Annotated in this window: 62 protein-coding genes and 2 riboswitches (2 of these 64 cut by a window edge); of the genes, 29 read left to right on the plus strand and 33 right to left on the minus strand. The window is 66.2% G+C overall.

From position 1 onward, the window contains the following. From VH326_RS00290 to queE, 6 genes are all read left to right on the plus strand, one after another. A protein-coding gene (locus VH326_RS00290; RefSeq protein WP_329629792.1) for an aspartate aminotransferase family protein crosses the window boundary here: on the plus strand, window positions 1-1,063 show its 3' portion. It extends 134 nt beyond the left edge of the window; the window shows 1,063 of its 1,197 coding nt (coding positions 135-1,197); its start codon lies off the left edge, out of view; the stop codon is at window positions 1,061-1,063. Between the two features lie 144 nt (window positions 1,064-1,207). Further along, window positions 1,208-2,125 carry an ornithine carbamoyltransferase gene (gene argF, locus VH326_RS00295; protein WP_329629793.1) on the plus strand — a complete coding sequence of 306 codons (918 nt, stop codon included), beginning with the start codon at window positions 1,208-1,210 and terminating at the stop codon, window positions 2,123-2,125. 37 nt (window positions 2,126-2,162) lie between these two features. Continuing rightward, a complete protein-coding gene (locus VH326_RS00300) occupies window positions 2,163-3,068 on the plus strand; it encodes an Hsp33 family molecular chaperone HslO (RefSeq protein ID WP_329629794.1) in 906 nt (301 codons plus the stop codon). A 44-nt stretch (window positions 3,069-3,112) separates the two neighbouring features. After that, window positions 3,113-3,523 (plus strand): hypothetical protein, encoded by a 411-nt coding sequence (locus VH326_RS00305; protein WP_329629795.1) that lies wholly within the window; start codon window positions 3,113-3,115, stop codon window positions 3,521-3,523. A gap of 186 nt (window positions 3,524-3,709) precedes the next feature. After that, entirely contained in the window at window positions 3,710-4,399 is a 690-nt protein-coding gene (gene queC, locus VH326_RS00310) for a 7-cyano-7-deazaguanine synthase QueC (protein WP_329629796.1), read from the plus strand. Continuing rightward, window positions 4,396-5,037, plus strand: a complete 642-nt coding sequence (gene queE / locus VH326_RS00315) for a 7-carboxy-7-deazaguanine synthase (protein WP_329629797.1) — start codon at window positions 4,396-4,398, stop codon at window positions 5,035-5,037. The genes queC and queE overlap by 4 nt, the downstream gene beginning before the upstream one ends. 3 nt (window positions 5,038-5,040) lie before the next feature. On the opposite strand, the gene VH326_RS00320 is transcribed toward queE, so the two are convergent. The 3 genes from VH326_RS00320 to lipB all read right to left on the minus strand — a co-directional run bounded on the left by VH326_RS00320 (window position 5,041) and on the right by lipB (window position 6,917). Beyond that, window positions 5,041-5,730, minus strand: coding sequence for a hypothetical protein (locus VH326_RS00320; RefSeq protein ID WP_329629798.1), 690 nt, complete (start codon window positions 5,728-5,730; stop codon window positions 5,041-5,043). A 180-nt stretch (window positions 5,731-5,910) separates the two neighbouring features. After that, window positions 5,911-6,159: a hypothetical protein gene (locus tag VH326_RS00325; protein ID WP_329629799.1), complete on the minus strand. Its 249-nt coding sequence runs from the start codon at window positions 6,157-6,159 to the stop codon at window positions 5,911-5,913. Between the two features lie 89 nt (window positions 6,160-6,248). Further along, window positions 6,249-6,917 carry a lipoyl(octanoyl) transferase LipB gene (lipB, locus tag VH326_RS00330; protein ID WP_329629800.1) on the minus strand — a complete coding sequence of 223 codons (669 nt, stop codon included), beginning with the start codon at window positions 6,915-6,917 and terminating at the stop codon, window positions 6,249-6,251. A 74-nt stretch (window positions 6,918-6,991) separates the two neighbouring features. Here lipB and VH326_RS00335 point away from each other — a divergent pair, with 74 nt between their 5' ends. Together VH326_RS00335 and VH326_RS00340 are read left to right on the plus strand one after the other, a co-directional pair. Further along, window positions 6,992-7,822, plus strand: a complete 831-nt coding sequence (locus VH326_RS00335) for a hypothetical protein (protein ID WP_329629801.1) — start codon at window positions 6,992-6,994, stop codon at window positions 7,820-7,822. Further along, window positions 7,819-8,586 carry a hypothetical protein gene (locus VH326_RS00340; RefSeq protein WP_329629802.1) on the plus strand — a complete coding sequence of 256 codons (768 nt, stop codon included), beginning with the start codon at window positions 7,819-7,821 and terminating at the stop codon, window positions 8,584-8,586. The genes VH326_RS00335 and VH326_RS00340 overlap by 4 nt, the downstream gene beginning before the upstream one ends. Here VH326_RS00340 and hemF read toward each other — a convergent pair. The 3 genes from hemF to VH326_RS00355 are packed head-to-tail and all read right to left on the minus strand — an operon-like array spanning window position 8,573 to window position 10,133. Further along, window positions 8,573-9,415, minus strand: a complete 843-nt coding sequence (gene hemF, locus VH326_RS00345) for an oxygen-dependent coproporphyrinogen oxidase (RefSeq protein ID WP_329629803.1) — start codon at window positions 9,413-9,415, stop codon at window positions 8,573-8,575. The genes VH326_RS00340 and hemF overlap by 14 nt on opposite strands. After that, window positions 9,412-9,861 carry a tRNA (cytidine(34)-2'-O)-methyltransferase gene (locus VH326_RS00350; protein ID WP_329629804.1) on the minus strand — a complete coding sequence of 150 codons (450 nt, stop codon included), beginning with the start codon at window positions 9,859-9,861 and terminating at the stop codon, window positions 9,412-9,414. The genes hemF and VH326_RS00350 overlap by 4 nt, the downstream gene beginning before the upstream one ends. Window positions 9,862-9,866: 5 nt before the next feature. Then, complete coding sequence (locus VH326_RS00355) at window positions 9,867-10,133, minus strand: hypothetical protein (protein WP_329629805.1); 267 nt, start codon at window positions 10,131-10,133, stop codon at window positions 9,867-9,869. Between the two features lie 212 nt (window positions 10,134-10,345). On the opposite strand from VH326_RS00355, the gene petA reads away from it, so the two are divergent. From petA to VH326_RS00375, 4 genes are all read left to right on the plus strand, one after another. Then, window positions 10,346-10,921 carry a ubiquinol-cytochrome c reductase iron-sulfur subunit gene (gene petA / locus VH326_RS00360; RefSeq protein ID WP_329629806.1) on the plus strand — a complete coding sequence of 192 codons (576 nt, stop codon included), beginning with the start codon at window positions 10,346-10,348 and terminating at the stop codon, window positions 10,919-10,921. A 14-nt stretch (window positions 10,922-10,935) separates the two neighbouring features. Next, window positions 10,936-12,225, plus strand: a complete 1,290-nt coding sequence (locus VH326_RS00365) for a cytochrome b (protein WP_329629807.1) — start codon at window positions 10,936-10,938, stop codon at window positions 12,223-12,225. 25 nt (window positions 12,226-12,250) lie between these two features. Then, window positions 12,251-13,111, plus strand: a complete 861-nt coding sequence (locus VH326_RS00370) for a cytochrome c1 (RefSeq protein WP_329629808.1) — start codon at window positions 12,251-12,253, stop codon at window positions 13,109-13,111. A 185-nt stretch (window positions 13,112-13,296) separates the two neighbouring features. Beyond that, window positions 13,297-13,686, plus strand: a complete 390-nt coding sequence (locus VH326_RS00375) for a hypothetical protein (protein WP_329629809.1) — start codon at window positions 13,297-13,299, stop codon at window positions 13,684-13,686. Between the two features lie 51 nt (window positions 13,687-13,737). Here VH326_RS00375 and VH326_RS00380 read toward each other — a convergent pair whose 3' ends face one another. From VH326_RS00380 to VH326_RS00400, 5 genes are all read right to left on the minus strand, one after another. Beyond that, window positions 13,738-13,977: a DUF6894 family protein gene (locus VH326_RS00380; protein ID WP_329629810.1), complete on the minus strand. Its 240-nt coding sequence runs from the start codon at window positions 13,975-13,977 to the stop codon at window positions 13,738-13,740. 191 nt (window positions 13,978-14,168) lie between these two features. Further along, the gene (locus tag VH326_RS00385; protein ID WP_329629811.1) at window positions 14,169-14,627 is read right to left on the minus strand and encodes a MaoC family dehydratase; all 459 of its coding nucleotides are present in this window, start codon (window positions 14,625-14,627) and stop codon (window positions 14,169-14,171) included. Continuing rightward, window positions 14,624-15,901, minus strand: coding sequence for an ectonucleotide pyrophosphatase/phosphodiesterase (locus tag VH326_RS00390; RefSeq protein ID WP_329629812.1), 1,278 nt, complete (start codon window positions 15,899-15,901; stop codon window positions 14,624-14,626). Before VH326_RS00390 ends, VH326_RS00385 begins: the two co-directional genes overlap by 4 nt. A 101-nt stretch (window positions 15,902-16,002) precedes the next feature. Continuing rightward, window positions 16,003-16,743, minus strand: a complete 741-nt coding sequence (locus VH326_RS00395; protein ID WP_329629813.1) for a MauE/DoxX family redox-associated membrane protein — start codon at window positions 16,741-16,743, stop codon at window positions 16,003-16,005. Between the two features lie 66 nt (window positions 16,744-16,809). Further along, window positions 16,810-17,451 (minus strand): PilZ domain-containing protein, encoded by a 642-nt coding sequence (locus tag VH326_RS00400; RefSeq protein ID WP_329629814.1) that lies wholly within the window; start codon window positions 17,449-17,451, stop codon window positions 16,810-16,812. A 413-nt stretch (window positions 17,452-17,864) separates the two neighbouring features. On the opposite strand from VH326_RS00400, the gene VH326_RS00405 reads away from it, so the two are divergent. Next, the gene (locus tag VH326_RS00405; protein ID WP_329629815.1) at window positions 17,865-18,752 is read left to right on the plus strand and encodes a helix-turn-helix domain-containing protein; all 888 of its coding nucleotides are present in this window, start codon (window positions 17,865-17,867) and stop codon (window positions 18,750-18,752) included. Window positions 18,753-18,759: 7 nt separating this feature from the next. Here VH326_RS00405 and ychF read toward each other — a convergent pair whose 3' ends face one another. Together ychF and VH326_RS00415 are read right to left on the minus strand one after the other, a co-directional pair. Beyond that, entirely contained in the window at window positions 18,760-19,857 is a 1,098-nt protein-coding gene (gene ychF, locus VH326_RS00410; RefSeq protein ID WP_329629816.1) for a redox-regulated ATPase YchF, read from the minus strand. A gap of 125 nt (window positions 19,858-19,982) precedes the next feature. Beyond that, a complete protein-coding gene (locus tag VH326_RS00415; protein ID WP_329629817.1) occupies window positions 19,983-21,560 on the minus strand; it encodes a hypothetical protein in 1,578 nt (525 codons plus the stop codon). Between the two features lie 203 nt (window positions 21,561-21,763). Here VH326_RS00415 and VH326_RS00420 point away from each other — a divergent pair, with 203 nt between their 5' ends. Further along, window positions 21,764-22,342, plus strand: coding sequence for a hypothetical protein (locus VH326_RS00420; RefSeq protein ID WP_329629818.1), 579 nt, complete (start codon window positions 21,764-21,766; stop codon window positions 22,340-22,342). A 44-nt stretch (window positions 22,343-22,386) separates the two neighbouring features. Here the strand turns inward: VH326_RS00420 and VH326_RS00425 are convergent, their stop codons facing one another. From VH326_RS00425 to VH326_RS00460, 8 genes are all read right to left on the minus strand, one after another. Continuing rightward, entirely contained in the window at window positions 22,387-22,965 is a 579-nt protein-coding gene (locus VH326_RS00425) for a TIGR02466 family protein (protein WP_329629819.1), read from the minus strand. Continuing rightward, entirely contained in the window at window positions 22,962-23,531 is a 570-nt protein-coding gene (gene pth, locus VH326_RS00430) for an aminoacyl-tRNA hydrolase (protein WP_329629820.1), read from the minus strand. Before pth ends, VH326_RS00425 begins: the two co-directional genes overlap by 4 nt. A gap of 8 nt (window positions 23,532-23,539) precedes the next feature. After that, the gene (locus tag VH326_RS00435; protein WP_329629821.1) at window positions 23,540-23,764 is read right to left on the minus strand and encodes a hypothetical protein; all 225 of its coding nucleotides are present in this window, start codon (window positions 23,762-23,764) and stop codon (window positions 23,540-23,542) included. A 237-nt stretch (window positions 23,765-24,001) separates the two neighbouring features. Further along, complete coding sequence (locus VH326_RS00440; protein WP_329629822.1) at window positions 24,002-24,676, minus strand: 50S ribosomal protein L25/general stress protein Ctc; 675 nt, start codon at window positions 24,674-24,676, stop codon at window positions 24,002-24,004. 185 nt (window positions 24,677-24,861) lie between these two features. Beyond that, on the minus strand, window positions 24,862-25,680 hold the full coding sequence (locus VH326_RS00445; RefSeq protein WP_329629823.1) for a TraB/GumN family protein: 819 nt from the start codon (window positions 25,678-25,680) through the stop codon (window positions 24,862-24,864). A gap of 5 nt (window positions 25,681-25,685) precedes the next feature. After that, window positions 25,686-26,621: a TraB/GumN family protein gene (locus VH326_RS00450; protein ID WP_329629824.1), complete on the minus strand. Its 936-nt coding sequence runs from the start codon at window positions 26,619-26,621 to the stop codon at window positions 25,686-25,688. Window positions 26,622-26,685: 64 nt separating this feature from the next. Then, window positions 26,686-27,120: a hypothetical protein gene (locus tag VH326_RS00455; protein ID WP_329629825.1), complete on the minus strand. Its 435-nt coding sequence runs from the start codon at window positions 27,118-27,120 to the stop codon at window positions 26,686-26,688. Further along, on the minus strand, window positions 27,113-27,322 hold the full coding sequence (locus VH326_RS00460) for a helix-turn-helix transcriptional regulator (RefSeq protein WP_329629826.1): 210 nt from the start codon (window positions 27,320-27,322) through the stop codon (window positions 27,113-27,115). The genes VH326_RS00455 and VH326_RS00460 overlap by 8 nt, the downstream gene beginning before the upstream one ends. Window positions 27,323-27,512: 190 nt before the next feature. On the opposite strand from VH326_RS00460, the gene VH326_RS00465 reads away from it, so the two are divergent. From VH326_RS00465 to VH326_RS00490, 6 genes are all read left to right on the plus strand, one after another. Then, on the plus strand, window positions 27,513-28,352 hold the full coding sequence (locus VH326_RS00465; RefSeq protein WP_329629887.1) for a glycine--tRNA ligase subunit alpha: 840 nt from the start codon (window positions 27,513-27,515) through the stop codon (window positions 28,350-28,352). A gap of 130 nt (window positions 28,353-28,482) precedes the next feature. Next, window positions 28,483-30,882, plus strand: a complete 2,400-nt coding sequence (gene glyS / locus VH326_RS00470; protein ID WP_329629827.1) for a glycine--tRNA ligase subunit beta — start codon at window positions 28,483-28,485, stop codon at window positions 30,880-30,882. A gap of 75 nt (window positions 30,883-30,957) precedes the next feature. Continuing rightward, window positions 30,958-33,621 (plus strand): pyruvate, phosphate dikinase, encoded by a 2,664-nt coding sequence (gene ppdK, locus VH326_RS00475; RefSeq protein WP_329629828.1) that lies wholly within the window; start codon window positions 30,958-30,960, stop codon window positions 33,619-33,621. Between the two features lie 32 nt (window positions 33,622-33,653). Further along, entirely contained in the window at window positions 33,654-34,430 is a 777-nt protein-coding gene (locus tag VH326_RS00480; protein ID WP_329629829.1) for a hypothetical protein, read from the plus strand. Window positions 34,431-34,443: 13 nt separating this feature from the next. After that, window positions 34,444-35,010, plus strand: a complete 567-nt coding sequence (locus tag VH326_RS00485) for a DUF1214 domain-containing protein (RefSeq protein ID WP_329629830.1) — start codon at window positions 34,444-34,446, stop codon at window positions 35,008-35,010. Next, entirely contained in the window at window positions 35,010-35,531 is a 522-nt protein-coding gene (locus VH326_RS00490; RefSeq protein WP_329629831.1) for a DUF1254 domain-containing protein, read from the plus strand. The genes VH326_RS00485 and VH326_RS00490 overlap by 1 nt, the downstream gene beginning before the upstream one ends. Here the strand turns inward: VH326_RS00490 and VH326_RS00495 are convergent. The 8 genes from VH326_RS00495 to VH326_RS00530 all read right to left on the minus strand — a co-directional run bounded on the left by VH326_RS00495 (window position 35,524) and on the right by VH326_RS00530 (window position 43,024). Further along, entirely contained in the window at window positions 35,524-35,781 is a 258-nt protein-coding gene (locus VH326_RS00495) for a hypothetical protein (protein WP_329629832.1), read from the minus strand. The two genes, VH326_RS00490 and VH326_RS00495, sit on opposite strands and share 8 nt — an antisense overlap. 61 nt (window positions 35,782-35,842) lie before the next feature. Next, window positions 35,843-36,862, minus strand: coding sequence for a type II secretion system F family protein (locus tag VH326_RS00500; RefSeq protein WP_329629833.1), 1,020 nt, complete (start codon window positions 36,860-36,862; stop codon window positions 35,843-35,845). Next, window positions 36,862-37,839, minus strand: a complete 978-nt coding sequence (locus VH326_RS00505) for a type II secretion system F family protein (protein ID WP_329629834.1) — start codon at window positions 37,837-37,839, stop codon at window positions 36,862-36,864. Before VH326_RS00505 ends, VH326_RS00500 begins: the two co-directional genes overlap by 1 nt. Window positions 37,840-37,891: 52 nt before the next feature. Beyond that, window positions 37,892-39,181: a pilus assembly protein CpaE gene (locus tag VH326_RS00510; RefSeq protein ID WP_329629835.1), complete on the minus strand. Its 1,290-nt coding sequence runs from the start codon at window positions 39,179-39,181 to the stop codon at window positions 37,892-37,894. Window position 39,182: 1 nt separating this feature from the next. After that, window positions 39,183-39,821, minus strand: coding sequence for a CpaD family pilus assembly protein (locus tag VH326_RS00515; RefSeq protein ID WP_329629836.1), 639 nt, complete (start codon window positions 39,819-39,821; stop codon window positions 39,183-39,185). Between the two features lie 26 nt (window positions 39,822-39,847). Beyond that, a complete protein-coding gene (locus VH326_RS00520) occupies window positions 39,848-41,467 on the minus strand; it encodes a type II and III secretion system protein family protein (protein ID WP_329629837.1) in 1,620 nt (539 codons plus the stop codon). Continuing rightward, entirely contained in the window at window positions 41,467-42,504 is a 1,038-nt protein-coding gene (gene cpaB, locus VH326_RS00525) for a Flp pilus assembly protein CpaB (protein WP_329629838.1), read from the minus strand. Before cpaB ends, VH326_RS00520 begins: the two co-directional genes overlap by 1 nt. 49 nt (window positions 42,505-42,553) lie before the next feature. Beyond that, the gene (locus VH326_RS00530; protein WP_329629839.1) at window positions 42,554-43,024 is read right to left on the minus strand and encodes an A24 family peptidase; all 471 of its coding nucleotides are present in this window, start codon (window positions 43,022-43,024) and stop codon (window positions 42,554-42,556) included. Window positions 43,025-43,073: 49 nt separating this feature from the next. Here VH326_RS00530 and VH326_RS00535 point away from each other — a divergent pair, with 49 nt between their 5' ends. Together VH326_RS00535 and VH326_RS00540 are read left to right on the plus strand one after the other, a co-directional pair. Next, complete coding sequence (locus VH326_RS00535; RefSeq protein WP_329629840.1) at window positions 43,074-44,018, plus strand: alpha/beta hydrolase; 945 nt, start codon at window positions 43,074-43,076, stop codon at window positions 44,016-44,018. Beyond that, entirely contained in the window at window positions 44,015-45,097 is a 1,083-nt protein-coding gene (locus VH326_RS00540) for an FAD-binding oxidoreductase (RefSeq protein ID WP_329629841.1), read from the plus strand. The genes VH326_RS00535 and VH326_RS00540 overlap by 4 nt, the downstream gene beginning before the upstream one ends. Before the next feature lie 133 nt (window positions 45,098-45,230). Here the strand turns inward: VH326_RS00540 and rnhA are convergent, their stop codons facing one another. The 3 genes from rnhA to ispH are packed head-to-tail and all read right to left on the minus strand — an operon-like array spanning window position 45,231 to window position 47,582. Beyond that, window positions 45,231-45,674 (minus strand): ribonuclease HI, encoded by a 444-nt coding sequence (rnhA, locus tag VH326_RS00545; protein ID WP_329629842.1) that lies wholly within the window; start codon window positions 45,672-45,674, stop codon window positions 45,231-45,233. Continuing rightward, window positions 45,671-46,624, minus strand: a complete 954-nt coding sequence (thrB, locus tag VH326_RS00550; RefSeq protein ID WP_329629843.1) for a homoserine kinase — start codon at window positions 46,622-46,624, stop codon at window positions 45,671-45,673. Before thrB ends, rnhA begins: the two co-directional genes overlap by 4 nt. Before the next feature lies 1 nt (window position 46,625). After that, window positions 46,626-47,582, minus strand: coding sequence for a 4-hydroxy-3-methylbut-2-enyl diphosphate reductase (gene ispH, locus VH326_RS00555; protein ID WP_329629844.1), 957 nt, complete (start codon window positions 47,580-47,582; stop codon window positions 46,626-46,628). A 94-nt stretch (window positions 47,583-47,676) separates the two neighbouring features. Here ispH and VH326_RS00560 point away from each other — a divergent pair, with 94 nt between their 5' ends. From VH326_RS00560 to gcvPB, 5 genes are all read left to right on the plus strand, one after another. Beyond that, window positions 47,677-48,327 carry a hypothetical protein gene (locus VH326_RS00560; RefSeq protein WP_329629845.1) on the plus strand — a complete coding sequence of 217 codons (651 nt, stop codon included), beginning with the start codon at window positions 47,677-47,679 and terminating at the stop codon, window positions 48,325-48,327. Window positions 48,328-48,375: 48 nt separating this feature from the next. Then, a riboswitch (glycine riboswitch) is annotated at window positions 48,376-48,465 on the plus strand. Next, window positions 48,466-48,571, plus strand: a riboswitch (glycine riboswitch). Between the two features lie 44 nt (window positions 48,572-48,615). After that, a complete protein-coding gene (gene gcvT, locus VH326_RS00565) occupies window positions 48,616-49,773 on the plus strand; it encodes a glycine cleavage system aminomethyltransferase GcvT (RefSeq protein WP_414714226.1) in 1,158 nt (385 codons plus the stop codon). Then, window positions 49,773-50,144, plus strand: coding sequence for a glycine cleavage system protein GcvH (gene gcvH, locus VH326_RS00570; RefSeq protein ID WP_329629847.1), 372 nt, complete (start codon window positions 49,773-49,775; stop codon window positions 50,142-50,144). The genes gcvT and gcvH overlap by 1 nt, the downstream gene beginning before the upstream one ends. 99 nt (window positions 50,145-50,243) lie before the next feature. Continuing rightward, entirely contained in the window at window positions 50,244-51,602 is a 1,359-nt protein-coding gene (gene gcvPA, locus VH326_RS00575; protein WP_329629848.1) for an aminomethyl-transferring glycine dehydrogenase subunit GcvPA, read from the plus strand. Continuing rightward, complete coding sequence (gene gcvPB / locus VH326_RS00580) at window positions 51,599-53,170, plus strand: aminomethyl-transferring glycine dehydrogenase subunit GcvPB (protein WP_329629849.1); 1,572 nt, start codon at window positions 51,599-51,601, stop codon at window positions 53,168-53,170. Before gcvPA ends, gcvPB begins: the two co-directional genes overlap by 4 nt. Window positions 53,171-53,173: 3 nt before the next feature. Here the strand turns inward: gcvPB and VH326_RS00585 are convergent, their stop codons facing one another. Further along, window positions 53,174-53,620: a hypothetical protein gene (locus VH326_RS00585; RefSeq protein ID WP_329629850.1), complete on the minus strand. Its 447-nt coding sequence runs from the start codon at window positions 53,618-53,620 to the stop codon at window positions 53,174-53,176. Window positions 53,621-53,663: 43 nt separating this feature from the next. Between VH326_RS00585 and VH326_RS00590 the strand changes: the two genes are divergently transcribed. Next, complete coding sequence (locus VH326_RS00590) at window positions 53,664-54,335, plus strand: glutathione S-transferase family protein (RefSeq protein ID WP_329629851.1); 672 nt, start codon at window positions 53,664-53,666, stop codon at window positions 54,333-54,335. Next, window positions 54,335-54,663: the 5' portion of a tRNA-binding protein gene (locus VH326_RS00595; RefSeq protein ID WP_329629852.1), read on the plus strand. The gene runs 43 nt beyond the window's last position; 329 of the gene's 372 nt are visible here — the first part of the coding sequence; it begins with the start codon at window positions 54,335-54,337; the stop codon falls past the right edge of the window. The genes VH326_RS00590 and VH326_RS00595 overlap by 1 nt, the downstream gene beginning before the upstream one ends.

Genomic DNA, 54,663 nt, shown 5'->3' on the forward strand with positions numbered 1-54,663 from the left:
CGGCCACGGCCACCCCAAATTGGTCAAGGCGATCGCCGACCAGGCTGCGACCTTGATGCACGTGTCGAACCTGTACGGCAGTCCGCAGGGCGAGAGCCTGGCGCAGCGCATCGTCGACATGAGCTTTGCCGACACGGTGTTTTTCACCAATTCCGGCGTCGAGGCGATCGAGTGCGCGATCAAGACCGCGCGCCGCTATCACTACGTCAACGGCAACCCCGAGCGGCACAACCTCATCACCTTCAAGAACGCGTTCCACGGGCGCACGCTCGGCGCGATCTCGGCGACCGATCAGGCCAAGATGCGCGACGGGTTCGAGCCGCTGCTGCCCGGGTTCGACTATGTGAAGTTCAACGATCTGGAAGGCGCACTCGCCGCGATCGACGGCGAGACCGCAGGGTTCCTGGTCGAGACGGTGCAGGGCGAGGGCGGGATGACCGCGGGCACGCCCGAATTCATCAAGGGCCTGCGCAAGGCGTGCGACGAGCACGGCTTGCTGCTCATTTTGGACGAGATCCAGTGCGGATACGGCCGCACCGGCAAGATGTGGGCGTACGAACATTACGGCATCACGCCCGATATCATGACGGTGGCGAAGGGGATTGGCGGCGGCTTCCCGCTCGGCGCCTGCCTTGCGACCGAGGAAGCCGCCAAGGGCATGGTGTTCGGCACGCACGGATCGACCTATGGCGGCAACCCGCTGGCGATGGCGGCGGGCGAGGCGGTGCTCGACGTGATGACCGAGCCGGGGTTCCTCGAGCACGTCCAGAAGATGGGCGACCGGCTGCGCCAGGCGTTCGAGCAACTGATCCCCAACCACGATCATCTGTTCGAGGAAATCCGCGGCAAGGGGTTGATGCTCGGGATCAAGATGAAGGAGCCCGCGGTGAGCCGCGAGTTCGTGGCGCACCTGCGCGACAATCACGGGCTGCTGACGGTCGCGGCGGGCGAGAACGTGTTCCGCGTGCTGCCGCCGCTGATCATCGAGGAAGAGCATATCGCCGGATGCATCGAGCGCCTGAGCGACGGCGCGCGGAGTTTTGCCGGGCGCAGCGATGATTAGGGGCGGCGAAATCCTCCCCGTTCACGGGGAGGGGGACCATCGCAAAGCGATGGTGGAGGGGGCGGGCCGCGAGCGGTGCGCTTGCGGAAGCCCCCCTCCGTCGCGCTTCGCGCGCCACCTCCCCGTTTACGGGGAGGATTTATGATGCGCCACTTCCTCAACCTGTCCGACGCCGGCGCCGACGGGATCGCGGCGATGCTGGCCGATGCGCTCGACCGCAAGGCGGCGCGTCAAGGCTGGCCGAAGGGCAAGCCCGATGCCGACGCGCCGCTCAGCGGGCGCGTGCTGGCGATGATCTTCGAAAAGAACTCGACCCGCACGCGTGTCAGTTTCGACATGGCGATCCGCCAGTTGGGCGGGCAGTCGATCGTGATGGAAGCCGGCCAGATGCAGCTCGGCCGCGGCGAGAGCGTCGCCGACACCGCGCGCGTTCTGTCGGGGTTCGTCGATGCGATCATGATCCGCACCGACGACCATGCCAAGATCGTTGAGATGGCCGAGCACGCATCGGTGCCGGTGATCAACGGACTGACCGATTATTCGCACCCGTGCCAGATAGTCGCCGACCTCCAGACCATCGTCGAGAGCGGGCGCTCGCTGCCGGAGCTCAAGGTGGCGTGGCTCGGCGACGGCAACAACGTGCTGGCGTCATTGATGGAAGCGGGCGGGCTGATGCATTTCGACGTCGTCGCGGCGTGCCCGCAAGGGTTCATGCCGTCGGACGAGGACGTCGCGCTGGGCCGGGGCCGCGCGAAGGTCGTCGGCACCGCGCGCGAGGCGGTCGAGGGCGCCGACGTGATCGTCACCGACACCTGGATCTCGATGGGCCAGGACCATGCCGAGACCAAGCTGGCGGCGATGATGCCGTTCCAGGTGACTCGCGATCTGATGGCGGGGGCGAAATCGGATGCGGCGTTCCTCCATTGCCTCCCCGCGCACCGCGGAGAGGAAGTGACCGCGGAGGTGATCGACGGCCCGCAGTCGCTGATCTGGCAGGAAGCGGAAAACCGGCTCCACGCGCAGAAATCGATCCTGCGCTGGTGCTTCGGGCAGATCGGTTGAGTTGTTTCGCGAAGGCCAGCGCCTATCTCTGGCGGCCATGACCTCCCCCGCCATTACCGACATCGACGAAGCGCTTGGCTTCACCATTCCCGGGCGGCATGCGCGCGGGCGGCTGGTGCGGTTGGGGCCGGTGCTCGACACGATCCTCGACGCGCATGCTTACCCGCCGGCGATCGAGGCATTGCTGGCCGAGGCGCTGACCTTGACCGCGCTGATCGGCTCGACGCTCAAGGACCCGTCGGGGCAGCTCACGCTCCAGGCGCAGACGCAGAACGGCGTGGTCACCTTGCTGGTGTGCGATTATCGCGGCGGCGAACTGCGCGGCTACGTCCAGTACGATGCCGACAAGCTCGCCGAAGCGCCGGAGGAGCCGAGCCTGTTCGCCTTGTTCGGCGAAGGGTATCTCGCGATCACCTTCGATCTCGCCAACACCAACGAGCGCTATCAGGGGATCGTCCCGCTCGACGGCGAGACGCTGGCGCAAGCGGCGGAGAGCTATTTCGTCCAGTCCGAGCAGATCCCGACGCTGATCCATTTCGGCGTGGCGCGCGACGCGAAGGGACGCCACGTCGCGGGCGGGCTGTTCCTCCAGCATTTGCCCGAGGGCGAGGACGGGCGCGAGCGACTGCATACGCGGCTCGACCACCCCGAATGGGAGCATGTCGCGATCCTCGGCCGGACGCTCGGCGCGGACGAACTGACCAACCGCGACCTCTCGCTCGAGACATTGATCTGGCGGCTGTTCAACGAAGAGGACGAAGTTCGCGTGCTCGCGCGCACGTCGCTCCACAAGGGCTGCCGCTGTGACGCCGACTATATCGCCAGCGTGCTCGCCAAGTTCACGCCGGAGGATCGCGCCGAAATGGCCGACGAAGACGGCATGATCCAGGTCGGCTGCGCGTTCTGCGCGCAATCCTTCCCCGTGCCCGCCGCCGCTGCTTGAAGCGCCGCCCCGGCGTAGCCACAATGTGGTGGGAAGGGGGTATCGTGTCTCAATCGAAACGACTCGTCATTGCCGGCTTGGCCGCGGGACTGCTCGGCGCCGTCGCGTCGGCGGCGATCCCCTATGCCGCGCTCCACGGGCTGCAGCGCGGGCGCTGGCAGTTCAAGGAGATCGGCACTGCCAGTGGCCGCGTGCTGTGCGTGTCCGAGCCGATCCAGATGATCCAGTTCAACCATCCGGGTCCGGCGTGCGAGCGCTTCACCGTCGAGGATGCGCCGGACCACGTCACGGTCCAATATAATTGCGGGCCCCGCGGCTATGGCCGGACGACGATCACGGTGCAGCAGCCCGACCTGATCCGCCTCGACGCGCAGGGCACCAGTCCGGGAGGCCAGCCGTTCGACGCCAGTTATGAAGGCCGTTTCCTCGGCCCGTGTGCCTCGCCGGCGCGTTAAGCCGGCGTTTATGGTTGCCGCTTTATAAGGAGATCGTGCCTTCGAGCACGCTTTCCTCCCTGGTTGACGCTTGGAAGCGTCCAGACTGGGCCGTTCGCAAGGACGGCCCGTTTTCTTTTGTGGCAAGAGCGGCTTGGCCGTGGCGGGTTGCGATGAGGCAGCCAAGCGCCTAGCGAGCGGCCGATCATGGACAATTCTGCACCGCTGGCGGTCGCCCTGATATCGGGCGGCCTCGATTCGATGGTGGCGGCCGCAGCGATGCGCGCGGACGGCTATCGCCTGCTCGCGCTGTCGATCGACTACAATCAGCGCCACCAGATCGAATTGGCCGCCGCGCGGCGAATCGCTCACCTGCTCGGTGCCGAACGCCACGTCGTGCTGCCGCTCGATCTGCGTGCGTTCGGCGGGTCGGCGCTGACCGCGGACATCGACGTGCCTAAGGCTGGCGTGGGTGACGACATCCCGGTGACCTACGTGCCGGCGCGCAACACGATTTTCCTGAGCCTGTCGCTCGGCTGGGCCGAGGCGGCGGGCGCGCGCGACATGGTGATCGGGGTCAACGCGCTCGATTATTCGGGCTATCCCGATTGCCGGCCCGAATTCGTCGCCGCGTTCGAGGAGATGGCCGCGCTCGCGACCAAGGCGGGTGTGGAAGGCAACGCTTTCCGTATCCACGCCCCGCTCCAGCTCATGACCAAGGCCGATATCGTGCGCGAGGGGACTCGGCTCGGGCTCGATCTCGGCATGAGCTGGTCGTGCTACGACCCCGCGCCGGGCGGTCTGCATTGCGGGCTGTGCGACTCTTGCCGGCTGCGCGCTAAGGGATTCGAGGAAACCGGGATCGCCGACCCGACCCGGTACGCCGCCGCGACATGACCTACGCCGTCAAGGAAATATTCCTCACGCTCCAGGGCGAAGGCGTCAATGCCGGCCGCCGCGCGGTGTTCATCCGCTTCGCCGGGTGCAACCTATGGTCGGGGCGCGATCAGGATCGCGGGGCCGCGATCTGCCGGTTCTGCGACACCGATTTCGTCGGCACCGACGGTGAGGGCGGGGGCAAGTTCGCCGATGCGGCCAGCTTGGCGGCGACGGCGGCGCGATTGTGGGGAGAAGCTCGCGACGAGCGCTTTTGCGTGCTGACCGGGGGCGAGCCGATGCTCCAGGTCGACAATGCCTTGCTCGACGCGCTCCACGCCCACGGCTTCGTGATTGCGATCGAAAGCAACGGCACGCTCCCCGCGCACCCGGCGATCGACTGGGTGTGCATCAGCCCCAAGGCGGGAAGCAAGGTCGTCCAGACCTCGGGCGACGAACTCAAATTGGTCTGGCCGCAGCCTGGGAGCGATGTCGCGGCGATGGAGCGCTGGGATTTCGCGAACCTGCTCGTCCAACCGCTCGATACCGGCGATGCCGCTGGCAACGCCGCGACCGAGGCCGCGGCAATCGCCTTTGTCATGGAGCGCCCGCGCTGGCGCCTGACGCTGCAGGCGCACAAACGATTGGGGCTGCGCTAGGCGCTAGCGCCTCTTTTTCTTGGCGTCGGACCCGCAATAGCGCTCGTTATACACGCCCTTGCGCCAGCAACTGGGCTGGAAATCGGGCAAATACATATAGGTGCGAGAGGCGAATGCGCGCGGGAATTGCTGCTCGCCCCACGGCACCAGGCTGTTGCGCAGCTCGCGCATGTAATTGACCGCGACGTTGCCGAGCTCGCCGCGCGGCGCAAAGATCGCCTCGGTGCCGACCTTGCTCGCAGTCTGGCAGAATCCGTATTGCGCCGCCACGGTGGCGAACGCCGAATAGGTGCGCGTGCCGAATCGGTCGAACGCGGTCTGCCCGGCTGCCTTGGTCTTGGCGGTGCGGACGAAATAGGCGTTGAGCGTGTCGAGCGCGCCCTTGAGCTCGTCCTTATGGTCCCTGATCATCGCATTGTAGTGATCGACCGTCATCAACGTCGGCTCGAAATCGCACTGCAGAGCGGCGACATTGAGCGCCGCGCGCAGATTCCACACCAATCCAGCGCGAATCTCGGCGGGGGTCGCTCCGGGCATCGGCATGCCGAGCTCGGGCTCGGTGCCGGCCACCGGGCTCCCGCGAAAGTCATACGATTTGAGGAAAAACTGCGCCGATGCCGTGGGGCCGGCGAATAGCCCGGCGAACAAGCCGGCGGCGAGCAGCGCGCTCGCCAGGATACGCACGATCTTCATATCATCCCTTCCCGCCCCCGGTCGGCGGATACCTACGGCGATTTGCCGCGATGCCCAAGTGCTTTTGCCCGGATCGCTATGCATCGCTCGAATCACCTCCGGAATCGAAAGGGGCCGCCCGGCAAGCGGACGGCCCCTCGAAACGACCATTCGTCCCCGAAGGGACGAACGACCAGGCAATTACATCGCGTTGCCGGTCGTGTTGGTGGTGGTCATGGTGTTGCTCGTCGACATCGTGTCGTTCGCCATCGGCGTCGTGTCGTTCATCATGCCGGCATCAGGCGCGGTCATGGTGTCGTTGGTGGTCTCCGTCATGGTGTTCATGTCGGTGACGGTGTTGGTCGTGTCGGTCTTGGCGCAAGCGGCCAGCGCCAGCGCGGCGCCGGCGATCATGGTGCCGGTGACGGCCTTCGAGATGAAAGAACGCATTTGGAAGCTCCCTAGATAAAGGATTTGGTCGGCTTTTACGGCCTTAATACCCAAACCGGCGTGGACATTAGTCGGTTATGCCGCTTTGCTCAAGCCGGTTTTCTTGCACAGCGCAGCGCGGCCAGGAAAGCGGGACAGCGCTCGGCCAGTGCGGCGTCGAATTCGCGTGGACCGATCGGCGTCCCGAGCGCCGCTGCGCTCGTCACCGCGAAGTCGGGCAGCCCGCAAGGAACGATGCCGCCGAAATGCGACAAATCGGGGTCGAGGTTCACCGAAAAGCCGTGGAGCGTGACCCAGCGCTTCACCCGCACGCCGATCGCCCCGATCTTGGCTTCGCCCGCGCCGTGCCCGGTCCAGATGCCCACGCGGCCCGATTCGGCGCGCGCCGCGATCCCGAAATCGCCGAGCGTCGCGATCAGCCAATTCTCGAGCGCATGGACGAAGCACCGCACGTCGCGGCCGCGCTTGTCGAGGTCGAGCACCAGATATCCGACCCGCTGCCCCGGCCCGTGATAGGTATAACGCCCGCCGCGCCCGGCATCGAACACGGGGAATCGCGCGTCGATCAGCTCGGCGGGGTCGGCGCTGGTTCCCGCGGTATAGACCGGCGGATGTTCGAGCAGCCACACCAGCTCTCGCGCTTCCCCCGTCCCGACCGCGATCGCGCGCGCCTCCATCTCGGCGAGGCTGTCCGCGTAAGGGACGAGGCTCGGCGAAACGCGCCATTCGAGGTCGTCGGGAATGTCGGAGGGGTTCACGCGCGATACTTTGCGATGGCTTTGCGATTCCCGCAACTTTAAGGATGGGCGGCACGGCCGCTCGGGAGGGTAACATGGTCAATATGGGGAACGTCTGGGACCGGACCACCGAGTTCCTCAGCGACAATGCGGCGGCGCTGTGGCCGATCGCTGCGCTGGCGGTGTTCGTGCCGCAATCGGTCGCGGCGCTGATCGGCGGGGCGGCGAATGGCGGGATCGCACCGATCGTCGTGGCCGCGACTGCGCTGGTTTGTGCGTTGGTGTCGATCTGGGGTCAGCTTGCGATCACCGCGCTGGCGATCGATCCCGAGGCTGGGCGCGACCGAGCGATCGCCGCGGCATCGGCCAATTATCTGCGCGCGATCTTGGCGATGCTGGTGCTGCTGGTCGGGCTGGCGCTCCTGTCGCTGCCGATCGGCGCGACGCTGGCCGCAAGCGGGATCGATATCGGTGCGCTTCGCCGGGGCGATCAGGCCGCGCTGTCGAGCTTGTCGGGCGGCGCGGCGGCGTTCGTCGCGATCTATGCCATCGCGTTGGCGGTGGTGGCGCTGATCGTCACGGTCCGCGTGACCTTGCTCCTCTATCCGGTCGTCGTCGCCGAGAAGCTGGGGGTCGGCGCGCTCCGCCGCGCATTCATGCTCAGCAACGGCATGGCGTGGAAAATGTTCGGCGTTTGGCTGCTGTTCGTGATCGTCTATCTGGTCGCGTCTGCCGCGGTGAAGAGCGCGATCGGCGGTGTGCTCGGGCTGTTTCTCGGCAACACGCAACCCTTCGGATTGGTCGCGATCGTCGTCGCCTTGCTGAGTGGGCTGGTCACGATGGCCTACGTGCTGGTCACCGCCAGCTTCTTCGCCAAGCTCTACCGCGCCGCGACGAAGGCGCGCGACGGCGCCGCCAAGGCGTGAGGCTCCGCGCTACGACCATCTACGCCGACGCTTGGGGCTTGTGGCGCGCGGATTGGTCGATCTTGACCGCGGCGGCGGGAATGTTCGTGTTCCTGCCACGGCTCGGGCTGTCGCTGCTGGTGCCCGAATTTCCGGACATGTCGAAGGTGACCTCGTCCAATCCCGACGACCCCGCGTTTCGGGCCTTGGCCGCCGCGGTGAGCGACTGGATGCAGCATTACGCGCTACCGGTGATCGGCGACGCGCTGGTCGAATGGTTCGGTGCGCTGGCGCTGGTTGCGATCTATCTCGCCGCGCGCCGTGCGCTGGTCGGGGAGGCATTGCTGACGTCGCTTCGCCTGTTGCCGCGATTCGTGCTGGCGATGCTGATTTGGCAAGTGCCGATGGGCGTGCTCGCCTTCCTGCTGCTGCCATTGCCGTTCGTGATGGTGCCGCTGCTGGCGCTGGTGATGGCGCGGATGCTGTTGATCACGCCGGCGATACTCGCCGCTCGGCCGATCGGCGCGGCGGTGGCGATCGGCCGAAGCTTCACGATGACTCGCGGCAACATGCTGGTGCTTGCCAGCGTCACGCTGAGCGTGATCATCGCGCAGTATCTGATCCAGATACCGTTCCTCGCGCTCGATCAGTGGCTGGTGAAGAACGGACCCAACCCGGTGGCACGGCTGATCGCCGATACGTTCGTCGCGGGCGCCATCGCGCTCGCCGCAACCGCGACCGCGCTGATCCAGGTTGCGGTGTGGCGGCGGCTCAGCTCCAGCTAGCGACCGGCGGCAGGCTCATCAGAATCGCGTCGATATTGCCGCCGGTCTTCAATCCGAACAGCGTGCCGCGGTCGTAGACCAGGTTGAATTCGGCGTAGCGCCCGCGCCATTCGCGCATCGCTTGCACCTCGACCTCGGTGAACGGCATCGCCATCCGCCGCCGCACGATCCGCGGGAAAACCTCGAGGAACGCGCGCCCGACATCCTCGACGAACGCCAGGTCGCTCGCGAAATCACCCTCCAGGTGATCGAAGAAGATGCCGCCGACGCCGCGATGGACCTGGCGGTGGGGGATGTAGAAATAGTCGTCCGCCCACGCCTTGAACCTGGGATGATAGGCCGGGTCGTGCGCGTCGCACGCCGCGCGCATCGCCGCGTGGAAATCGTCGGTGTCCTGCGCGATCGGCAGCGGCGGGTTGAGGTCGGCGCCGCCGCCGAACCAGCGCTTGGTGGTCGCCAGGAAACGGCAATTCATGTGCACCGCAGGGACGTGCGGATTAGCCATGTGCGCGACCAGGCTGATGCCCGTCGCGAAGAATTTGGGATTGTCGCCGGCGCCGTGGATGGTCTTGGCGAAATCGCCCTCGAACGTGCCGCCGACGGTCGAGACGTTGACCCCGACCTTCTCGAACACGCGACCCTTCATCACCCCGCGCACCCCGCCGCCGCCCGGCTCGCCCGAGGGATCGGTGCGGTCCCAGGCGATGAAATCGAACCGCGTGTCGGAGCCGGCCTCGGCCTCGATCGATTCGAATTCGCCGCAGATTCGGTCGCGCAATTCCTCGAACCAGTCGCGCGCGGTCTGCTGTTCGGGGTCGAGTTCGATCATCCGGGCCATCCGTCAATTTGCCGCAGCGCTTCGCCGAGCGCCATCGCCGCTGCGACCGCGACGTTCAAGGATCGAAACCCACGCCGCATCGGAATCGCGATGCGCAGGTCGGCGCGGTCATGGACCGTGTCGGACACGCCTGCGCCTTCGCTGCCGAGCAGCAGCACATCGTCGGCGGCGAAGCGCGCCTGGGGCAATGGCACCGCGCCCTTGGTCGTCAGCAGCACCAGCCGGCCCGCCCGTTGCGCATCGAATGCATCCCAATCCGCATGCCGCGCCACCTCCGCCTGCCCGGCATAATCCATCCCGGCGCGCGCCATCGCACGATCGCCAAACGCGAACCCCATCGGCTCGATCAGGTCGACCCCGACGCCCAGGCACGCCGCGAGCCGCAGGATCGTGCCGACATTCCCGGCGATATCGGGTTGGTAGAGGGCGATGCGCATCGAACCTATCCGCCGGCGAACGCGATCAACGCGAATATGGCTACCATAACGACGGTGACGATCGGCACGACGGTCATCATTTCACGGCCATACCGACGAATCTCATCGACGCTCTTCGCGCCCGGATTCCATCCCGGTGTCGGGCCGGAAAAGTTACCACCCAAAAACTTGCCAGCCCATGGATTGTGGTCGAGCCGGCTCCATTCATAGCCGAGATAATAATTGTAAGCCCCAATTGCTGCGGCTGCGGCGATAAGGATCAGTATCCCCACAGTTCCCCTTTCTCGGGTTGGCGACGCGCCTCCCGCACTCGCGGTCGGGGTCCATGCACTCGATAGCATAAAAACCCGTTGGCAAAGCGCGGTGCCCGTGTCTATCAGGCCCGCGAGCTTCCGTGGGGACGGAGGCGCAATGGCGGGCGCGGCTCCAAACGCCGTCCTCAAACGTTCGCCAACGGATTTAGAAGTGCAAGGGCTTTGGCTGAATGGCGACCGTTGACGATGCTGTACCGCTGGGCACCACGCCCGAGACTGGCCACGATCCGCGCCGTCGCGACTTCCTGAACATCGCCGCGGTCGCGTTCCCCGCGGTCGGCGGCGGCGTCGCGGTTTTGCTGCCGCTGATCAACCAGATGAACCCGTCGGCCGACGTGCTCGCCGAATCGACCACCGTGGTCGACCTGTCGAAGATTCAGCCGGGCCAGGGCGTCATCACCACGTTCCGCAAGCAGCCGCTGTTCGTCCGCAACCTGACGCCCAAGGAAATCGCGGAGGCCGATGCGGTGCCGGTGTCGTCGTTGCGCGACCCGCAGACGCTCGAGCAGCGCACCAAGGAAGGCCACAAGAACTGGCTGATCACGCTGGGCGTGTGCACCCATCTCGGCTGCATCCCGCTCGGGATCAACGAGGGCGACAATCGCGGCAAATATGGCGGCTATTTCTGCCCGTGCCACGGCTCGCAATACGACACCGCCGCGCGCATCCGCCAGGGGCCGGCGCCCAAGAACCTCGCCGTTCCCGATTACACATTCACGTCGCCGACGTCCGTGACGGTCGGTTGAGGGGGTAGAGAGAAATGAGTTTCCCCTGGGCCAGGCAGTATGAACCCAAGCAGCCGCTGATGCGCTGGCTGGACGAGAAGCTGCCGTTGCCGCGATTGGCCTATAACGCGGTCGGCGCGGGCTATCCGGTGCCGCGCAACCTCAATTATTTCTGGAACTTCGGCGTGCTCGCGGGCGCCGCGCTGGCGATCCAGATCGTCACCGGCATCGTGCTCGCGATGCATTTCCATTCGTCGGCCGCCGGCGCGTTCGATTCGGTCAACGGCACGATCGTGCGCGACGTCAACGCCGGTTGGTTCCTGCGCGCGGCGCACGCCAACGGCGCGTCGATGTTCCTCGCGGTGGTCTATATCCACATCTTCCGCGGGCTCTATTACGGGTCGTACAAGGCGCCGCGCGAGATGGTGTGGCTGCTCGGCGTCGTCATCTTCCTGCTGATCATGGCGACCGCGTTCATGGGCTATGTCCTGCCCTGGGGGCAGATGAGCTTCTGGGGGGCGCAGGTGATCACCGGCTTCTTCTCGGCGATACCCGTGGTCGGCGAGAACATCCGCGTGTGGCTGCTCGGCGGCTATGCCCCCGACGACGCCACGCTCAACCGGTTCTTCTCGCTCCATTACCTGCTGCCGTTCGTGATCGCCGGCGTGATCATCCTGCACATCTGGGCGCTGCACATTCCGGGGTCGGGCAATCCCACCGGGGTCGACGTCAAGAGCGAGCAGGACACGGTGCCGTTCCACCCGTATTACACCGCAAAGGACGGGGTCGGGCTGCTACTGTTCCTGGCAGTGTTCTCGGTGCTGATCTTTTTCCTGCCGGACTATCTCGGGCACCCCGACAATTTCATTCCGGCCAACCCGCTGCAGACGCCGCCGCACATCGTGCCCGAATGGTATTTCTGGCCTTTCTACGCGATCCTGCGATCGTTCACGTCGGACTTCATCATCCCGGCCAAGCTGTGGGGCGTGCTGGCGATGTTCGGGTCGATCCTGTTGCTGTTCTTCCTGCCGTGGCTCGATTCGTCGCCGATCCGGTCGAACAATTACCGGCCCAAAGCACGGATAGCGTTCTGGGTGCTGGTCGCCGACGTGCTCGTGCTGGGCTATTGCGGCGGCTCGCCGGCCGATCCGATCTACATCATCGCGGCGCAGATCTGCACGGCCTACTACTTCCTGCACTTCCTGGTGATCCTGCCGCTGATCGCCCGCAGCGAGCGGCCGGTGCCGCTGCCCAATTCGATCACCGAGGCGGTGCTCGCCGGGCATGGCGGCACCAGCCCCGCCGAAACCGCGCTGGCGCATTGAGCGAACGATAGGGGACTGAATAGACATGGTTCGCGGCATTGCATTCCTGATCGGCGCAGCCTTTGCGGCGGTGGTCGCCTGGGCTTTGTTCTGGACGATCCAGGGGGTGGTCACCGATCCGACGCCCAAGACGATGACGGGTGCGCCCAAGAGCGCGGAGACGGAGTTCCACCTCCATCCGCGCAGCGCCGGGCTGCGCTCCGACGGGGTGTTCGGCAAGTTCGACAAGCAGCAGCTGCAGCGCGGCTTCCAGGTGTACAAGGAAGTCTGCTCGAACTGCCACTCGCTGCGCTTCGTCGCGTTCCGCGACCTCGAAGGGCTCGGCTATAGCGAAGGCCAGGTGAAGGCGATCGCACAGGGGTATGACAATATCCCGTCGATCAACCCCGACACCGGCGAGCCCGCGACTCGCAAGGGCACGCCCGCCGACCACTTCCCGATGCCGTTCGCCAACGACATCGCGGCGCGCGCTGCGAACAATAACGCGATCCCGCCCGACCTCAGCTACATCACCCGCGCGCGGCACGGCGGGGCGGATTACGTCTATTCGCTGATCACCGGATACCGCCCGCAATCGGCGGCGATGCTCAAGGAATTCCCCGACATCAAGACGCCGAAGGGGCTCTATTCGAATCCCTATTTCGCCAACCTCAACATCGCGATGCCGCCGCCGCTCAAGACCGAGGGCCAGGTGCAGTATATGGACGGCACCCGCCCGACCGTCGACCAGATGGCGAAGGATGTGGCCGCGTTCCTGGTGTGGACTGCGGATCCCAAGCTCGAGACTCGGCACACTGCCGGCTTCGCGGCGGTGATCTTCTTGCTGATCTCCAGCTTCCTCGCGTTCGGCGCGTACCGCAACATCTGGCGCGACGTGAAGCATTGATACTTTCCCCTCCCGCTTGCGGGAGGGGTTAGAGGCGGGCCGAGATCCCGGCCCCCCATCCAGACATGCCCAACCCCCAGCCCCTCCCGCAAGCGGGAGGGGAGAAGACGGAACGACCGCGACGCGGGCTCGTTTCGTATGGCGTGGCGGCGCGCCTTGCCGCTGGTCCCGGTAGGAGATGGACGATGAAACTTCGCATGATTGCGCTTGGCGCCGCGTCGCTGATGGCGCTCACTGCGTGCGTCGACGACGGCTATGGCGGCGGCGTCGCGGTCGGTTACGGCGGCGGCGGCTATTACAGCGATTTCTATGACGGCGCTTACGGAGCGCCCTATTACGGCTGGTATAACGGCTATTATTATCCCGGCAGCGGCTATTACGTCTACGACCGCAGCCGCCGCCCGATCCGCTGGAACGACAGCCAGCGGCGCTATTGGGAAAACCGCGGCCGCAGCTGGTCGGGATCGGCGCGCAACGAGGAATGGCGTGGGTTCGACCGCGGCCCATCGCGCGGCGGCAGCGATGGCTATCGCGGGCGTAGCGGCGGCGGACGCGGCGGTCGCGGACGGCGCTAACCCGAAAGCCCCTCTCCCCGCGGAGAGGGGCCTACAGGCATTGTCCGGCTCTCAGCCGGGGACGATCGCGACCGCGCTCGAAAAGGGCAGCGTGTGGACGATATCGCCGTCCTCGTCATGAACGTCGATCCGGTATTTCAGTTCGACGCGGCCTTCGAGAACATCGCCGCTGATACAGTCGCGCGCCGCCTTGAGCGCGGCTTGGGCGACGCTTTCGAAAGGCATTTCGATGCCATCGTGGTCGAGCACTTCGTCGGTGCCGTCGCGTAGGTGCATGAAGAATTTCGGCATAGATCTACTCCCGGGGGGGGGGGGGAGGGGGGAGAACGCTCTCAGTCGTTGGCGACCCATTTACTGGCCAACGATGGCATCGACATAAATCGGCTCCGCGGTCCGCGCGACGACGTGAATCAGTCTGCGCCAAAAACATAGGTTAGTGTGCCCGTATCGGACCTTTTCCTGCGTTCCGTCTGGAGGCCGGATCAGGCGCTCGGCCTGGTCCGGATCAGGCCGTTGCTGACGAACGTCATCACCGCGACTCCGTCCTGGTTGAGCACGGTCATCCGGCTCTTGAAGATGCCCATTTCGGGGCGGCTCGCCGACACGCGCTTTTCAAGCACTTCGGTCTCGCAGCGCAGCGTATCGCCCGGATAGACGGGCTTGCGCCATTGCAGCTCGTCGATCCCCGGCGAGCCAAGTCCGGCCTGGCGCTGGTGCTTCATATTGTCGACGACCATCGCCATCGTCATCGCGCAGGTGTGCCAGCCGCTCGCCGACAGCCGCCCGAAATGAGTCGCGGCGGCGGCTTCGTCGGACAGGTGGAACGGCTGCGGATCGTATTTGCTCGCGAACGCGATCACTTCGTCGCGCGTGACGACGTAATGGCCGAAGCTCGCCGTGGCGCCGACCACGATATCCTCTAAATATTGAAGATCGCTCACCGCGCGAGCGCCGCGCGGAACGGCGCGTCGTCGCCGTCGAGCCCTTGCCCCGGCGCTAGCCCGAGCAAGTCGCGGAGCAGCGGATCGATATCGACATTGTCGAACGTCGCGATTCTACCGAGCGGCCGGATCGACGGACCGCTGGCGATGAACAAGGCGAGCATGTCGGGCGAGAAATTGTCGTAGCCGTGCGCGCCGCCCTCGATCCTGTGCTTCGGCGTATGCGCGACGACGGTCCAGCCAGTGTCGGGCATGCACAGGATCGCCGGCACGCGCGGGTTGCGGCCGTAATGGAAGCGTTCGGGGACGTCGCCCTTGCGATAGCAAGTGAGGTGCGGCCCGTGTGGCCCGAGCAGCGCCTTTTCGACGGTCGCTTCCTTGCCGGGCTTGGGGTTGATCGAGGCGTAGACGCCGTCCTCGACCACGTCATAGTCGTCGGGGTTGCTGAAGCTGTCGAGCACGATCACGCGGTCGGCGGAGATCGCCGCCATGCCGTGATCGGCGACGATCACGAAATTGACCGGCTGGCCAAGTGCCGCGACCTGGTCGCGCAGCCGGCCGATCGCCTTGTCGACCGAAGCGACCGCAGCGGTGATGTGCGGATCGAACGGTCCATATTGGTGTCCGGCGGTGTCGACCTCATCGAAATAGAGCGTGACGAAGCGCGGGCGAGTCTCGGCCGGTCGCCGCAACCAGTCGACGACGATATCGACCCGCTGGCGGTCGCTGATCGCCATGTTGAACTGAGTCCAGTCCTCGGGCCGCGTGCCGCCGACCAGATCGTTGGGCCAATCCTTCGCCCGGCTGCCGCCCCAGGCGACGTTCGACCCCGGCCAGAACGCGGTCGCGGTGCGGATGCCGGCTTTTTCCGCGGTGACCCAGATCGGCTCGGCGGCGTTCCACCAGAACGGGTCGTCCGACTGCATCGTGAAGGTTTCGCCCGGCCGCGCGGAGTCGAGCATCTTGTTGGCGACGATCCCGGTGCGGTCGGGGCGCAGCCCGGTGACGATCGTCCAGTGATTGGGGAAGGTTTTGGATGGATAGCTCGGCCGCATCGCCGCGCTGATCCCGCTTGCCGCGAGCGCATTCAGGTTGGGAGTCACGCCGCGGTCGAGATAATCGGGGCGGAAGGCGTCGATCGACACCAGGATAGTGACCGGTGCATGAGCCTCTGCCGAGATCTGCGCGGCGGCCATTTGCGGCGGTGGCGGCGCCGCGCACGCTGACAGCGCAGCGGCAAAGGCGAGGGTAACGGCTCGGGCGATCCAGCGCATCGGCGACTCCTGATGATGTGCCGACATGCCGGGCGACAGACGCCGGCGCAAGCTGTCCGCCATCCCCGGCACAGATTGCTCCAGCGCCGGTGCGGCGCGCTTCACCGCGCGATCATCCACACTGCCATTGCCACCATCATCACATTCTCGGTTAGCGACACGAACCCGAGCGGAACGTTGGTCGCGCCGCCGACGCACGCGCATTTGAGCGTCCGCTTATCGATATACACCGCCTTGACCACCGACACCGCGCCGATCGTGCCGATCACCAGCGCGACCGGCACCGACAGCCAGCGTAAAGCGCCCGCCGCCATCAACACGCCCGCCAGCGCCTCAGCGAACGGATAGACGTAGGCGTACGGCACCCAGCGTCGCGCGAGCAGGTCGTAATTGAGGAACATCGTCGAGAAGCTCTCGACATCCTGCAGCTTGAGCATCGCGAGCAGGCACATCGCGAACGACACGAACCATTCGCCCGCGCGGACGGTCAACGGCGTGCCGTACGCGGCAAAGCTCGCCGCCAGCGCCATCGCGGCGGCCATCGCGAACACCGCGATCACCGGGCGATAGCTGGTCTCGCCCTTGGCCGGCACATGCCGGCCGAAGAAACGCCGCAGGTCGTCATTGCCGCCGATCCTTCGCCCATCGATGAACGTCTGCGGCGTGGTTTCGACGCGATGCTCGGCCTTGAATGCGTCGGTTTCCGCGCGAGTCCGCAGCCAATGATCGTCGACCGAATAGCCATGCCGCTCGAGCAGCCATTTCGACTTGAGGCCGAACGGACAGACATGGGCGGGCATGACCATGCGATAGAGAATCGCGCGCTTTGTCGAGTTTGCCATGCGCCGCTTATAGCCCCCGTACCCTGGGGGGGAAGTCAAGCGCGCAGCCGGTCTGCGGGGATCGGCCTATTGCATGACGTGTTGCCGCACGCCGCGAGTCCGCCACGCCGCGAAATCGCGAAAGCTGAGCGGCTGCTTCAACTGCAGTCCGACCTCGCCATCGCGGCACCATCGCACCAGCACGCCGCGCGTGCCCAGCCCTTCGGCGACGACTTGGCAGCCGCCGCCTTCGTACAGCACGCGGTCGGTGCGGATCTTCATGCCGGCCTGCGAGGCATCGACGATCTCGACCGCGAATTCGCGGTCGGCGACTCGCAGCAGCGCGGGCTCGCGGACCTGCACGCGTGGCGGACGGATGCGCCGTCCGAGTTCCTCAATCACTTGATGCGTGAGATATGGGACGATCGGAATGCGGTGGTCGAATTCGACCCCGATCGACATTCCGTCGACCCAGGCGACATACCCGGTCATGCTTCGGCCGGTCTTGAGTTCGAAGCGAACCGGCTCGCCGACCGAAAGCTCGCGATAGACCTCGGCGCGCAGCCCGCCCGCCGACAGGTTGCGCAGGATGCACAGTTCGTCGCCCTGCACGGTTGAAAGCTTCGCCACCTGAAGGATCGTGCGATGGCGTTCGTCGGCGCGGCGATCCCCGGCCAGCGCCGGGATGTCTTCCAAAGTTTGGTTATGATTTACACTAGACGTAGCCATTCGTCCTCTCCGATCAGGCGAGGCCGATAATAGAGAAAAACAATAATAGTTCCAGATTTAAGGTACTTAACGAGCAGTAAACCATGAAGAAACCCAACTGCTCAAGTTATCGATCAATAGCGATAAGGCCCGCTTCGGTATTAGTTCATCGGTTAAACATATTTTCTAAAAATCATTCGCAATAAAATGTGTTGTCTTGTTGACACTCGCCGCTTCCGCGAAGTGGTGCAACCGAATCGCAGTACTCAACACGATCAGCAGACTGACGGCGCTGCGCGACGCGCGCCCCGCCGCCCACTGTCCTGCCCTCGCCGCATGACTCGCGTATAACCCTTTGACTTTCAGCCCGATCGCGGCAAATTCGGGCCGCAGCGGGAGCGATTGTGTCGCCGCGACCGTGCGGGGGACAATATATGGAGCGCGAACAGGTGCCGGTCGCGAACGCCGCCGCGGGCACATCGGTGCGCATCCGCCTCCCCGACGAGCGGCTGCGAAGCTTCGCGACCTTCTATTATTTCGTCGATTGCTTCGACCCGCTCGAGGATTTTCTCTACCCCGAATGGGGCAATGTCCGCTTCACCACGCGCGGGAGCTGGATCGTCCGGCTCGGCGCGCATTATCCGAACCATCCGCTCGAGACCGCACTGTTCGGGCCGACCGATCGCGCCGCCAAGGTAACCAGCCCGAGCGGCAAGACTGTCGGGTTCGGGCTCACGCCGCTCGGGTGGCAGCGGCTGGTCGGAATACCCGCCGAGCAGCTCGCCAATCGAGTCGTCCCCTTGGGCGACGCGATGGGTCGGCCCGACAACAAGTTGCGCGCGGAATTGATCGCGGCGGGCGACGACGACGAAGCGGCGGCGGCGATCTTCGACCGACTGCTGCTCGACCGGCTCGATCAGACCGCGCCGAACCCCGACTGGGCGATCCGGCTCGATCATGTCGTGCGCGAGCGGCCGCACGATGTCGAAGCGTTCGCCGCGCGGCTCGGCGTGTCGCAGCGCACGCTCGCGCGGATGTGCCGCCGCGTGTTCGGGTTCGGATCGAAGCGGCTGCTGCGCCGCCAGCGCTTCCTCACGACGCTCGGCGAGATGCGCATCAACGATCAGCGGCATTACGTCTCGCTGATCGACCCCGATTATTTCGACCAGGCGCATTTCGTTCACGAATTCCGCGAATTCATGGGGTTGAGCCCGACCGAATACCTCTCGGTCCCGCGCCCGCTGATGGGGCAAGCGGCGCTGGTCCAATCGGCGCTGGGAATCCCTTTATCGTTCGCGCTGCCGCCGGCGCCGGAGGAGTGACCGCGCCTCAGCTATGCAGAAAGTGCATCACGTCGCCGTCCTGGACGACGTAGCCCTTGCCCTCGGCGCGGAGCTTGCCGGCCTCGCGCGCGCGGGTTTCGCCGCCTAGAGCCACGTAATCGTCGTACGCGATCGTCTCGGCACGGATGAAGCCCTTTTCGAAATCGGTGTGGATCTCGCCCGCGGCTTGCGGTGCGGTGGCGCCGGCGTGGACGGTCCAGGCGCGCGCTTCCTTGGGGCCGACGGTGAAGAAGGTGAGGAGGTGGAGGAGTTTGTACCCGGCGGTGATCACGCGCGCGAGGCCAGTTTCGTGCAGCCCGAGCTCGGCGAGGAATTCGCCGCGATCCTCCGCCGGCATCGTCGCGATCTCGGCCTCGATCGCCGCCGACACGACCACGGCTTCGGCGCCTTCGGCCGCGGCCTTGTCGAACACCCGCGCGGAATAGGCGTTGCCGGCCGCCGCGTCGGCCTCATCGACGTTGCAGACGTAGAGCACGGGCTTGCCGGTCAGCAATTGCGCCTGCGCGAGCACGCGCTGTTCCTCGACGTCCTTGGGCTGAGTCAGCCGCGCGGGCTTGCCATCGCGCAGCAGGTCGAGCGCTTGCCCCAGCACCGACGCCGCGATCTTCGCTTCCTTGTCGCCCTGCGCCGCCTTCTTGGCGAAAGCGGGCACTCGCTTTTCGAGGCTTTCAAGGTCGGCGAGCATCAACTCGGTCTCGACCGTCTCGGCATCGGCGATCGGGTCGACCTTGCCCTCGACGTGCGTGACGTCGCCATCGTCGAAGCAGCGCAGCACGTGGACGATCGCGTCGACCTCACGGATGTTGCCGAGGAACTGGTTGCCGAGCCCTTCGCCCTTCGACGCGCCGCGCACGAGGCCGGCGATGTCGACGAACGCGAGTTGAGTCTCGATGATCTTCTGCGAGCTGGCGATCGCGGCCAGCTTCGCCAGACGCGGGTCGGGGACGCCGACATTGCCGACATTGGGCTCGATCGTGCAGAAGGGATAGTTCGCCGCCTGCGCCGCGGCGGTTTCGGTCAGCGCGTTGAAAAGCGTCGACTTGCCCACGTTGGGAAGCCCGACGATGCCGCATTTGAAGCCCATGTCTCTCGCAGTCGCAGATGTTCGCAGAAGGGCGGGCATCTAGAGTTCGGACCCGTCACTGGCAATGGCGACCGCTTTGGCGAGCGGCCGATTGCCAGTGACGCGTCCGAACCGCTTGGCGAGCGTCAGCCGTGGCCGTGCTTCTTGTCGCCGCCTCCGCCGTTCCCGCCGCCGCGATTGCCCTTGCCGCCACCGCCGCCGTTGCGGGCGGGTTGCGGCGCGGCTGCCTGGGGCCGCGGCTGGGCGCGCGGCGCTTCCATGCGGGGTGCGCGGGGCGCCTCGACGCGCAGGGCACGCGGTGGCTGGGGAGTGCGGGCGGCGCGACCGCCGCCGTTGCCCTGTCCACGATTGACGCGCGGTTGCGCTTGCGGCTGGGGCCGGGGTTGCGCGCGCGCAGCTTGCAGCTGGGGACGCGGCTGCGGGCGTGCGGCCCGCGGCTGGCGCTTCGGCTGGACGCGAGCGGCGTTGCCCGGATTGCCTTGTGCGGGCTGGCGGCTCACTTGCGCCGGCTGAGCTTTCGTTTGCGGTGGCTGGACGGCGCGGTTGCGGCCGTTGCCGCGTGCGTCCCGCGGGCGCTCGATCCGCGCCTTTGCCGGACCGGCCTGCGGTTCGCGTATGACGCGCATTGGGCCGGTCGCCGGCGAGCCGCGCTGGCCCCTGGCCACTGCGCGACCGGGGTTGGGGCGCGCGGGCACCATGGCTGGCGCATTATCGCGGCCACGCTGATCCGCACGCGCATTGCCGACCGCGCCCTGCGGCGGCTCGCGGCGCGGCGGTTGTGCGGCGGGCCGAGCACGCTCGGCACGTGCCGGGAGGAAGCGGTTCTGGTCGCCCGCCCAGCGCGCCTTGGTCCACGCGACTGGGATCGCGCGCGGCGGCGGCGGGGTGCGGAAATCCTGCGAGCGCCACTCGGCGAAGCGCCGCGTATCGGCCTGGCGACGGACATCTTCCTCGCGCCAATAGGTCGCCTCGCGCGCCGCCGCCTTGGCGTGATAGTCGCGCCATTGCGGCTGGCGCTCGCGCAACGCGGTCCAGCGCGAGCGCGAAGCCGCGATCGCCGACGACCGCGCCGCCCAATCGACGGCGGCTACCGCGCGCCGCTGGCGCTCGCGCGACGCCGCGTACAGGTCGCGCCCGCGCGCGAAATAGCGCGACGCATAGTCCACGCGCGGGCCGTAATCGGCGTACGGCACGACCCCGCCGAAATCGTCATAGACGACCGCGAGATTGCCGTTGTCATAGCCATAGCCATAATCGGGATCGCGCACGAAATAGGGCACGTCGGCGCCGGGGCGGTAATAATAAGAGCGATAGCCGCCGTCGATCGGCTCGACGAACACGACCGACTGGTCGTACCCTTCCCACGCCCAGGGATCGGTGCCGCCATAGTCGAAATAATAATCGGGCGGCGCATCGCCCAGCGCGTCCTGATAGTCGTACGCCGCGTCGGCATAGCCGTAATAATCGCCCGGATCGGCGACGCGGACGGTGCGCAGCGGCCGCGCGCCAGGCAAGGCCGCGGCGGCGGGCGCGGTCGGCCACGGCGTCGCGGGACCGGCGGCGAGCGGCAGAGTCGCGGGAAGCTGCGGCAGCGACGCGGCGGTCATCTGGCTGTCACTGGCCTGGCCGCCGCACCCGCTCAGCGCGACCGCGATGGCGATCGCGGCGGTGGCGCCGGTAATGCGAAACATCGACTTGGTCATCGTTCGTCTCCGGTAACGATCCCCCGGAAACCGCCATCTCTAACGCATCGTTCCTTAACTCGCGCTGGCCCGGCTGTTCATCTGGAGGCTTCAGTCGTTTTCCGGGTGAAACCATCGATTGCGCCGCGAGCGGCGTCATGCCACCATCGGTAGCGAAGGATCGCGCTCAGGGGAGGGTGGCGATACTTCGGGGGGATGGGGACATGATCAAGGCGATCCACGCCGGCCTGGCGCTGATGGCGGCATCGTGCCTGCTGTGCCCGGGGCTCGCATCGGCGCGGCAGGGACAGCCGAGGTCCGTCGCGGCCGCCCGCATCGGCCTGATCACTTCGCGCAGCCCAAGGATGGAGCCGCAACTGGTGCGGCGCGGCGGCTATACCGCGATCGCGGCGATGGTCCGCCCGCGCTTCGTGCCCGGCATGCTCGATATCTACCCCAGCGCGACCTCCGGGTTCCGGCTGTCGATCGGCAACCGCTATTTCAACAAGGTCAACTACACCGCCGCGGCCGAGCAAGCGTCGCACGGGCTGCTCTACGATCCGCACATGGTCCGCGGCGGCATAGGGCTGATGCGCGCGTTCCGCCGCTACACGCCCGCGCTGACGATCGGCTATGACGTGGCGATGGCACCGCGGCTTGTCGTCGGACTGGAAGGCGGCGCGCTCAGCGGCCGCGCGATCAACCAGGGCCCGCGCGGCCGGGCGTTCCGCAACGACGATCGTCTGGCATCCCACGCCGGGCTCAACCCGATCGCCACGTTCGCGATCCGCTACGCGTTCTAGTCGCCGCGCCCGGCACCGTCTCCGGCGCGAGTCGGCAAACGATCTCAACGGTAATTGAAGCTGATGCTGATTCGGTCGTGCCTGGCCGCGTTTGGCATCACTTCGTGGCGGAGCCAGCTTTCCCACAGATACACGCTGCCCTCGGCCGGCTCGATATAGACGAACGTCCCCGGCCGCGACGGCGCCGCCATCATCAGCGGGAGCCGCGGATCCTCGAGCTTGAGCGCACCCGATCCCGGCGGCACCGCGACATAGAGCGTGCCCGACACGACGCTGTGCGGGTGAATATGCCCCGAATGGGTGCCGCCGGGGCGCAGTACGTTGACCCACAGGCTGTCGAGCTTGAGCTTCTTGCCGAGTTCGAAGCCGGCTTGCCTGGCGAAGGCCGCGACGTGGCGGTCGAGCAGCCGGACGAGATCGCCGAACCGCGGATCGCGCAGCGGCAAATCGTTCAGCGAAGCGTAGGAGGTGTAACCGCGATAGCCATGCGCCTTCGACCAGCGCCGTCCGGCGCCGTCCTCGGCCGCCAGGTCGCGGCAGGCATCGACGAGTTCTGCGACCAGGCCGGGGTCGCCGAGCGCAGCGTCGTAGAATTGCGTGGCGAAAAGGTCGCGGACCGTCATGGCTGAAGCCTGAGCGCGACGTCGTTCATGAACCGCGCGTCGTCGCCTTTGGCCAGCCAGTCCGCCTCCGCCGCGATCGCGCCGAGCAGGTCGGACAGATCCTCGATCTCGCTCTTGGCGTAGTTCCCGAGCACGTGCCCGGTCACTCGGTCCTTGTGTCCCGGATGTCCGATCCCGATCCGCACGCGGCGAAACGCGTCGCCGATATGCTGGACGGTCGAACGCATGCCGTTATGCCCCGCGGTCCCGCCGCCGCGCTTGACGCGCACCTTGAACGGATCCAGGTCGAGCTCGTCGTAGAATACCGTCACGTCTTGGGCCTCAAGCTTGTAAAAGCGCATCGCCTCCCCGATCGAGCGGCCGCTGTCGTTCATGAAGGTTGCGGGCTTGAGCAGCATTACCTTCTCGCCGCCTACTCGCCCCTCCTGCGTCCAGCCCTGGAACTGCTTCTTGACGCCGCCGAAATCGTGCACCTCGGCGATCGCGTCGACCGCCATGAAGCCGACGTTGTGCCGATGCATCGCATATTGCGCGCCGGGATTTCCGAGGCCGACCCAGAGTTGCATTATTCGTTTTATTTCTTCGGGGGCGCGATTGAGGACAGCGCATTCTTAGCGCGGTCCATCACGATCCCCGCGCGCTGCGCGCACGGTTTGCCGAAGGAGGGCAGTTCATCCATGTGAGAGCCGAATGCGGCGGCGAATCCGCGCGCCGCTTGGTTCATTGAGGCGACATCGGGGAATTTCTGGGCAAGTCGCTCGACATACACGCCCACTACCACCTGCAGTCCGCCCTGCATCGAACTCCCCGTCGGCGCGCGGCCCGATTCAACTAACATCACCGTATAGCAGACGAAATCTGGGTCGGCCCCGTGTGTGTCCGGTAACGACCTTGGGGCCACGTCTGCGGACGATGTCGCCTGGGCTGGAGAGATCGCGAGCAAGGCCAACGGCAACAACGAAAGCACGAAAAAACCTCCCCGAATCGCTTCGGGGAGGTTCTAGGATCGAACGGCGCGGCGCGCCATCGACGATGCTTACTCGGCGGTCGTGTCGTTCTCCGCGGCCGGCGCTTCGGCTTCGCCCTCGGTCGGAACCTCGTCGGCCTCGGCCTCGGTCTCGTTATCGCCCTCGGTCGACTTGAGCGCCGAAGGTGCGACGATCGTCGCGATGGTGAAGTCGCGATCGTCGATCGCCGACTTGGCGCCCTTGGGCAGATCGACCTGCGAGATGTGGATCGAATCGCCGACGTCGAGCCCCGCGAGCGAGATCGTGATCTCGCCCGGAATGTCGGCGGCATCGACGATCAGTTCGAGCTCGTGGCGAACGACGTTGAGCACGCCGCCCTTCTTGATGCCCTTCGACGATTCCTCGTCGGTGAACACCACCGGCACGTTGACGTGGACGCTCGCGTGCTCGCTGATGCGCAGGAAGTCGACATGGATCGGGCGATCGCTGACGACGTCGAACGCGACGTCCTTGGGCAAGGTGCGGGTCGGCTTGCCGGCGACGTCGATCATGACGACCGAATTCATGAAATGCCCGGTCATCAGCGCGCGGGTCAGCGCCTTCTCTTCCACGTGGATCGAGACGGGGTCCTGCTTCATGCCATAGATGACGGCGGGCACGCGGCCATTGCGGCGCAGATCACGCGAGGCTCCCTTGCCTCCACGGTCGCGCGTCTCGGCGGCGAGCGTCAGTTGGTCGCTCATTGATAGTCTCCGAAATACGTTGGGTTCAGGATATTCCCGCGCACGCCTCCAGGGATGACCACGCTGCGGAAGCGCGCGCCACTAGCGGAGAAGGCGGGAAAGCGCAACCCGTCGCCCCGGCGGAAGGCCCTGGCCGCTGGCCGCATTTCCAAGCAGCGGCCCCGGCCTTCGCCGGGGCGACGATGCTATTGCACTCGCTCGACCCTAAACCCGCGCGCCTCGAGCAAATCCACCAACGAATCCTTCCCCGCCAGATGCCCCGCGCCGACCGCGACCAGCACCTTGCCCGGCTGTCCCATCCGCTCGACCACCCAATCCGCCCAGCGGCGGTTGGCGGCAGTGACGAGGAACGGGCGGAGTTCCTTCGACGGGCCGGCCTTGTTGAACGCCGAAAGGTCGCCGCGTGCCCAGGCGTCCTCGACGGTCTCGTAATCGGGCTCGCTCAGCGCTTCCTCGAGCATGCGCTGCTGGAGTTGCGGCGGCAATATGTCGAGCGCGCGGAGCTGGTCGCCCGGGGCTTCGAGCGCCACGCGCTTCCTCCCGCGGAACGCGTCCCACAATTGCGCGTCGACCCCGTCCTTCGCAGTCGCGCCCGCATCGAGCGCGTCGCCGGTCGACAGCATCACCGCCGCCGCCCAGTCTTTATAGCCGTCGAACGCGTCCGCCGCCTGCCCGGTGCGGCGGATTGCCTTGGCCAGCGCTTCGCGGCGATCGGGCGCGACTCGCTTGTCGAGCGGCGGCAGTCCCGGCGCCTTGGCGATCGCATCGAAGCCGCCTTCCGCGTCGGGATCGCTCTCCAGCACCAGCGTGTCCGCCTGGTCTATCGCGCGTGTGACCGCATCGTCGCGCCAGTCGGTGCGGGGCGGGAGCACGTGCATCGACCCCAGCAGCCAGATCGTCGTGTCGCCGTCGCGCACCACGAACAACGGCGGCTTGGCCTGCTCCGACGCCAGCGAGCAGGACGCGAGCAGCCCCGCCAGCGCGACTGCGGTGAGGGCGCGCAAGCGGCTCAATAGGCAACCCGAGTTGCGCGCAGCCCGAGCGCCTTCAACTGCTCGATCACGCTCTTCTGCCCGGCCAAATGCCCCGCGCCGACCGCGATGAACACCGTGCCGGGCCTGGCCATCCGCGCCTTGATCCACTGCGCCCACCGCGCGTTGCGGTCGTACAGCAACGTCTTGGCGAGCTCGGGCGAATCGGTCAGCCCCTCGTTCATATATTCGCCGAGCTTGGCCGGATCGCCTTTCGACCAGGCTGCGACCATCCCGTCCATCATCTGTGCGGTCTTGGGCATGTCCTTGAGCGTCGATTCGAGGAACTCGATCTGGGTCGGTTCGGACAGGTTGGCGAGATAGCCGATCTGCTGCTCGGGGGTCTCCAGCCCCTCGACCGGCTTGTTCTCGGTCGCGGCGGCGGCGGTCAGCACGCTTTCGGGGCCGCTGGCGGGATCGTAGCCGAGGTTCAACAGCGGCAGGATCGACAGGTTGGTCGCGGCGAACCATGGCCGCATGCGGTCGAACGCGGTGGCGGGAAGCCCGAGATCCTTGAGCGCGCCGACATAGGCCGGGCGGTCGGCGGCGGGCAGGCGGTCGGGCAGCGCCGGGCCGTCGGTGGTGATCGCGTTCTTGATCACCAGCGACTGCATCGCGGCGGGCGCCGGTTGGACCATTTCGAGCACCAGCGCGTCGCTCGAATCGAACGCTTTCTTGACCGCTTCGTCGAACCAGCTGAGCCCCGGCTTGAGCACGTGGATCGTCCCGAACAGGTAGATCGTGGTGTCCTTGTCCTTGACCACCCACAAAGCCGGATCGGCATCGACCGCGGCTGGGGCGGGCTTGGCGGGCGCGGCGGGGAGCGTCGGCGTCGGCGCGCTGGTCTGCGCGGCGACGGCACCGGTCAGCAACAGCGCGCAAGTCGCGGCGGCTGTCATCAAGCGTTTGATCATCGTGTCATTGTCCTTGGTCCGGAAACGATTGTCGGCAGGTAGATCGGTACGGCGGCGCCTTCCGTCATCCCCTGAAGCGTAGAAAGAGCGAAACGAGCGCCATTATGCCATAGGCGATCACGAACATGCCGAGCGCGCTTGGTTGCGGGACGAAGCCGCCGGCGGCGAGCATTTGCCACGCCGGATAGCCGCCGATCACGGCGAGGCAACCGGCGGTCATCGCCTTCATGTTGCGCTTCGCCTTCATCTCGTCGACCTTGACGAACATGTAGAGCGGCAGCGCGACCAGCGCGATCAGGCACCCCGCTGCCATCAGCACCGCGGCCGCCGGGTTGAGCGTCAGGTGCGCCGGATCGAACCCGCCTTTGCCGGCGCTCGAGCCGCCGATCACGCCGCCCAGAATTCCGCCCAGCGCGCCGCCCCCGATGATCAGCATCAGCATGAACCGCCGTCGCGCACGCCCCGCGCGCTCGCCGGGTCCGAGATCGTGCTCAGCCATCGATAGTCCCCTCTCCATCGTCGAAAATCTCCTCGATCCGCATCGCGAACAGCCGGCCGATGCGGAATGCGAGCGGCAGGGAAGGGTCGTACTTTCCCGTTTCGATCGCGTTGACCGCCTGGCGCGACACGTCGAGCCGCCCGGCCAGTTCGGCCTGGCTCCAGTCGCGTTCGGCGCGCAGCACCTTGAGGCGGTTCTTCATCAATGCATCCAATCGCTGTCGCGATGACCTGACCTTATGTCAGGGTCGCATGACTAATAGCGTGATTCGGGCGCGTGTCAACAACACCTTACAAAAAGTCGCTATACCCCGACTTTTCCGCCGCTCGCTTGACCGCCGCTAGGCGCTTCGCCAAAGCCGCGGCGTGACGCAACCGCTCTCTTTCCAGCGCATGATCCTGACGCTCCACGATTACTGGAGCAATCATGGTTGCCTGATCCTCCAGCCGTACGACATGCGGATGGGGGCGGGGACGTTCCACACCGCGACGACGCTCCGCGCGCTCGGCCCGGAGCCGTGGAACGCCGCGTTCGTCCAGCCTTGCCGCCGCCCAACCGACGGTCGCTACGGCGAGAACCCCAACCGGCTGCAGCATTATTACCAGTATCAGGTGATCCTGAAGCCCAGCCCGCCCGATTTGCAGGACCTCTATCTCGGCAGCCTCGCGGCGATCGGCATCGACTTCACTCGGCACGACATCCGCTTCGTCGAGGACGATTGGGAAAGCCCCACGCTCGGCGCATGGGGGCTCGGCTGGGAAGTGTGGTGTGACGGGATGGAAGTCACCCAGTTCACCTATTTCCAGCAGATGGGCGGTTTCGATTGCAAGCCGGTCGCTGGCGAGCTGACCTATGGCTTGGAGCGGCTGGCGCTGTATCTGCAGAACAAGGATTCGATCTACGACCTCGCGTACAACGACGCCGGGGTGACCTATGGCGATGTGTTCCTCGAGAACGAGATCGAGCAATCGACCTGGAACTTCGAGGTCGCCGACACCGAGACGCTGTTCGACCTGTTCCGCAAGGCGGCGGCCGAGTGCGAGAATTGCCTGAGCGCAAAGCTGCCGATCCCCGCCTACGAGCAAGCGATCGAGGCGAGCCATATCTTCAACCTGCTGAACGCGCGCGGGGTGATCTCGGTGGCGGAGCGGCAGGCGTATATCGGGCGCGTGCGCGATCTGGCGAAGGGCTCGTGTCAGGCGTGGATGGAGAAAAACGGGTGGGCGGCGTGAGCGGTTTGAAGAAGAAGACCCTCACCCCGGCCCTCTCCCGCGAAAAGCGGGAGAGGGAGAAGAGTGCGCGCCTTCTTCAAGCCCTCTCCCGCCTTCGCGGGAGAGGGTTGGGTGAGGGTCTTCTTCCCTCATGACCGACTTCCTCCTCGAACTCCGCTCGGAGGAAATCCCCGCGCGGATGCAGGATAAGGCGCGGGATGATCTTGCGCGGTTGTTCTCCGCCGAGTTGGAGAAAGCGGGACTGCGCGCCGATGCGATCGTCACCTTCGCGACGCCGCGCCGGCTGGCGCTGATCGCGCGCGACCTGCCGGCCGAGACGACAGCAGTGAGCGAGGAAGTGAAGGGCCCGCGCGTCGGCGCGCCGCCGCAAGCGCTGGAAGGGTTCCTGCGCAAGACCGGGCTTGCCGCCGACCAGCTCGTCGAGCGCGACGGGGTGTTGTTCGCGGTGATCGACAAGCCCGGACGCCAAACCGCCGACGTGCTGGCGGAAGCGATCCCCGCGATCGTCCGCCAATTCCCTTGGCCCAAATCGATGCGCTGGGGCGAGGCGTCGGCGAGCACCGAAAGCCTGCGCTGGGTCCGTCCGCTGCACGGCATCGTCGCATTGCTCGGGGAAGATGTCGTGCCGGTCGAGATTGCCGGGGTCCGCTCCGGCGCGGCGACGGTCGGCCACCGCTTCCACCATCCCGGCGTGACCACAATCGGATCGGCGGCGGATTACGAGGAGAAACTGCGCGCCTGCCACGTCATCGTCGACCACGACCAGCGCCGCGCGATCATCCGCGAGCGGGCGGCCGCCCTGGCGGGCGAGGCGGGACTCGAACTGGTCGAGGACGAGGGGCTGGTCGCCGAGAATGCCGGGCTGACCGAATGGCCGGTGCCGCTGCTCGGGCGCTTCGACGAGGCGTTCCTCGAAGTCCCGCACGAGGTGATCCAGCTCACGGCTCGCGTAAACCAGAAGTATTTCGTGTGCCGCGGCGCTGGCGGGAAACTCGCCAATGCTTTCATCTGTACCGCCAATATCGACGCCACGGATGGTGGTGCCGCGATCGTCGAGGGCAACCGCAAGGTGCTCGCCGCGCGGTTGAGCGATGCGCGGTTCTTCTACGAGACCGACTTGAAGGTGCCGCTCGACGAGCAGGCCAGGAAGCTCGACAAGATCGTGTTTCATGAGAAGCTCGGCACGGTCGCCGACAAGGTCGAGCGGGTCGCCAAGCTCGCGCGCTGGCTGGTCGTGGAAGGGGTCGTCACCCCGGCGAAGGCCGGGGCCGCCGGGTTGTCAGGCGATGCGGGTGCCCAAAATGTAGCGGCCCCGGCCTCCGCCGGGGTGACGGAATTGGCCGCTCAGGCCGAACGCGCCGCGCGGCTGGCAAAGGCCGACCTCGTCACCGGCATGGTCGGCGAATTCCCCGAGCTTCAGGGCGTGATGGGCGGCTATTACGCCGCCGCGCAGGGCGAGGACGCGGCGGTCGCCGAAGCGATCCGCGATCATTACAAGCCGGTCGGGCAGGGCGACGACGTCCCTACCGCGCCGGTGACGGTGGCGGCTAGTCTGGCGGATAAGCTGGATACGATTTCCTCATTCTTTGCCATCGATGAAAAACCGACAGGATCGAAAGATCCTTTTGCTCTTCGCCGGGCAGCCAACGGCGTTATTGCGTTGTTGATCGCCAACAACGTTCGCCTAAAAATTCGGGCGGGGGTTGAATTTTCGATCGTCTCAGTTTTGGCAAAGAACGAGACGGATCGAGTTTATGATCACCGGCTAAGGGAAGCACTCAGTGGGCCCGTCGCTGGTTGGCACGAACGATTTGCCGCTCTCGGCGCGAAGCGTTGGGGGCTGTCGGACGACAGGTGGGCGGATGACGACAAAACGCGCGGATTTGTCAGCCAAGAACATTCTGGCGACCTGCAAGAGGTCGAAGCCTTTTGCGCGATTAGGCATCTCTGGATTATCAATTTCTTCGCCGACCGCCTCAAGGTCCAACAACGCGAAGCCGGGGTCCGGCACGACCTGATCGACGCGGTGTTCGCATTGGGTGGGGAGGACGACCTTGTGCGCCTGCTCGCCCGTGTCCGCGCGCTGCAATCGTTCGTCGGGACCGAGGATGGGGCGAATTTGCTCGCGGGGTACAAGCGGGCGGCGAATATTTTGAAGAAGGAAAACTTCGATAGTGCTCCGGCGCAGGCCGGAGCGGTGGCGAGCGAAGCATCCGACGACGCAGCGCTCCGGCCTTCGCCGGAGCACGACGCGCAGAAACAACTTTCCTACACGCCCGAAAAGGCAGAAACCGCCCTCATCGCCGCGCTCGACGCCGCCGAACCTGCCGCTGCCGATGCGGTGGGCCGCGAGGACTTCGAAGCGGCGATGGCTGCGCTCGCGACGCTTCGTGCGCCAATCGATGCGTTCTTTGACAGTGTGACGGTGAACGACCCGGAACCGGCCAAGCGCTCGGCCCGTTTGGCGTTGCTCGCGCGGGTGCGCGACGCGGTACATTCGGTTGCCGATTTCTCGAAGATCGAGGGCTGACAAACCCTTTATAGTGTAATCTTTGTAATCTTTCGCGTCGCCTCCCCAGCGACAGCAGGCACTTAGAGGAAAACCATGACTCAGTACGTGTACCGTTTCGGCGGCGGGGTGTCGGATGGGGGCAAGGGCGACAAGAATTTGCTTGGCGGCAAGGGCGCGAACCTTGCGGAGATGGCGTCGATCGGGCTGCCGGTGCCGCCCGGCTTCACGATCTCGACCGAAATGTGCTCGCTATATTACGACGAAGGCGGGGCGTTTCCGGAGAGTCTCAAGGAGGAAGTCGCCGAGGGCCTCGCGCATATTGAGGCGGTGACCGGCAAGACATTCGGCGACGCCAGCGACCCGCTGCTCGTCTCGGTCCGCAGCGGCGCCCGCGCGTCGATGCCGGGAATGATGGACACCGTGCTCAACCTCGGGCTCAACGACGAGACAGTTCAGGGACTTGCGACGGCTTCCGGCGACGAGCGGTTCGCCTGGGACAGCTATCGCCGCTTCATCCAGATGTATTCGGACGTGGTGCTCGAACTCGACCACGCGTCGTTCGAGGAAGCGCTGGAGGTCGCCAAGGAAGACAAGGGCTATTATCTCGACACCGAGATGAATGCCGCCGACTGGCAGGCGCTGGTGGCCGAGTACAAGTCGCTGGTCGAGCAACAGTGGGGCAAGCCCTTCCCGCAGGATGTCCATGACCAATTGTGGGGCGCGGTCGGCGCGGTGTTCGGGTCGTGGCAGTCGGAGCGCGCCAAGGTCTATCGCCGATTGAATGACATCCCGGCGGCATGGGGTACCGCGGTCAACGTCCAGGCGATGGTGTTCGGCAACATGGGCGACACCAGCGCCACCGGGGTCGCCTTCACGCGCGATCCAGCGAAGGGCGACAATGCCTATTATGGCGAGTTCCTGATCAATGCCCAAGGCGAGGATGTCGTCGCCGGGATCCGCACGCCGCAATATCTGACGCGCGCGGCGCGCGAAGCGGCGGGGGCCAAGCCGCTGTCGATGGAAGAGGCGTTGCCCGAGGTCTATACGCAGCTCGCCGGCGTGTTCGAGACGCTCGAACAGCATTACCGCGACATGCAGGACATCGAGTTCACGGTGCAGCAGGGCAAGCTGTGGATGCTCCAGACTCGCGCCGGCAAGCGCACCGCCAAGGCCGCGCTCAAGATCGCGGTCGACATGGCCGAGGAAGGGCTGATCAGCCGCGAGGAAGCGATCGCGCGGGTCGATCCGGCGGCGCTCGACCAGTTGCTCCACCCGACGCTCGATCCCAAGGCGACGCGCGACGTGCTCACCAAGGGGCTCCCCGCCTCCCCCGGCGCGGCATCGGGCAAGGTCGTGTTCGACGCCGACACCGCCGAGAAGCGCGCTGCGGCGGGCGATGCGGTGATCCTGGTCCGCACCGAAACCAGTCCCGAGGACATCCACGGCATGCACGCGGCGCGCGGAATCCTGACCGCGCGCGGCGGGATGACCAGCCATGCCGCTGTGGTAGCGCGCGGGATGGGGCGGCCGTGCGTGTCGGGCGCGGGGACGCTCAGCATCGATGCCAAGGCGCGGGTGATGCGCTGTGCGGGGCGCGAGGTGAACGAAGGCGACGTCATCACGATCGACGGTGCATCGGGCGAAGTGATGATCGGCGAAGTGCCGACCGTCCAGCCCGAACTCGCGGGCGATTTCGGGACGCTGATGCAGTGGGCTGACGGCGTGCGGGCGCTCAAGGTCCGCGCCAATGCGGAGACGCCGCTCGACGCGCGGACCGCGCGCGAGTTCGGCGCGGAAGGGATCGGCCTCTGCCGGACCGAGCACATGTTCTTCGATGCCGCGCGGATCACCGCGGTGCGCCAGATGATCCTCGCCGAGGACGAGAAGGGCCGCCGCGCGGCACTCGAAAAGCTGTTGCCGGAGCAGCGCGCCGACTTCGCCGAGATTTTCGAGGTGATGGCGGGCCTGCCGGTGACGATCCGCCTGCTCGACCCGCCGCTGCACGAATTCCTGCCGCACGAGGAGGAAGAGTTCGCCGAGGTGGCGGAAGCAGCAGGCATCGAGGTCGACTACCTCAAGCGCCGCGCTGCCGAACTCCATGAGTTCAACCCAATGCTCGGTCACCGCGGCTGCCGGCTCGGCGTGACCTATCCCGAAATCTACGAAATGCAGGCGCGCGCGATCTTCGAAGCGGCGGTTGCGGTCGCCGAGAAATCGGGCGAGGCGCCGATCCCCGAAGTGATGATCCCGCTCGTCGCGACCCGCCGCGAGCTCGAACTGATGAAGGACGTGGTCGACAAGGCGGCGCAGGCAGTGTTCGCCGACAAGGGGCGGAAGATCGAATATCTGGTCGGCACAATGATCGAGCTGCCGCGCGCGGCGCTGCGTGCCGGTGACATCGCCGAGGTCGGCGAGTTCTTCTCGTTCGGCACCAACGACCTGACGCAGACCGCGCTCGGGGTCAGCCGCGACGATGCCGGACGCTTCCTGCAGAGCTATGTCGAAAAGGGCATCTACGCCAGGGATCCGTTCGTCAGCATCGACGTCGAGGGCGTCGGCGAACTGATCGAGATCGCCGCCGAGCGCGGGCGCCGTGCTCGCCCCGATATCAAGCTCGGGATTTGCGGCGAGCATGGCGGGGACCCCGCGTCGATCGCGTTCTGCGCCCGGGTCGGCCTCGATTACGTCTCCGCTTCGCCCTACCGCGTGCCGATCGCTCGCCTCGCCGCGGCGCAGGCCGCATTAGCTAAGGCTTGACGGATTCGCCGGTCCGCTACACTCCTGACGCCATGAAAAGCTGGCTCGCCGCTCTGGCTATTGTCTCGCTCACCGCGTGCAGCGGGCTGGGGCAGGACGGCCCGTCGCAGGACGAGATGAGCGACGCGCTCGCTCGCCGCGGCGAGAAGGTGCAATCGACCGAACGGATCGCGTGCAAGGCGGCGCCGTCGCTGCCCGGCTATATCTGCGACTTCAAGGCGGTGACGTGCAGCGCCTACTCCAAGAAATGCGACAAGTCGCAACAGCGCACCGGCCGCTTCGTCCAGGTGACGGGCAGCTGGATGTACATGGGCGACGTCAACGATCCGGCGCGCGGCCAAGTCCCGCCGCCCGAGCCGATGCCGAGCGAAACCCCGGTGGTGAGCGATTTGGGCGGCACGGTGGCCAGCGCGGTCGGACCAGTGGCGGCACCTTCCCCAACGCCAACGCAGAGCCCTTCGGCGACGCCGTCGCCCAAGCCGACTTCCTCGCCGACCCCCAAGCCGACACCAACCGCGACGCCGAGTTCCAAGCCCACCCCTGGGGGCGTCAACCGCACCTGGCTGAGCGGCCGCTGGGGCGCTGCGGACGGCGATTGCACCGCGCGGCGCGCGGTCAGCTTCGGCGCTGGCGGCGGCTTCTACGGCAAGCGCGGGCTCGGTACCTGGACGCTCAAGGGCAAGACCGTGACGGTTACCGGCAAATATTCGGACGATGACAAGCCGTTCGTCCAGAATCTCAGCGTCGAACGTGCCGGCGACGATGCGATGACGATGGAAGGCAAGCGCTACCACCGCTGCCCCAAGTGACGGGAGGAAGGGCATGAAGCCCTGGGTCCGATATCTGATCTGCGGCGTCGCCGGGCTCGCGCTCGGCGCTGGTGGCGCGTATCGCCGAATCCACACCGGCGCGCTCGGCGCCAACAGCGCGATCGGGCCGTGGACCACCGGCAAGGATTTCGGGACGGCAGGGGCGAGCGCCTATACCCGCGCGGTGATCGCGTTGCGCGGCATCCTCGCGCTCCCCGCGCATGAGGCGCGTTACTACAACGCCGCGGTCGACAGCGCGGGCGATCCGCTCGACGGCAAGTGCCGCTATCGCGTGAGCGGCCGCACGATTCCGAGCAAATGGTGGAGCGTGACGCTGTACGACCATCAGGGATATCTCGTCCCCAACCAGGCCAACATCTTCTCGGTCGAAAGCTCGCATGTTCCGAGTATGGCCGGCTGGACGATCGAGGTCGCGCCGGCGCAGCAGGCTGGATTGTGGCTGCCGACCGGCCGGATCGACCGTTTCGAGCTGACGCTTCGAACCTATCTCCCCGACGATGGTGGGATCGGTAACCTGACCCGCGACCAGCTCCCCTCGATCGTCAAGGAGGGCTGCTGATGCGCGCCTGGGGCTTACCGCTGCTGCTCGGGCTGATCCTCGCGATCACCGGCTACATCGCCGAGATGAGTTACTATCCCAAGCTGCTGATGTGGGGGGCGACGCGGATGGTCGCGAAAGGCGCCGGCTACAACACGCTGTTCGCCGCCGACTTGCCGAGCGACAAGGCGCGTGTCGTGGTTCGGCCTAGCCCCGACCTCGCTTACTCGACGTGCCCGTTCGACCTGTCGAACGGCCCGGTGCTGGTCGATGTCGAGCCGATGCCGTCGCCTTATTGGTCGCTGTCGGCGTTCGACCACCGCACCGACGTCGCGTTCGTGCGCAACAATATCGAGGCGGAGGGTCAGCCGATCCGCGTCGCGATCGCCCAAGCCGGGCAACCGGTACCCGACGGGATGCAAGCGGTGCGCGTGACCGGCAGCACGGGAATCGCGCTGATCCGCATCCTCGTCCAGGACCGCAGCCAGTTCCCCGCGATCGACGCGGCGCGGCGCAAGTCTAGCTGCAAGCCGCTTAGCTAGTCGGCCGCTCCGCCTTCAGCCGCGCATTCTCGGCCTCGAGGTCGCGGACATAGGCGTCGCGATTGGTGCCGAGCGCTTCGCGCTCGCGCCACTTGGCGTCGGTCTCGGTGAGATAGCTGGCGTGTGCGGCACGCTCTTGCTCATAGCGCCGCCGCCATTTGCCGCCCGATCCAATCAGCAGGCCGAGTACCAGCCCGACGATCAGGACGAGCCCCAGCACCGCAAGCTGAGTGACGTTGGTGAACAGCATCAGGCGAGCCTTTCCCGGTTCGTTATGCCGGAGAAACGACTCGCCCTTCGCTTGCGTTCCGTTAGCTGTGTCCGATCCCGCCCTTGAACGCGTCGGAGATGCTGCACGACGCCGGACCCAGGATGACGATGAACAGGGTCGGCAAGATGAACAGGATCAGCGGGATGGTCATGATCGCGGGCAGCCGAGCAGCCTTTTCCTCAGCGCGCATCATGCGCTCGTTGCGGAATTCGGCGGACAGCACGCGAAGGGCGGAAGCGAGCGGCGTGCCGTATTTCTCAGTCTGAATCATCGTCGTGACCACGCCCTTGACCGCATCGAGATTGACTCGCGTTGCGAGGTTCTCGAACGCTTGCCGGCGTTCCGCGAGGAAGCCGAGTTCGATCGCGGTCAGCGCGAATTCGTCGCCCAGCTCGGGATAGGCCTTGCCCAGTTCCTTCGACACGCGATGGAACGCGACGTCAACGGTGAGGCCGGCTTCGGCGCAGATCACCAGCAGATCGAGCGCGTCGGGCAAGCCCTTGCGGATCGCGTTGCTGCGCTTGGTGATCTTGTTCTTGAGATAGATATCCGGCGCCTTGTAGGCGAGGATGAACGTACCCGCGACCAGCCCGTACGCCTTGATCGGCGACCAGTCGGAGAACATCTCGGTGCCGTAGACCAGGTACAGCATCGGCCCGCCCAGGACGATCGGCATGACGAGGCGGCCGAAGATGACCGCGACGGCATATTCCTTCTTGCGGATGCCAGCCTGGAGCAGCTTGGTCTGCGCAACCTTGAGCTGGCTGTCCTGCAGCACCTTGAGACCCGACAATAGCGAGCGGATGCGGTCGGTGGTGTCGTTCTGGCGGACCAGCTTCGCGCGGCGCTTGCTGGTCGAGGCGGTGATGCCTGCCTTCAACTGCTCGCGGCGGTCGTTGAGCGCCTTGACTCGCTTCGACATCGGATCGCGCACCGTCATCGCGGTGTAGATCGCGAGCAGCACGGCGAACGCCGCCACTGCGGCCAGCAAGGTGCCGACCCAGATGACGTCGACGCCGAGCAACGTCGGAGTGTGGGGAGGAGGGATCTGCATCGCCATCAAATCTCGAAATTGATCATCTTGGCCATGATGAAAGCCCCGAGGCCCATCCAGATCATGCCGCCGACGCCGGCGACGATCAGGCGCTGATCGACGAAGAAATTGCCCATGTAACCGGGGCTGATCCACAAGATCAGGCCGAACACGATGAAGGGCAGCGAGCCGACGATGTACGCCGAGGCTTTCGATTCGGAGGCCATCGCCTTGATCTTGAGCTTCATCTGGCTGCGCTGGCGAAGCACGGTCGCGAGGTTGGAGAGCGTTTCGGCCAGATTGCCGCCGGTCTCGCGCTGGATCGCGATCGAGATGACGAAGAACTGGAATTCGGCCGTGCCCAGGCGATCGGCGGTTTCCTGAAGCGCCGCGTCCATCGTGCGGCCGATCTTCATCTTGTCGCTGATCGCGCGGAATTCCTCGCCGACCGGGCCGGGGACCTCGGCGGCGACCACGCCCATCGTCTCCGAAATCGGCAAGCCCGAGCGCAGGCCGCGCACGAGCAGCTCGATCGCGTCGGGGAACTTGGCGGTGAACTTGTTGCCGCGGCGCTTGATGAAATAGCCGACGACCATGTGCGGCAGCCCGGCGCCGATGATCACGCCGATCAGCAGCGACACGAGCAAGGGCGCGCCGCGCAGCAACAGCAGTCCGCTGATGACGACGATCAGCCCGACCGTCGCCATGCCGTATTGGCCGACGGTCCAATTCTTGCCGGTCATCGCGATGCGCTTCTTGAGCACGGCGGGGCGCGGCAGGAACCGCATCATCGCGGTGTCCATGTTGCTGTCGCGCTTGCCGGTGATGCGGCGCATCTGCGCGGCCATCGCGGCTTCGCTGGCGGCGCCGCTATGGCGTTCCTTGAGCGAGGTCAGGCGGCGCAGCTGCGCTTTCTCCGCCGACGGGCCGGCGAAGGCGAGCATCAGCAGGAGCAGCATCATGCCCGCCCCTGCTACTACCGTAATCAGCGGCACCAACGGCATCGCTCAACGCTCCACGTTCCGGCGCCTTCCCCTCAAGCGGGGACGGCGATGATCAATTCGCCTTTGCCGCTTTCCGGGGCATCAGCGATTTCAGGTCGGCGAACTTGCCGATCAGCGACTGCGACTTGCCGGCGTCCTTCTTGCCGCTCTTCACCGGCGCCTCGGTATCGTCGCCGATCGCGAGCAAGCGGGTCGCCAGTTCGTTGATCGGCGCGACGGTCTTCGATCCCTTGCCGGCCTCGGCCATCGGCTTGCCCAGCTTGGCGGCCTGTGCCGCCAGCTTCTGGTCGTAGGGGACGACGAAATCGATCTTGCGTTCGATCGAGCCTTCGAAGTCCTTGCGCGCGATCTCCAGCGTGCCCTGCGGCACGCGATTGGCGAGGACGATCACTTGGCTACCCGGCGCATTCGACTTGAGCCACGACAGGATGCGGATCGTGTCGCGCGCGGCGGCCAGCGTCAGCTCGGTCACGACGACGGTGGTCTGGATGTCGGTGATCAAGTGCGGATGCTGGATCAACTGCGCGCGCGGCAAGTCGACGACGGTGCATTCGAACGCCGCCCGCATCTCCTCCTGCAACTGGTAGAAGGCGGAGCCGTCGGTCATCATCGGCGAGTTGATCGGCGCTTCGGCCGACAACACCGCGAGACGCTCGCTGGCCTTGACCATCGCACGTTCGATGAACAGCCCGTCGATACGGCTGGGATTCTCGATCGCATCGGTCAGGCCGCGGCCCGGCTCGAGGTCGAGCGCCAGCGCACCGGTGCCGAAATGGACGTCGAGGTCGAGTAGCGCCGTCGTCCGGCCGCCCTTCTCGCTCATCAGCCATGCGACCGAGGTCGCGATGGTCGACGCCCCGGTGCCGCCGCGGGTGCCGATGATCGCCGTCGCGCAATGCGGACGATCGACCGACGCCTCGCTCAGCTTGGGCGCGTTGAGGATCGCTTGCGCGCTGCCGAACGCTTCACGCAGCATGTCGGCATTGAGCGGTTTCAGCAGATAGTCCTGGATGCCGCTCGCGGTGAGGTCGCGATACAGGCGGACGTCGTTGACCTGGCCCGCCGCGATGACGACGGTGCCGGGTTCGCAGACTTCGGCCAGCGCGTTGATGTCGTTGAGCGGATCGCCGCTTTCGGACAGATCGACGAACAGCACTTGCGGGCTGGCGGACACCGACAGCGACTGGACCGCGTTACGCAGCCCGCCCTTGTTCACCTTCTCTGCCGACCAGCCCATCTCGCTGGCGATCGGCCGCAGCGCCTCGGCGGTGGTCTCGTCGCAGACATAGGCGACGAAGGGCTCGCGATGCGCGACGCCGGCGGGTTTCCACGGAGCGTTCATATTACTTGCTTCCCGTTACGCTGACGCTGGTGACGCCGCCGGGCAGGCCGGGCTTACCAGTCGTATCTGCCTTGCGATACGTGTCGATGGCCTTGGCCGAGGTCTCGGCGGCGAAGCTCTCGGTGCCGGGCTGGCCGCGGACCAGATCGAGCGGATCGGCGACCATCGCGGCCATGTTAGCCTGCGTGGCGCAGCCGTAATTGGAGGTGGTGCTGCCCTCGAATTCGCTCGACCCGTTGCGGGTGAAGTCGGGACAGCCGGGAACGCGCGCGACCGAACGGCTGACCACAACGCGGACCATCCCGGCCGACAGCGGCGCGCTGGTGATCGGCGCGCGATCGTCGAGCAGGATGCCGTAGCTGGCCGCGATCGCCGCGACCTGAGCGCGGGCAGCGGGCCCGTAGCGCGGATCGTCGACCGAGACGTGATCGCCGTAGCGCAGCCGCATCGTCGACAGCCAGCCCGCGACGCGGTCGGCCTCGCCCGGCGCGAGACCGGCATTGGTCGCGGGCACGTCGAACACGTAGTCGCTGCGGCTGACGACCGGCTGATAGACGGTGTCGACTCCGCGATTGAGCGTGCCGCAACCCCCGAGCATCAGCGCGGGGGCGGCGAGGGTGGCGAAAAGGATCGTACGCATGCTGTCATGTCCCTCGCTGGCGTCGGTCACAGGCTGAATCCGGGCGCTGGCGAACCGGCGGCCTTCTTCGTTTTCTTAGGCAGCACGGCCTTTTCGTCGCGCTTGGTATCGGGGTTCGGCATTGGCGTAGCCGGCGCGACCGGAACCGGCGCGTTCAGACCGACCGATGGGCCCGCTGCATTGGGGACCGCCATTGTCGGTTTGGCGCGCTCGCCACCGCTGACGCCGCCGCCCAGCTTGCCCAGGAACACGCGGCCGAGATCGGTCGGCGCCTGATAGCCGTCGGTCGGCAGGACGACCTCGTTCGCGTTGATCGGTTTCACCAGATACGGCGTGATGACGATCATCAACTCGGTCTCGTTGCGCTTCCAGCCCGTCGAGCGGAACAACGCGCCGAGGATCGGCACGTCGCCGAGCCCGGGAGCCTTGTCGATCTGGTTCTGCGTGCTGTTCTGGATCAGCCCGCCGATCACCATCGACTGACCTGAGCCCAGCTCGACCGTCGTCTCGGCACGCCGCGTGGTCAGCGCGGGGATCGACACGCCGCCGATCGTCACCGCACCGGCGGTCGAAAGCTGCGACACTTCGGGGCGAACGCGCAACGAAATGCGGCCGTCCGACAGCACCGTCGGGGTGTAGGCGAGGCTGACGCCATAGGTCTTGTACTCGACCGACACCGCGCCGAGGCCCTGGCTGATCGGGATCGGGATTTCACCGCCCGCGAGGAAGCTCGCGGTCTCGCCCGACAGCGCCGACAGGTTGGGCTGAGCGAGCGTCACGACCTGACCGTCGGTCTCGCCAAGGTCGAGCGCGCCCAGAATGTCGAGCCCGAACAGCTTGCCCATCCCAGCGAGCGTGGTGTTTTGGGTGCCGGGCGTGATCGCGGTGCCCGGAATGGTGCTCGCGCACTGACCGGTGGGCGAGATCGGCGGCACACACGTTGCAGCGGTCGAGCCGATCCCGAGGGGCCCACCCAACGCGTTGAACTGCGACGTGATGGTTCGGCCAGTGCCGACCCCGAACTGAAAGCCGCCGCTGCCGTCCAGCGTCGTGAGGTTGGCGCCGATATTCTTGGCGAAGGTCTTGCTGACTTCGGCGAACTTGACCTGCAGATTGACCTGCAACGGCGTCGCCGTCTTGAGGCGGCTGATCACCTTGACCTTGTCGCCGACGAACGCCTGGACGAGGCTCTGCGCCTCTTCGGCGTCGGCCGGGCTAAGCACGGTGCCGGTCAGCAGCACGACGCCGTTGAGCGTGTAGCTGGCGACCTGTGCTTCGGGCATCGCCAGCCGCAGCATCTGGTTGATCGAACCGAAATTGTTGCCGACGCGGATCGTCGCTGCGAACACCACTTGGCCGGTCTTGGTCGTGGCCGAGACCGTGGTCTGGCCGGGCGACTTGCCGAACACGTAGATCTGGGTCGGCGAACGGACCTGGACGTCGGCGACCGCCGGGTTGGCGACGAACACGTCGCTGATCGGACGCGACAGGGTCACGAGGCGGCCCTGGTCGGTATCGACTTCCACGATCCGAGTCGCGGCGGCGGCGGATTGCGCCGGTGCGGCGGCGGGCGTCGCGACGCCTGTCGCGGCAATCGCGAGCGTCGCGGCCATCGGCCAGCCGGCGCGGTTGAGACGGTGCAACATCAGTTCTTCCCCCCGACCGGAACTTCGGTCACAGCATTCCCGCGGGCAACGCGCACCGTGGGTCCCATATTCGTCGAGGTTGCCCCCGGATATCCGCTGGTGCCCGCGGCGGCGGCGCCCGGGCCACTTGCCGCGGCTGCCTTTCCCGGCACGGTGCGGCGCTGAAAGCGCGACACGTCGGCACCGGTGGCGAAGGTGGTCTTGCCGGCGCTCGGTTGAGACTCGGCGCCGGCCAGCATCGCTTGCTCGGCCTTCGGATCCTTGCCGTTTGGCACCTTCACGGTGCCATCGGCGATCGCCTGGTCGAGCTCGGCCGCAGAGTCGGCGAGCGGGCGCAGCACGACCGACAGGTCGCCGAGCGTACGCGCCACCGAAATCTTTTCAGCGATCGACGGCGTTGCCTCGATCGTCACCATCGAGATGTTCTTGACCACGGTCTTGCCCTGGTCGTCGACATCGGTGGTGGTGCGCTGGTCGGTCGCCAGCACGCGCAAATTCTTCATGATCGTCTCGGCGACGTTGAGTGGCGGCCCGTCGCCGCCGCCCGGCACCTTTTGCGTCAGAACGAGGTCGATATGGTCGCCCGGAAAGACGAAGCCAGCGACCGAATTCTTGTTCTCGACCGGAAAGGTCACGGCGCGCATACCCGGCGTCAGGGCGGCAGCGAGGAAGCCGCTATCGCCCGGCTTGACCAGCGAACCCTGGGTCAGCGGCTGGCCGGCGGTGATCACCGTGCGCACGACCGTGCCCTGCAAGCTCTTGGCATCGAAGCCGTCTTTCTTGACGAAATAGGCGCCCTCGACCATTTCCTTGGGCCAGGGCTGGAACTTGAAGCTCGTCGCGTCGAGGATCGTGCCGACCGGCAACGCCTTGGTCGCGACCAACACCTCGGTGTCCATGACGGCAGCGGGTCCGGACGCCATCTGGGCACTCGCTGCCGGTGCGCCCGATCCGGCGAACATGGTTTTCGCCCCAAACGCGGCGAGAGCGGCGAGAAAAGCCGCGCCCACCAGCAAAAACATTTTCCGACTATCCATGTCGTTCAGCCCCGTTGCCGGCCGATCGGCCGGTTGACCCACCATTAATCTACTTAAACTGGTTAAAAATCGGTTCACTCAGCGCGATCATCGACGCCATCGCGATTGCGACGCCGTATGGCGTCTCGACCGCGCCCGGCGCCTTGCGCCGCCAATGGTCGAGCATCATGATCAGAGTTAGCACGCCGCCGATCACCGACATCGCCATCAGCATGAACAGCAAGGCCCGGCCCGGCAGCCACAAAGCGAGCGCGCCGATCATCTTGACGTCGCCGCCGCCCATCCAGCCGAAATGAAACGCACCGACGAACAGCGCGAACACGCCGAGCGCGATGGCGAGCTGAATTCCGGCGTCGGTCCAGCCGTAACCCTGAAGGTACCACCAAGCAGGGGCCATCAGCGCGATTGCCGCGTTCTTCCAATTCGCGATTTCGCGGCGGCGCGCATCCTCGATTCCCGCCGACAGCAGGAGCAGGACAAGCGCTGCGGCGAGCGCGCAAGACGGAATTCCCCAGCTCATTGGATCACAGCCCTAGACGGGATGGCTTTCCAAAAAGTAACCAGCAGGCATGCCCGGCCCCGAAAACATCCGTCGCGCCTATCCGGACGGCAGCGAAATCTCGTTCTGGACTGCAACGGACGGCTGGCGGCTGCGCCGGTTCGACTGGCCGTCGGTGGCCGAGACCCCGCGCGGATCGATCCTGTTCCAGGGCGGGCGCGGCGATATCCTCGAAAAATATCTCGAGACCTTCCACCATTGGCACGCCCAGGGCTGGGCAATCACTTCGTTCGATTGGCGCGGGCAGGGCGGATCGGGGCGGCTGAGCGACGACCCCAATGTCGGCGACATCGACCGGTTCGGCACCTACCTCGCCGATTTCGGCGCGTTCTGGACCGAATGGGCGGCGGTCGCGCCGGAGCCGCACGTAACCATGGGGCATTCGATGGGCGGGCATCTGGTGTGCCGCGCGCTCGCCAAGAGCCTGGCCGATCCCGCCGCGGCGGTTCTGGTCGCGCCGATGATGGGGGTGCACGCGCCGATCAGCGCCGGGTTCGGCGAATGGCTCGCCAATTTGATGATGCGGTTGGGCAATCCGCGGCGCCGCGCGTGGAAGGGCAATGAGCGTCCCGCGACGATGGACAGCCGCCAGACGCTGCTGACCCACGACGACGATCGCTATTCGGACGAGCCGTGGTGGTGGGAGGCCAAGCCCGAGCTCAAGCTCGGTCCGCCGAGCTGGCGCTGGGTCGTGTGCGCGTTCGAATCGACTCGGCGGCTGCGGGCGAGCCGACGGGTCAAGCTGATGAAGACGCCGGTGCTGATGCTCGTTGCCGATGCCGACAAACTGGTTCGCGCGGGGGATGCGCTGACCGTCGCCGGGCATATCCCCGATTGCCGGGTGGTGCGCTTCGGCCCCGAATCGGCGCACGAGATCCTGCGCGAGGCCGATCCGGTGCGAAACCGCGCGTTGGCCGAGATCGATATGTTCCTGGCGGCCAGGGCCCCAAAATGACCTACGATATCGCGATCGTCGGGGCGGGAATCGCCGGCGCCGCGCTGGCAGCCGAAGTGGCGCCGCATGCGAAGGTCCTTATCCTCGAAGCCGAGGACGTGGCGGGGTATCACGCGACGGGCCGTTCGGCGGCGTTCTGGGAGGAGACCTATGGTGGCCCCGCCGTCCAGCCGCTGACCGCGAAGTCGCGCGCGCTGTTCGATGCCGGCGGGTTCCTCCAGCCGCTCGGCTCGCTCCATATCGGGCGCGAGCAGGAGCGTGGGCTGATCGAGGACATGCTCGCGCAATTCGCGGGCACCGGGGTCGACCTGTCGCTGGTCGATCCGCGCGAGCGAATCGCCGGGCTTCGCCCCGAATGGAACCTCGCGGTGTGGGAGCCGAGCTGCGCCTATATCGACGTTGCCGCGCTCCACGCCGCGGTGCTGTCGCGCGCCAAGAAAGCGGGCGCCGAACTGGTGCTCGACGCCGCGCTGACCGGCGCGACTCGGACCGGCGACCGCTGGCGGCTCGATACGAAGGCAGGATCGTTCGCGGCGAAGATACTGGTCGATGCCGCCGGTGCGTGGGCGGACGATGTCGCGGCAATGGCCGGGGCCGCGCCGATCGGGATCAGCCCGTTCCGCCGCACGCTCGTCCAGCTCCGCGTCGATCCGCCGGTTCCCGACGACGCGCCGCACGTCGCGCATATCGGCGGCGACTTTTACTTCAAGCCCGAGGCCGGCGGTCGGCTGTGGCTCAGCCCGCACGACGAAATCCCGAGCGATCCCGGCGACGTTCAGCCCGAAGAGCTCGACATCGCGATCGCGATAGACCGGCTCGAACAGGCGGTCGATTGGCGGATCGAGCGAGTCGAGCGAAGCTGGGCGGGGTTGCGCAGCTTCGCGCCCGACCGGCTGCCGGTCTACGGCTTCGACGACTCGGTGCCGGGGTTCTTCTGGTGCGCCGGACAAGGCGGGTTCGGCATCCAGACCGCGCCCGCCGCATCGCTCGTCGCCGCGTCGCTGTTGCTCGGGACCGAGCCCGATCCGCTGGTCGCCGATATCGACGCGGCGCGATACGAGCCCGCCCGGTTCCGTTGACCCCGGCGGTAAAGGTCACACCAAGGTCACACCATCGTGGCCGCCGCCAGACCGGCAAATTGCCCCCGGTCGACCGCGCGAGATGGCGCCCCGAATGACAGGTAGAACCCAATATTATCAGTAAGTTAAACGATCAGCGCTGCGCATCGGCGGCGTTGCTCGCCAGCCGGTCGGCGCGTTCGTTGTCGGGGTGCCCGGCGTGGCCCTTGACCCACACCCACTCGATGCGGTGCGGCGCCGACGCTTCGATCAGCGCCTGCCACAGTTCAGCGTTCTTGACCGGTTTCTTGTCGGACGTGCGCCAGCCATTCTTGCGCCAGCCGTGGATCCATTTGGTGAGCCCGTCCATCACGTACCGGCTGTCGGTCGACAGCGTCACGCGGCACGGCCGCTTGAGCGCATTGAGCCCCTCGATCGCGGCTTTCAGCTCCATCCGGTTGTTGGTGGTGAGCGCCTCGCCGCCCGACAGTTCCTTCTCGCGGCTGCCATGCCGGATCACGACCCCCCATCCGCCCGGCCCCGGGTTGCCTTTGCACGCGCCATCGGTGGCGATTTCGACGTGGGAGAGTTCGGTCACGCAAAAACATCCGGGTTGGTCTCGTAGAATTCGAGCCGGCGCAGATAAGCAAGCGGATCCTTGCGAGTCACCAAGGCATCGGCGGGTGTGTGCAGCCAGTCCCACGCGCGCGTCATCATGAACCGTAGCGCCGCCGCCTGCGCCATCGCCGGCATCGTCGCGCGTTCGGCATCGCTCAAGGCGCGAGCGCTGTCATAGCCTTCGATCAGCGCGCTGCCGACCGCCGCGTCATATCGGCCTCCGGCGGCGTCGAATGCCCACGCCGAATGCGTCACGGTCAAGTCCCAGCAGAGATAGTCGGTCGCGGCGAAATAGAAGTCGATCAGCCCGGTGACTCGATCGCCGAGCATCAGCACATTGTCGGGGAACAGGTCGCCATGGACGATGCCGCGCGGCACGGCCCAGTCGATCGTGTCGTGGATGCGGGCAAGCGCGCCGGTCACGCGATCGCCCAGTCCCGCCTGAATCGCGTCGAAATCGAAGCCGTCGCGCGACGCGAACGCGACCAGTCCCGCCGGGCCGAGCGGATTGTCGCGGGTTCCGGCAAAGTCGGCGAGGTCGAGATGCATTCGCGCTTGAGCGACGCCCGCGGCGTAAGCGCGTGCGCGAGTCGGGTGCGACGGCGATACGCCCGGCAAGAATTCGATCAGGCAGGCGGGACGCCCCTCGAGCGACTGGATCGCGACGCCCGCGCGGTCGGGCAGCATGCGTGGCACCGGATTGCTCTTCGCGGCCAAGTGATCGAGCAACGCGGCGAAGAACGGCAGGTCGTCCGCCTCGACTCGCTTCTCGTACAGCGTCAGGATGAAGCGGCCCGTGGTCGTGTCGATGATGTAATTCGAGTTCTCCACCCCCTCGGCGATACCCTTCGCGGAGACGAGGTCGCCGACATCGTAGCGCGACAAGAATTCGCTCAACGCCTCGGCCGAAACGTGCGTGTAGACCGCCAAGTCAGGCCGCGGCCTCGAGCCCGCGCGGGAGCTTGAAGGCGATGTTTTCGGCGACCGTTTCGACCTCGCGTTCGGTGACGGCGAACCGCTCGCCGATCCGCTCGACGACTTCGCGCACGAGCAATTCGGGAGCGGAAGCTCCGGCAGTGAGCCCGACGCGCGTCACGCCGTCAAACCAGCCGAAGTCGATGTCGGCGGCGCGTTCGATCAGCGTGGCGCAGGTGCCGTTGCGCACCGCCACCTCGACCAGACGCAGCGAGTTGGACGATTTGGGCGAGCCGATCACCAGCACCAGGTCGACCTGATCGGCCAGCGCCTTGACCGCGCCCTGACGGTTCGAGGTCGCGTAGCAAATGTCGTCGGCACCGGGCGCGAGGATCGCCGGAAAGCGTTGCTTGAGCACGGCGAGCACCGCGGCGGTATCGTCGACCGACAGCGTCGTCTGGGTGAGGAAGGCGAGGTTGTCGGGGTCGGTGATCGCGACCGCCTCGGCATCCGGCACGGTTTCCACCAGCGTCATCGCGCCGGCGGGCACTTGGCCGAACGTGCCGATCACCTCGGGATGGCCGGCGTGACCGATGAACAGGATGTGTCGGCCCGATGCCGCCAGCCGCTCGGCCTGGCGATGCACCTTGCTGACCAGCGGGCAAGTCGCGTCGAGATAGGACAGGCCACGCTCGGCCGCCTTGGCCGGCACCGCCTTGGGCACGCCGTGTGCGGAGAACACCACCGGTACGCCGTCGGGCACCTGGTCGAGCTCCTCGACGAAAATCGCGCCCTTCGCCTTCAGGCTTTCGACGACGAACTTGTTGTGGACGATCTCGTGCCGGACATAGACCGGTGCGCCGTATTTCTCGATCGCCAGCTCGACAATGCGGATCGCGCGATCGACCCCCGCGCAGAACCCGCGCGGGGCCGCGATCAGCAACTCCAGGGGCGGTTTCGGGGCCGATGCCATCGCGCGAGCCTCTACGCGATTGCTTGCGCGAGGCAAAGGCGGTTCCTATGAAGCGACACGGCTTCGTCCAGCGTTGAAAAGGTTCCCCCCGCCCGTGTCATCCCGCATCTATGTCGCTCCGATCGCCCTCGCGCTGGTTCTGGGCGGCTGCGCCAGCAAGGGCGAACTCGACATATCGGACGCCGGCGCGGGCGTCACCGCGGTCCGCACCGCCTGCCCCAGTGTCGGCGTACCCGCGGGAACCGGCGACATGACCTTGTTCGATCCGGCGACCAGTCGTGACGCCAGCGCGATCGATGTCGTTGCGGCGATGACCGATGTGCGCTCGACCTGCAACGACGCCGGCGATGACGTGCAGACCAACGTCACGTTTCAGGTGCTCGCGCGCCGCAGCAACACCAGCGGGCCGCGCGACGTGACGCTGCCCTATTTCGTCACCGTCGTTCAGGGCGGCAGCGCGGTGGTCGCCAAGCGCGTCGGCCATATCGTCGTCCATTTCGACGCCGGGCAGATGCGCGCGGCAGCGAGCGGCGCGGCGACCGCGATGGTGGCGCGCTCGGCTGCGACGTTGCCCGAAGATGTTCGCCGCCGTATCACCGGCAAGCGCAAGGCCGGCAGCGAGAGCGCCGCGGTCGATCCGCTCAGCGCCCCCGACGTCCGCGCCGCGGTGCTCCGCGCGAGCTTCGAGGCGTTGGTCGGGTTTCAGCTGACCGACGATCAGCTGAAATACAACGCGACGCGTTGATCTTCGCGTTGACTCGGCTTCACGGCCGCGTCACAGCACCGGCCAGTCGCTGACAGCGCGGGAGAGTGTGAGGGAAACCTCACCGCCGAAGGAGCAACCGCCCCGGAATCTCTCAGGCAGAAGGACCGCATCTGTCGGTAGCGACGCTCTGGAAAGAGTCCGGTTCGTCCGGGCCGCCGAAGGGGTAAGCCGGGCTGTCACAGCCTCGGTGAAAGCTCTCAGGTTCCGTGACAGAGGGGGCGACGGATGTTCGGTCCTTGCGGGCCGTTGTCACGCCGTCGTCCGATCATGGGAGCCTGCATAGTGAGCGACGATAGCGACACGGATACCGAAATCGAACTGCAGACGCTCCCGCTCGACGCGTGGCATCGCGCGCGCGGCGGCCGGATGGTGCCGTTCGCGGGTTATCACATGCCGGTCCAGTATGAAGGCATCATGGCCGAGCATCTGTGGGTGCGCGAATCGGCCGGGTTGTTCGACGTGTCGCACATGGGGCAGCTGCTGCTGTCGGGCGACAATGTCGACGACGAACTCGAAAAGCTGATCCCGGCGGACGTCAAGGGCGTGCAACTCGGTCAGCAGAAATATTCGCTGCTGCTCGCGGAGAATGGCGGAATCCTCGACGATTTGATGTTCAGCCGCTGGCCGGGCGGGATCTACATGGTCGTCAACGGCGCGGTGAAGTGGGACGATATCGCGCATCTTCGTGAGCATCTGCCCGATGAGATCACGCTCAACCATCTCGACGATCGCGCGTTGCTCGCGCTGCAGGGGCCGAAGGCGTTCGAGGTGTTGAAGCGCCACACGACCGGCGAATGGCCGCTCGATGCTTTGGTGTTCATGCGTGGAGGACGTTTCGAAATCGCCGGGGTCGATGCGTATATCAGCCGCTCGGGCTATACCGGCGAGGACGGGTTCGAGATTTCGATCCCCGCCGATGCCGCGGAGAAGATCGCCGACCTGCTGTGCGCCGAGCCAGAGGTGAAGCCGATCGGTCTCGGCGCGCGCGATTCGCTGCGGCTCGAGGCGGACTTGCCACTCTACGGCCACGACCTCGATACCGAAACGACGCCGATCATGGCTGCGCTCAACTTCGCCGTCGCCAGCAAGCGCCGCCGCGAGGAGGCCAATTATCCCGGTGCCGAACGCATCTTGACGGAGCGCGACGCTGGCCCGGTCGTCCGCCGCGTCGGGCTGATCGTCGAGGGCCGCCAGCCGGTCCGCGAGGGCGCCGCGGTGGTCGATGCCGAGGGTGCCGAGGTCGGCAAGGTCACCTCGGGAGGCTTCGGGCCAACGCTCGGCGCGCCGATCGCGATGGCGTACGTGCCCACCGGGATGGCCGAAATCGGCACCCGCATCCAACTCACCCAGCGCGGCAAGGTCCACGAAGCGACCGTTGCCGCGATGCCGTTCGTTCCCCACCGCTATGTTCGAGGAGCAAAGTGATGAGCCGTTATTTCACCGAAGATCATGAATGGGTCGATGTCGACGGCGATATCGGCACGGTCGGCATCAGCGACTATGCGCAAGGCCAGCTCGGCGACATCGTGTTCGTCGAGGTGCCCGACGAGGGCAAGACGGTGACCAAGGGCGACGAGGCCGCGGTGGTCGAGAGCGTCAAGGCGGCGTCGGACGTCTATTCGCCCGTGTCGGGCACGGTGATCGAGGGCAATGCCGAGCTCGCCGACAATCCCGCCCTGGTCAATGAGGACGCCGACGGCGAAGGCTGGTTCTTCAAGCTAACGCTGAGCGACCCGAGCGAACTCGAGGATCTGATGGACGAAGCCAAGTATGAGGCGTTCGTCGCGAAGCTGTGATTTTGGCGTCGCCCGGCGGAGGCCGGGGCCGGCTTCGCGATGAAGCGCGCCCGACAAACATAGCGGCCCCGGCCTCCGCCGGGGCGACGGGAAACTGATTTGCGCTACCTGCCACTGACTCAGCCCGACCGCGAGGCGATGCTCGCGACGATCGGCGCCGCGACCATCGACGAGCTGTTCGTCGATGTCCCCGCGATCGCCCAGCTTGACGGACCGATCCACGATCTGCCGATGCATGCCAGCGAGCTCGCGGTCGAGCGTCACATGACCAAACTTGCCAGGAAGAACCTCGCGGCCGGCGAAGCGCCGTTCTTCCTCGGCTGCGGCGCGTACCGCCATCACGTGCCGGCGTCGGTCGATCACCTGATCCAGCGCGGCGAGTTCCTCACGGCTTACACGCCGTACCAGCCCGAGATCGCGCAGGGCACGCTGCAGATGCTGTTCGAGTTTCAGACTCAGGTCGCGCGGTTGCTCGGGACCGATGTCGCCAACGCGTCGATGTACGACGGCTCGACCGCGTGCTGGGAAGCGATCGGGATGGCGCGGCGGATCACGCGGCGCGGCAAGGCCATCCTGTCGGGCGGGCTCCACCCGCATTACGTCTCGGTCGCGAGGACGATGGCGAAGTATACGGGCGATCGGCTCGAAACCTCGCCGCCAAGACTGGCGGCAGAGACCGATATCGACAGCCTGATCGCGGCGATCGACGACGACACGTCGTGCGTGGTGGTGCAATATCCCGACATTCTCGGCCGCATCGCCGACCTGCGACCGCTGGCCGATGCCTGCCATGCGAAGAAGGCGCTGCTGGTCGCTGTGGTGACCGAGCCGGTCGCGCTCGGGGCGCTCAAGTCGCCCGGCGAGATGGATGCCGACATCGTCGTCGGCGAAGGCCAGTCGATCGGCGTAGGGCTGCAATTCGGGGGACCGTATGTCGGGCTGATGGGCTGCAAGGACAAATATATCCGCCAGATGCCGGGGCGCTTCTGCGGCGAGACGGTCGATGCCGAGGGGAAACGGGGCTTCGTGCTGACGCTGTCGACGCGCGAGCAGCATATCCGCCGCGAGAAGGCGACCTCGAACATCTGCACCAATAGCGGCCTCTGCGCACTGGCCTTTTCGGTTCACATGACCTTGCTGGGCGAGGCGGGATTGCGTGCGCTGGCCGCGACAAACCACGCCGGCGCGGTCGCCGCGGCCGATCGGCTGGCTCAGGTGCGCGGCGTCGAACTGGTCAACGACTCGTTCTTCAACGAATTCACGCTCAAGCTGCCGACCGAAGCGCGGCCGGTCGTGCGCGTGCTCGCCGACCAGGGCATCCTAGCGGGCGTATCGCTCGGGCGGCTCTATCCGGACGCCGCGGGGCTCGCCAACGGGCTGGTCGTCGCGGTCACCGAAACCACCACATCGGAGGACGTCCTGACCTTTGCCTCCGCGCTGCAGGAGGCGCTGGCATGAGCATCAACCAGAGCGGCTGGCGGCCCGAAATGACCCCCGAGCGGCGCAGCGACACCGCGACCTTCACCGGAAACCGCGCGCTGATGCTCGAAGAGCCGCTGATCTTCGAGATTGGCGATACCCAAACCACCGGCGTCGAAGTCGCCGAACGGGCTAAGGTTGCGTCGAAGCTAGGCAATCTCGCGCGCACCGCGCCGATCGGCTTGCCCGGCCTCTCGGAGCCCGAAACCGTGCGCCACTATACGCGCCTGTCGCGTCAGAATTACGCGATTGACCTCGGCCTGTTCCCGCTCGGTTCGTGCACGATGAAGCACAATCCGCGGCTCAACGAGAAGATGGCGCGGCTGCCCGGCTTTGCCGATATCCATCCGCTCCAGCCCGTCGACACCGTGCAGGGCGCGCTCGAGGTCATCAACGAACTGGCGGTGTGGCTGATCACGCTGACCGGCATGCACGGCGTCGCGATGACGCCCAAGGCCGGCGCGCATGGCGAGCTTTGCGGCATCTTGTGCATCAAGGCCGCGCTGGAGGCGAAGGGCGAGGGACACCGCGAGGTCATCCTCGTGCCCGAGAGCGCGCACGGCACCAATCCCGCGACCGCCGCCTTTGCCGGCTATAGCGTCGAGGACATTCCAGCGACTGCCGAAGGCCGGGTCGACCTCGACGCGCTCAAGGCCCGGCTCGGCCCGGACGTGGCCGGCGTGATGATCACCAATCCCAACACCTGCGGCCTGTTCGAGCGCGACATGAAGGCGATCTCCGACGCGGTCCATGCGGCGGGTGGCTACGTCTATTGCGATGGCGCGAACTTTAACGCGATCGTGGGACGCGTCCGGCCAGGCGACCTCGGCATCGACGCCATGCACATCAACCTGCACAAGACCTTCTCGACTCCGCATGGCGGCGGCGGGCCAGGCTCGGGGCCGGTGGTGCTGTCCAAGGCGCTGTCGCCCTACGGCCCGCTGCCTTTCACCGAACGGCATGGCGACGGTCACCTCACGCTTGTCGAAGAGGAGACGGCCGGCGACCGCCACCCGCACAGCTTCGGGCGGATGTGCGCGTTTCACGGCCAGATGGGCATGTTTACGCGGGCTCTGACGTACATTCTCAGCCACGGCGCCGACGGCCTGCGCCAGGTCGCCGAGGATTCGGTGCTAAACGCCAATTATATCCTGCGCAGCCTGGAGGGCACGCTAGACGCGCCGTTCGCGGCGTCGGGGCCGTGCATGCACGAAGCGATCTTCAGCGACGATGGCTTGCCCGAAGGCTTTTCGACGATCGACATCGCCAAGGGTCTGATCGACGAGGGCTATCACCCGATGACGATGTATTTCCCGCTCGTCGTCCACGGCGCGATGCTGGTCGAGCCGACCGAGACCGAGAGCAAGGCCGCGCTCGACCAGTTCATCCGCGCGCTGCGTTCGGTCGCCGAACGGGCGAAGGCTGGCGACGAGAGCCTCAAGTCGGCGCCGCACTTCGCCCCGCGCCGCCGCCTCGACGAGACCCTCGCCGCGCGCAAGCCGGTGCTGGTGTGGAAGGACCCCCCGCTCGACGTTGCCGCCGAATGATCGCTAATCGGGGCGTTTCCACAGGAAGAAGGTGGAGGCCGTCCGCGTCGGCGGGACCGCGTAGAACAAAAAGCACAGCGCCAGCAACACGGTGACCATCAGCGGACCTGGGTTGTCGCTGAGCCAGAATTCCACGAGGATAACCAGCGTCAAACCGATCAGGGCAGGATAAATCCAGCGCTGGCCCAGCGGATAAGGGCGAACCGCCGCTGGCCGCTCCGAGACTTCGGCGAGCAGTTCCAGCGCGTCATCGACGACGGCAGGGTGAACGCGCACATGGAAGCCATCGAGCCCGGTGATCATCGGAGGGTAGGCAGACCCATGCCAGCGTCCCGTCGCGAAAGCCGGGATGCCATAGAATTCGAACATCGAGAGCATCACCGCGCATTCGGGCTGGCTCCACGTCACCGCGACCGTCTCGAACGCGTCCCCGACCGCCGCATCGCTCAAAGCCATCTTCCCCCGCTCGCCGCCAGCCCCTAACACTGGCGCCATGTGGCAGCTCTATCAATTCCCGCTTTGTCCGTTCTCGCGCAAGGTCCGGCTGCTGCTCGGGGAAAAAGGCGTCGGCTACACGCTGGTGCGCGAGAATCCGTGGGAGCGGCGCGACGAGTTCGTCGACATGAACCCGGCGGTGCAGACCCCGGTCATCGCCGATGCCGATCGCGACATCCGGCTGATCGATTCGCTCGTCATCTGCGAATATTTCGACGAGACGGTCGACAAGGCGCAGATGATTACCGGCACGGCGGTCCAGCGCGCCGAGATCCGCCGGCTGTCGACCTGGTTCGACACCTTCTTCTTTCGCGACGTCACCGAGAAACTGCTCGGCGAGCGGATGATCAAGCGGATCGTGACCAAGGCGAGCCCCGACGCGCGCGTGCTTCGCGAGGCGATGAAGGCGGCGGTCGAGTACCTCGATTATACCGATTACCTGCTCGGGCGGCATAACTGGATGGCGGGGTCGACCTTGAGCCTCGCCGATCTCGCGGCGGCGGCGCAGATTTCGGTGACCGACTATCTCGGCGGGATCGACTGGAAGAGCCACGAACAGACCGCGCGCTGGTATGCGGGGATGAAGAGCCGGCCGAGCTTCCGGCCACTGCTCAGCGAGCGGATGGAGGGCATCCCGCCAGCGCCGCATTATGACGACGTGAATTTCTGATGCACGTGACGCACGACGCCGGTGCACCCGCGGCGGAGACGATCGGCTTCGACGATTTCCTCAAGGTCGACATTCGTGTCGGCACGGTGATCGCGGCCGATCCGTTTCCCGAAGCGCGCAAGCCGGCGTTCAAGCTGCGGATCGATTTCGGGCCGGCGATCGGCGTCAAACGCTCGTCGGTGCAGATCACCGAGAATTACTCGATCGAGGAATTGGTCGGGCGCCAGGTTGCCGCCGTTATCAATTTTCCGCCGCGCCAGATCGGACCGTTCATCTCCGAAGTGCTGACGCTAGGCTTCCCCGATAAGAACGGCAAGGTCGTGCTGGT

It is taken from the genome of Sphingomonas sp., assembly GCF_036269755.1.
Taxonomy (GTDB): Bacteria; Pseudomonadota; Alphaproteobacteria; order Sphingomonadales; family Sphingomonadaceae; genus Sphingomonas.

Bases quoted from the DNA above. Each gene is read 5' to 3' on its own strand.
- argF (WP_329629793.1), top strand. From the start codon at position 1,208: ATGCGCCACTTCCTCAACCTGTCCGACGCCGGCGCCGACGGGATCGCG.
- VH326_RS00300 (WP_329629794.1), top strand. From the start codon at position 2,163: ATGACCTCCCCCGCCATTACCGACATCGACGAAGCGCTTGGCTTCACC.
- queC (WP_329629796.1), top strand. From the start codon at position 3,710: ATGGACAATTCTGCACCGCTGGCGGTCGCCCTGATATCGGGCGGCCTC.
- queE (WP_329629797.1), top strand. From the start codon at position 4,396: ATGACCTACGCCGTCAAGGAAATATTCCTCACGCTCCAGGGCGAAGGC.
- VH326_RS00320 (WP_329629798.1), bottom strand. From the start codon at position 5,730: ATGAAGATCGTGCGTATCCTGGCGAGCGCGCTGCTCGCCGCCGGCTTG.
- VH326_RS00325 (WP_329629799.1), bottom strand. From the start codon at position 6,159: ATGCGTTCTTTCATCTCGAAGGCCGTCACCGGCACCATGATCGCCGGC.
- VH326_RS00335 (WP_329629801.1), top strand. From the start codon at position 6,992: ATGGTCAATATGGGGAACGTCTGGGACCGGACCACCGAGTTCCTCAGC.
- hemF (WP_329629803.1), bottom strand. From the start codon at position 9,415: ATGATCGAACTCGACCCCGAACAGCAGACCGCGCGCGACTGGTTCGAG.
- VH326_RS00350 (WP_329629804.1), bottom strand. From the start codon at position 9,861: ATGCGCATCGCCCTCTACCAACCCGATATCGCCGGGAATGTCGGCACG.
- petA (WP_329629806.1), top strand. From the start codon at position 10,346: ATGGCGACCGTTGACGATGCTGTACCGCTGGGCACCACGCCCGAGACT.
- VH326_RS00365 (WP_329629807.1), top strand. From the start codon at position 10,936: ATGAGTTTCCCCTGGGCCAGGCAGTATGAACCCAAGCAGCCGCTGATG.
- VH326_RS00370 (WP_329629808.1), top strand. From the start codon at position 12,251: ATGGTTCGCGGCATTGCATTCCTGATCGGCGCAGCCTTTGCGGCGGTG.
- VH326_RS00375 (WP_329629809.1), top strand. From the start codon at position 13,297: ATGAAACTTCGCATGATTGCGCTTGGCGCCGCGTCGCTGATGGCGCTC.
- VH326_RS00380 (WP_329629810.1), bottom strand. From the start codon at position 13,977: ATGCCGAAATTCTTCATGCACCTACGCGACGGCACCGACGAAGTGCTC.
- VH326_RS00390 (WP_329629812.1), bottom strand. From the start codon at position 15,901: ATGCGCTGGATCGCCCGAGCCGTTACCCTCGCCTTTGCCGCTGCGCTG.
- VH326_RS00395 (WP_329629813.1), bottom strand. From the start codon at position 16,743: ATGGCAAACTCGACAAAGCGCGCGATTCTCTATCGCATGGTCATGCCC.
- VH326_RS00400 (WP_329629814.1), bottom strand. From the start codon at position 17,451: ATGGCTACGTCTAGTGTAAATCATAACCAAACTTTGGAAGACATCCCG.
- VH326_RS00405 (WP_329629815.1), top strand. From the start codon at position 17,865: ATGGAGCGCGAACAGGTGCCGGTCGCGAACGCCGCCGCGGGCACATCG.
- ychF (WP_329629816.1), bottom strand. From the start codon at position 19,857: ATGGGCTTCAAATGCGGCATCGTCGGGCTTCCCAACGTGGGCAAGTCG.
- VH326_RS00415 (WP_329629817.1), bottom strand. From the start codon at position 21,560: ATGACCAAGTCGATGTTTCGCATTACCGGCGCCACCGCCGCGATCGCC.
- VH326_RS00420 (WP_329629818.1), top strand. From the start codon at position 21,764: ATGATCAAGGCGATCCACGCCGGCCTGGCGCTGATGGCGGCATCGTGC.
- VH326_RS00425 (WP_329629819.1), bottom strand. From the start codon at position 22,965: ATGACGGTCCGCGACCTTTTCGCCACGCAATTCTACGACGCTGCGCTC.
- pth (WP_329629820.1), bottom strand. From the start codon at position 23,531: ATGCAACTCTGGGTCGGCCTCGGAAATCCCGGCGCGCAATATGCGATG.
- VH326_RS00435 (WP_329629821.1), bottom strand. From the start codon at position 23,764: ATGCAGGGCGGACTGCAGGTGGTAGTGGGCGTGTATGTCGAGCGACTT.
- VH326_RS00440 (WP_329629822.1), bottom strand. From the start codon at position 24,676: ATGAGCGACCAACTGACGCTCGCCGCCGAGACGCGCGACCGTGGAGGC.
- VH326_RS00450 (WP_329629824.1), bottom strand. From the start codon at position 26,621: ATGATCAAACGCTTGATGACAGCCGCCGCGACTTGCGCGCTGTTGCTG.
- VH326_RS00455 (WP_329629825.1), bottom strand. From the start codon at position 27,120: ATGGCTGAGCACGATCTCGGACCCGGCGAGCGCGCGGGGCGTGCGCGA.
- VH326_RS00460 (WP_329629826.1), bottom strand. From the start codon at position 27,322: ATGAAGAACCGCCTCAAGGTGCTGCGCGCCGAACGCGACTGGAGCCAG.
- VH326_RS00465 (WP_329629887.1), top strand. From the start codon at position 27,513: ATGATCCTGACGCTCCACGATTACTGGAGCAATCATGGTTGCCTGATC.
- glyS (WP_329629827.1), top strand. From the start codon at position 28,483: ATGACCGACTTCCTCCTCGAACTCCGCTCGGAGGAAATCCCCGCGCGG.
- ppdK (WP_329629828.1), top strand. From the start codon at position 30,958: ATGACTCAGTACGTGTACCGTTTCGGCGGCGGGGTGTCGGATGGGGGC.
- VH326_RS00480 (WP_329629829.1), top strand. From the start codon at position 33,654: ATGAAAAGCTGGCTCGCCGCTCTGGCTATTGTCTCGCTCACCGCGTGC.
- VH326_RS00485 (WP_329629830.1), top strand. From the start codon at position 34,444: ATGAAGCCCTGGGTCCGATATCTGATCTGCGGCGTCGCCGGGCTCGCG.
- VH326_RS00490 (WP_329629831.1), top strand. From the start codon at position 35,010: ATGCGCGCCTGGGGCTTACCGCTGCTGCTCGGGCTGATCCTCGCGATC.
- VH326_RS00495 (WP_329629832.1), bottom strand. From the start codon at position 35,781: ATGCTGTTCACCAACGTCACTCAGCTTGCGGTGCTGGGGCTCGTCCTG.
- VH326_RS00500 (WP_329629833.1), bottom strand. From the start codon at position 36,862: ATGGCGATGCAGATCCCTCCTCCCCACACTCCGACGTTGCTCGGCGTC.
- VH326_RS00505 (WP_329629834.1), bottom strand. From the start codon at position 37,839: ATGCCGTTGGTGCCGCTGATTACGGTAGTAGCAGGGGCGGGCATGATG.
- VH326_RS00510 (WP_329629835.1), bottom strand. From the start codon at position 39,181: ATGAACGCTCCGTGGAAACCCGCCGGCGTCGCGCATCGCGAGCCCTTC.
- VH326_RS00515 (WP_329629836.1), bottom strand. From the start codon at position 39,821: ATGCGTACGATCCTTTTCGCCACCCTCGCCGCCCCCGCGCTGATGCTC.
- VH326_RS00520 (WP_329629837.1), bottom strand. From the start codon at position 41,467: ATGTTGCACCGTCTCAACCGCGCCGGCTGGCCGATGGCCGCGACGCTC.
- cpaB (WP_329629838.1), bottom strand. From the start codon at position 42,504: ATGGATAGTCGGAAAATGTTTTTGCTGGTGGGCGCGGCTTTTCTCGCC.
- VH326_RS00530 (WP_329629839.1), bottom strand. From the start codon at position 43,024: ATGAGCTGGGGAATTCCGTCTTGCGCGCTCGCCGCAGCGCTTGTCCTG.
- VH326_RS00535 (WP_329629840.1), top strand. From the start codon at position 43,074: ATGCCCGGCCCCGAAAACATCCGTCGCGCCTATCCGGACGGCAGCGAA.
- VH326_RS00540 (WP_329629841.1), top strand. From the start codon at position 44,015: ATGACCTACGATATCGCGATCGTCGGGGCGGGAATCGCCGGCGCCGCG.
- ispH (WP_329629844.1), bottom strand. From the start codon at position 47,582: ATGGCATCGGCCCCGAAACCGCCCCTGGAGTTGCTGATCGCGGCCCCG.
- gcvT (WP_414714226.1), top strand. From the start codon at position 48,616: ATGGGAGCCTGCATAGTGAGCGACGATAGCGACACGGATACCGAAATC.
- gcvH (WP_329629847.1), top strand. From the start codon at position 49,773: ATGAGCCGTTATTTCACCGAAGATCATGAATGGGTCGATGTCGACGGC.
- gcvPB (WP_329629849.1), top strand. From the start codon at position 51,599: ATGAGCATCAACCAGAGCGGCTGGCGGCCCGAAATGACCCCCGAGCGG.
- VH326_RS00590 (WP_329629851.1), top strand. From the start codon at position 53,664: ATGTGGCAGCTCTATCAATTCCCGCTTTGTCCGTTCTCGCGCAAGGTC.